Below are 57,671 nucleotides of genomic sequence, written 5' to 3' on the forward strand. Positions count from 1 at the left end.
ACATCCCCATCATCCGAGCGTGGGCGGGCGCCGACGGCACTCTCATCGAGGGGCTCACGCCTATCGACGGGCTCGTCCTGGAAGCCCTCGGCTCCGGCAATGTGTCGGCGTGCATGGGCGAAGCCGTCGCTAAGCTGTTGCGCCGCGGCGTGCCTGTTGTCGTCGCCACGTCCGTGCCATACGGCGAGGTCTCGTTCGCGTACGGCGGCACTGGCGGCGGCTCTACCCTCGGAGATCTGGGCGCGTTGCCTGCCGGCTACCTCAGCGCCGGGCAGGCCCGCATCGCACTAGCCACCGCATTGGCCACCGGTGTGGACCCGCGCTCACTGCTGTGAGAACCAGTCCTCCCACGCCAACGAATCCAGCGGGTCAGCTTGCTGGAGCTGCGGATCGTCCGCCCGAAGACTTTTGATCCTGCCTGGACCCGTCGCCCGCGTTTCAAACCGCACCGTCACCCACCCCTTGCCAGCGCCTTGGACCCAGCCGTGCCCGTAATCCGGGTGGTAGACGTCCTGCGTTGCGCGCCACACCCCGCGCTCCGGGGCGCTCTCCTGGTGCACCTCCGTATCGAATTGCGTTTCGTGGTCACTGACGCCGGTTTCGTAGTCCGCCGACACCGGCGACGGTTTCACAATCGCCTGATCCAACTCTGGAAACAGCACGTCCTGCAGTGTCTCCTCCAGGCCCGAGTACGACACCCCCACCAGCCGAATCGGGCCCACCTCGTCGGGGTAACGCACTATCCGGAAGGCGGTGGCCAGCAGCGTCTCCGCGTCGTCGGTGGCGTACGGCAACGTCGCCGAGCGTGACTCGATGCGGAAGTCCGCCATCCGCAGCTTCACCGTCACCGTGCGCGCTCCGCGCCCATCCTTGCGCAGCCTGCGGTGCGACTCCGCAGCCGCCCGTTCCAACGCCGCGTCCACCTCCGGCGGGGTGGTCAGGTCTTGCGGGTAGGTGTGCTCGGAGGAGATTTGCTTCGACTCCGCCCTCGGCGCCACCGGCCGCTCATCCACGCCGCGCGCCAACCACCACAGCTGCCTGCCCACCGCGCCGCCAATGGCAATGTCCAGCTCTTTCTCGCTGAGGCTCGCTAGATCCCCAATCGTTTCAATCCCGGCAGCGAGCAACTTCGACTCAGTCACAGGTCCCACACCCCACAACTCGCTGACCGACATCGGGTGCAGGATCTCTAACTGCCGGTCGTGCGGGATGACAAACACGCCGTCCGGCTTCGCCCGTCCCGAGCCGATCTTTGCGTACTGCTTGCCCGGACCTGCACCGATCGAACTGGGCAGGCCTGTCTCTTCCTTGATCACCGCTCGCAGCTCATTCGCCCATTGCTCCACGTCTTCCGGGCTCGCCCCGATCAAGTCCTCCGGCTCCATGAACGCCTCGTCGATGGACAGCTGCTCCACCACGTCCACGTACCTGCCGATGATCTCGAACACCCGGCGGGATGCAACCGCGTACACCGGCCTGCGCGGCGCCACCAGCACCGCTTTCGAGCCCACCAGCCGTGCGGCCCGATGCGTCGGCATCGCCGAGCGCGCACCGTACTTGCGCGCCTCGTAACTAGCGCCTGCGACAACGCCACGGCCAGAGACTCCCGCCACCAACACTGGGCGTCCTTTGAGCGTCGGGCGGGTCAGCTGCTCGCACGACGCGTAGAACGCATCCATATCGATGTGCAGCACCCAGCGGTTCATGCCCACCACTGTGCACCACCTGCACCACCATGTTCCAATCCCATCACACGGCGAACGAATCTCCGACGGCGTACTCCATCCGCCTCGGCAGCTTTCTGTTGCGCGAGACAAACCGGGCACCGTTTTTGAACGTGAAGAACAGTTCTGCCCCTTGACGCTCGATGGTGACCACTCCGTGGCTCACCTGAGAGTGGCAGCTCGAGCACAGCGGGATCAGGTTGTTCAAATCAGTCATACCGCCGTGTTCCCACTCCTTTATGTGGTGCATCTCTATGAAGCGCTTATGCGAACATCCAGGCATGGCGCATTGATACCCCCAAATCGCCAACAGTGCCTGCACTTGTCCGTCGGTGGCGAACCGCCGCGAACGGCCGACGTGGATAGTCAGTCCTGTGTCATCCAGCAAGTGCAAGCGCACCATCGCATTGGCGAGGTAGCTGCGCACGTCCTCGGAACAGGCCGAACGGTTTTCCGGCATCCAACATTGGCCAGCCTGGCTGACCATGAGGTTGACCTGCACGCCGGGACTGCGAAGCTGACTCGTCGGGTTAGCGCGAACCATATCGATCATGGCCAACAACGCCCCGTATACGTCCTGCTTTTCCGGAGGCCCGTAACGCGACACCGAACGCACGATGTCTTCCGTGGTGATCTTCGTGCGCTTGCGCGGAGCACGGTCTTGCTCTGATGGGACGGCGTCATCGGCGGCAGCTGCATCGTCGATAAGCTTTTGCACCTTCTCCGGATCCTGCAGATCCTCTGGGTCCACATCCTCGAGGCCGAAACTGGCAAGCTGTGCCACTTTCAACGCAGTCAGGAGCTTTTGGCCGGCTACCGCCGGAAGCCTAGCCTCGAAAGCAAGCATGCCGTCGTCGCACTCGCGAGCGCGGGCATAAGGTTCAGTCGGATCCTCCTCTTTGGGCCTTGCCCCGGCGAGCACAAGCTGGAGATCAGCAAACGACATGCCCAGCGCGAGTTGGACGTATTGTTCCTCGTTGTGCTCCTCCAAATACTGGAGAAGAAAACGGACCGTCGAATATGGCATCACCCCCGATTCGAAGGCGTCGAACAAGTGCCTGAACTTTCTCAGCCCTCTCGCCACGCGCACATACTCGAACGCCGTGGCCTGCGGTAGGTTGAGCTCGCTGCGCAACCACGTCACCGTCGACCTCTCGCCGTACTGCTCCGCGAGCCCCTGTTCGTCGAACTGCCCCACCGCATCGAGCATCCGCGCTCGGTGGTGGTTCGCCGACAATTGATTGCATTTGATTTGGTCCTCGAGCACCTCTGCTGACAGGCCACCCGTTCGATCTTCCGTCCGTTCGTCCACCGCAATTGTCATGGTTGATCCCCTTACTCATGAACATTGACACCTTTATAGAACGCTCATGTGTTCGAGTCAAGGGTATTGCTGAAAATGTCCATTGAAGTGGACAACGCGTACGGTTTCGCCAACCTGGGGGTCGAACATAGACCCAAAAACTATGCAGCTGCATAGTGGGTGCCGCCCCAGAGTTGGCAAGCAAAACTATGCAGCTGCATAGTCAGCCCCCGCGCACGAACACCCCAAAAACTATGCAGCTGCATAGTGCGTGCCGCCCCAAAGTTGGCAAGAAAAACTATGCAGCTGCATAGTGCCTATCACCGAACGGCGGTGCGCCGCCCCTCCTTAGCAGACAAGAAGGGGCCCAAGACCTAGCTGTTCTTACGAACAGTGGCGGTCACACCATCGATGACGTCGTGGCCCTCGACGGGCTCGGTGACCACGTCAAAGGATGTCGCCAGGGTCTCGGCGGCGATGTGCTCGGCGTGGGTGCGGGCCCAGGCCTCCTTCTCTGCAGGCACGGCCAGCACCACTGCGATGCGGTCGGAAACCTCGAAGCCCTCGCGCTTGCGGGCATCCTGCAGACCGCGGATCACGTCGGCGGCCCAGCCCTCAGCCTCGAGTTCCTCGGTGACCTCGGTATCGAGGACGACCAGGCCGACGGTTCCGTCGGCATCCACGCGCGCGGTGCTTTCCGGATTCTCCGCCACAAGGCGCTCCGTGTAGAGTTCAGGCGTGAGCACGATGTCGCCGTCGACCACCACGTCATCGCCGCGGCGCTCGTAGTTGCCGGCCTTGACGTTCTTGATGGCGCGCTGCACGTCCCTGCCCAGCGACGGCCCGGCCACCTTGGCGTTGACTACAACTTCGAAGGATCCGGCGGAATCGACGTCGTCAGTCAGTTCGACGTCCTTCACGTTCACCTCGTCGCGGATGGTGGAGCGGAACGGCTCCAGCGCCGCGGAATCCGGCAGCGCCACGGTGAGCTTCGGCAGCGGCAGGCGGTTACGCAGCTTGTTCGCCTTGCGCACCGACGACGCAGCGGAGCACACCGCGCGGGTGGCGTCCATCGCCGCGACGAGCTCGGCATCAGCCGGCAACTCGGTCGCCTGCGGGTAATCGGTCAGGTGCACCGAACGCCCGCCGGTCAGCCCGCGCCAGATCACTTCGGACACGTACGGCAGCAGCGGCGCCACCGCGCGGGAGACGACCTCCAGCACCGTGTAGAGGGTGTTGAAGGCCTCCGGGTGTGCCTCTTGGCCTGCCCAGAAGCGGTCGCGGGAGCGGCGCACGTACCAGTTGGTCAAGGTGTCGGCGTAGCGGCGCACCTCGTCGCAGGCGTCGGCGATACGGGTATCGTCCAGCGCCTCGCCGACGGATGCGACCAAGTCGTGCGTCTTGGCCAGGATGTAGCGGTCCAGCACGTTTTCCGAGGCCACCGACCACGCAGCTTCCTCGGAGGAGTACAGCTGGAGGAAGGTGTACGCGTTCCAGATGGGCAACAGCGCCTGGCGCACGCCCTCGCGGATGCCTTGCTCGGTGACGATCAGGTTGCCGCCGCGCAAGATCGGAGACGACATGAGGAACCAGCGCATGGCATCGGAGCCGTCGCGGTCGAACACCTCCATCACGTTCGGGTAGTTGCCTTTGGACTTGGACATCTTCTGCCCGTCGGAGCCCAGCACGATGCCGTGGGCGACAACCTTCTTGTAGGCCACGCGGTCGAACAGCGCGGTGGACAACACGTGCTGCACGTAGAACCAGCCGCGGGTCTGGCCGGAGTACTCCACGATGAAGTCGGCCGGCTGGCGGGTGTCGAACTCCTCGCGGTTCTCAAACGGGTAGTGGTACTGCGCGAACGGCATGGAGCCGGACTCGAACCAGCAGTCCAGCACGTCAGGCACGCGGCGCATCATGGACTTGCCGGTGGGGTCGTCCGGGTTGGGACGCACCAGCTCGTCGATATGCGGGCGGTGCAGCGACTCGGGGCGGGTGCCGAAGTCGCGCTCCAGCTCGTCGAGCGAACCGTAGACGTCCACGCGCGGGTACTCCGGGTTGTCGGACACCCACGCCGGCACCGGCGAGCCCCAGTAGCGGGTGCGCGAGATGTTCCAGTCGCGCGCGCCCTCCAGCCACTTGCCAAACTGCCCGTCGCGGATGTGCGCGGGGATCCACTCGATCTCCTGGTTCAGCTCGACCATGCGGTCGCGAATGTCCGTGACCTTCACAAACCACGCCGGCAGGGCCATGTAGATCAGCGGCTCGCCCGAGCGCCACGAGTGCGGATACGAGTGCACGATCGTCTGGTCGCGCACCACGCGCCCCTTCGCCCGCAGGTCGCGGATGATGTCGCGGTTCGCGTCAAAGACGAGCTTGCCCTCGTACTCCGGCACCAGCGAGGTGAATTTGCCGTCGGCGTCGACCGGGATGACCAGGTCGATGCCGTACTCCTGGCAGGTGAGCATATCGTCCTCACCGAAGGCGGGCGCCTGGTGGACGATGCCGGTGCCGTCCTCGGTGGTGACGTAATCCGCGTTGAGGATCATGAAAGCGTTGTCGTGGTCGCGGAAGTAGTCGAATACCGGCTCATACTCCAGACCCTCCAGCTGTGAACCGGCGTAGGTTGCCACAACCTCGTACTCACCGAGCTCCTTGCCGTAAGCCCCCAGCAGGCTCGTAGCGAGCAGCAACTGCTTATCGACGAAACCTTCGGCCCCATCCGCACCGACCTTGACCAACGAGTACTCCACCTCGGGGTGGACGGCCAGTGCCAAGTTGGACGGCAGGGTCCACGGGGTGGTGGTCCAAGCGATAGCTGCGGCGTCGTGAAGCTCGGTGTGCTCCGCCCACGTCTTCTCCGCCGCATACCCTGCACGCGCGCCGGTCAGCGGAAGCGTGACAGTGACGGTGGGGTCCTGACGGTCGCGGTAGGAATCGTCCAGACGCGTCTCCTGGTTGGACAGCGGGGTGTGCTCCGCCCAGGAGTACGGCAGCACGCGGAAGCCCTGGTAGATCAGGCCCTTGTCGTAGAGCTCCTTGAACGCCCACATGACCGACTCCATGTACTCCGGGTCCATGGTTTTGTAGCCGTTTTCGAAATCCACCCAACGCGCCTGGCGGGTGACGTAATCTTCCCACTCGCCGGCGTAGTGCATGACGGACTTGGCGCAGTACTCGTTGAACTTCTCCAGGCCCATGTCCTCGATCTGGGCCTTGTCGGTGATGCCCAGCTGCTTTTCCGCCTCCAGCTCGGCAGGCAGGCCGTGGCAGTCCCAGCCGAACACGCGCGGGACGTGGTAGCCGCTCATGGTGCGGAAGCGCGGGACGATGTCCTTGACGTAGCCGGTGAGCAAGTGACCGTAGTGCGGCATACCGTTAGCGAACGGCGGGCCGTCGTTGAACACGTACTCCTCGCAGCCCTCACGCTGCTCCAGGGAGGCCTGAAACGTGCCGTCGGTGTTCCAGTAGTTCAACACGGCGCGTTCCATGTCTGGGAAGCGGTCGCTGCCGCCCGTCATGTCAACCTTCGGGTAGACGTTGCCAACCATGACATCACTCCTTCAGCCGTGCAGGGACGCATTGCTGCGCGGTACCACCCTGCTTGGAAGGCCCAGCGGCCCTCCCACTTCATTGCGGTGAAGGAAGTTACGTCTTCCGTGTGTGACGTCCGGTTCTACTGAGCTTGACAGCCGTTCTTCCGGAAACGCTCCCCGGTGATGGCCGGATCAGTGCGTGTTACGAGTAACGCCCAGCATCCTACAACGATGCTGGGCGTTTGGGAAGAAACGGAGCGTTACTGCTCGTTCGGAGCGGAGCTAGAACGTGCCTCGAGCTCCTCGAGCTGGGATTCCAGCATCGTCTTCAAGCGCGTACGGTACTCGCGCTCGAAGGTACGCAGCTCCGCAATACGGTTTTCCAGGGCGGTCTGCTGCTGCTTCACCGTGTTCATGATCTCGGTGTGCTTGCGCTCGGCCTCGGACTTCAGCTTGGTGGCCTGCTCCTCCGCCTGGCGGATCTGCGCCTCGGCGCGGGAGTTCGCCTCACTGGTGGTTTCCTCGGCCTTCTTCTGCGCGTCAGTCACCAACTGCTTCGAACGGGTTTCCGCCTCCTGCAGCTGGGCGCGGGAGCGGGTGTTTGCGTCGTCGAGAACCCGCTTCGCCTTCGTCTTCGCCTCGTGGAGCTCGCGGTCCGCGGCATCCTGCGCATCCGCGATGAGGCTGGAAGCCTCACGCTGCGCGTCGGAGGTCAGGCGGTCCGCCATCTCCTGCGCCAGACCCAGGACCTTCGCGGCCTGCATGTGGTTCTGATCATACCGGTCCGTCTCGGCGGGGGTATTAACCGCGTCCCGTGTGGACGTCGATCCAGCGGTGTTGGCGGCTGCGGTGCGGGCGTCCGCCGCACGGCGGTCAGACTCAGCCTGCTTCTCCGCGTTCTGCTGGCGGTCCCGCTCGGACTTCTGCTTCTCCGCGTCCAGCTCAGACTTCGTGTTGCGCAGTTCGCGCTCCAACTCTTCCTTGGAGCGCTTGAGCGCACGCAGTTCCTCGTCGGCCTTGTTGCGAACCTCGGCCTCGATCTGGGTACGCAGTGCCTTCTCGTCGACACCGGAGCCCCCGGCCGCCGGAACGGCAGCAGACGTGCCCTGGGAAAGTTCCTCGACGCGCGCACGCAGTTCATCGTTTTCGTCCTGCAGCTGCGCGAGGGTGTCTTCCACGAGGTCGAGGAACTGATCAACCTCGTCCTCGTTGTAGCCCCGCTTGCCAATCGGCGGCTTGCTGAAAGCGACATTGTGCACGTCTGCTGGTGTCAGCGGCATTTGCATTCCCTTCGATAACTGTATGAGTACTCGCTCGCGCGAAGCATTATCTGCTGAATTGTAACGGTTCCGCCCCACGAGTGCAGCTCAGCATAGCTGGATAACGGGGGAAGATCTTCAGGTGACGCTAGCGAAGTGCCGGATTGATCATGGTGGCAGCGATAAGCATCTGCAAAACCATCAGCACGAAGAACACCACGATCACGCTCACGTCCAGGCCGACGCCACTCCCGCCCAACCGCAGGGGCGGGATAAGCCTGCGCAGGGCCTTCACCGGCGGATCGGTCACCCTAAAGACGGGCTCGGCCACCATAATGAACCAGTGTGGAGGGTCGAACTGCTTCGAAAACGCCTGCACCATCTCGATGATGATGCGCACAATCACCAGTAGCGAATACAGCCCGACAAGGGCGTAGAGAATTGCTCCGAAAAGTGCCACGCCGTATCACCCTACCGGCTAACGCAGGCCGGCAGCACGCTTGAGGTCTTCCTTCTCCACCCTCGCGTTCTCGGGCACGATCGCAAACACGCGCTTGCGGCTCTCGGAACCCCGGGAGAGGTTGTGCATGTTGCCGCGGAGTGCGAAGCACAGGCCGGCGGCAAAGTCAACGATGCGCTTCGCGTCTGCGGTATCCAGATCGGTCAGATCCATCACCACCGCATCGCCATCGCGGAACGGCTCGCCGATCTCTTTGGCGTCGTTGTAGTTGCGCGGCGCCGCAGTGACAATGTGTGTGGTCGCCCGGTAGCTGGGGCGAGCCGGCTCGCGCAACGGTTCCCGGCGCTCGCCGATCGCCGCGCGCTCAACGCGTGACGGGCGCTCAGGACGCTCCACACGGTCGTAGGCCGTGGAGCCGGCGGCAGCGCCCGCAGCGGCTCCTGGGGCGTATTGCGGGTCGTCGTAGTAAGCGTCGTCCTCGCCGTGATCGACGGGGCCGAGGCCGAAAAAGTCTTTAGCGCTGTCGAAAAAAGACATACGGGAGGCTCCTTATGTACGGGCGTAATTGTCGGGGAGGTGAAGTGGAATTTAGCGTACGGGGCGGGGGCCGAGGAGGGCAGTTCCGACACGCACGATATCGGACCCACACGCGATCGCTTCACGGAAATCACCACTCATACCTGCGGAAAGTCTCAACTTCCGGTTGAGCTCCGCCCCGTAGGCATCTGTCAGCGCCCGGGCTTGAGAGAAGACTTCGCGCGGCTCGGCATCGAGCGGCGGCACCACCATAAACCCGGCCAGCTCTAGGTGTTCTGCACCCTCTAACGCTTCCACGATGCCGGGCACCTTATCCGGGGTCGCGCCACCTCGCGCGGAATCGCCGTCGTAGGACAACTGAACCATGCACGGCAGCACCGCGGCGGTTCGGTCGCCGCGCTCGAGAGCGAGCGTCATGCCGCGCTCGAGACCGTGAGCCAGTTTCAGCGTGTCCACGGAATGGACTTCGGCGGCCCAGCGCGCCACCGAATTCGCTTTCTTGGTCTGGATCTGGCCGATCATGGCGATGCCGCAGCGACCCGCAAGGTGCGCCGCTTTTTCGCGCGCCTCCTGCTCTCGGTTCTCCCCCACCAGGGTGAAGCCGTAGTCCGCAAGCTCGGCAATGCGCTCCACGGGGTGGAACTTGGTCACCGGGAGCAAAGCGACGCTGCCTTCGGCGCGTCCAGCCGCGCGCTCTGCTTCACGGATCTGCTGGCGGAGGGTTTCCAGGTTGTATTCGAGATCAGACATCAGGCATCCAAACTACGCCGGCTTGGCGCCCGGTGACGCCTTCCCTGCGGTGAGAGAAAAAGTCGGTGTCGGTGATCGTGTCACGCGGATCTGCGTCGATGTGGGTCACGCCCAGGCTCATCAGCTGGCGCACCAGCCCGGCGCGGATGTCAAGACCTGCCGATCCCCGTTTCGTCCTTGTACGCGAGCCGGGCAGGTGCTTTTCCACGTCGGCCGCCATCGTGTCCGGCACCTCGTATGATTCCCCGCCTGCAGCGGGCCCGAGCAGTGCTTGGATCCGGGAGGGCTGCGCGTCGAGCTCGACCATTGCGTCCACCGTGTTTTTCACAATCCCGTTGCGGGCCCCCATCCGGCCGGCGTGGGCTGCGCCGATCACCCCCGCAGTGTGGTCGGACAGCAACACCGGGGTGCAATCGGCGACGAGGACGCAGAGCGCGAGGTTTTTCTCCCTGGTAACGAGTGCGTCGGTGGCCTCGACGGGGGTTGCCGAAGGTGCGTCGATAGGCGTGACTGTGTTGGTGTGGAGCTGCTCCATCCAGACGAACCGTTCCTCGGGTAGCCCGAGGATGTCGGCCAGCCGAGCGCGGTTAGCGGCGACCGCTGCAGGGTCGTCGCCTACGTGGGCGCCCAGGTTGAACGATTCGTATGGGGCAGCAGAAACCCCGCCCGCACGGGAGGTAAACACCATGCGGACGGGGCGAGCGGAAAGATCTGGCATGCACGCCAGCTTAACTACCGCATGAAGTCGGGCACATCCACGTCGTCGAAGCCGCCGTCGAAGCTACCGTCGGAGCCGGTGTCGCGGCGCTCGTGGCTATCGCGGTCGGCGCGGTCGGCGCGGTCACGGTCGGTGAACAACCCGCCGCGGGATGCCTCGTAGCGGTGGCGCGGTTGGTAGTCGTTCCGCTTCGGTTCCGACTCAACGACCTTGGTGGAGGTCTGCTCCGGCTGCGGAGCCTCCTGCTCGGCAGGTTCAGCGGAGCGGGCGTTCGCCTTCTCGTCGAAGCCGGTGGCGATGATGGTGACGCGGACCTCGTCGCCCAAGTTGTCGTCGATGATGGTGCCGAAAATGATGTTTGCGTCTTCGTCGGCCTTCTCCTCCACGATGGAGGCGGCATTGTTGACCTCCATCAAGCCGAGGTCGGAGCCGCCAGCGACGGAGATGAGCACACCCTTCGCGCCCTCCATGGTGGTTTCCAGCAGCGGGGAGTTGATGGCCTGCTCGGTAGCCGTCATCACACGGTTCTCGCCGCGGGCGGAGCCGACGCCCATGAGCGCCGAGCCGGCGTCCGCCATCACGGAGCGCACGTCGGCGAAGTCCACGTTGATCATGCCCGGGATGGTGATCAGGTTGGTGATGCCCTGGACACCGTTGTAGAGCACCTCGTCTGCGGCGCGGAACGCTTCCATCATGGACAGCTCCGCGTCGCCGAGCTGCAGCAGACGGTCGTTCGGGATGACGATGACGGTGTCGCAGACTTCCTTCAGATTCTCGATGCCTTCGAGCGCCTGACGGGTGCGTCGCTTGCCCTCGAAGGTGAAGGGGCGGGTGACCACGCCGATGGTCAGCGCGCCCATTTTCTTCGCGATGCCGGCCACCACCGGTGCGGCACCGGTGCCGGTGCCGCCACCCTCGCCGGCGGTGACGAAGACCATGTCGGAGCCCTTCAAGGACTCTTCGATCTCCTGCTTGTGGTCCTCCGCGGAGGTGCGACCTACCTCGGGGTTCGCGCCCGCGCCGAGGCCGCGAGTGGCCTCGCGCCCGATATCGAGCTTCGTATCGGCGTCGGTGAACAGCAGCGCCTGGGAGTCGGTGTTGATAGCGACGAATTCGACGCCTTTGAGGCCTTCCTCGATCATGCGGTTGACGGCGTTCACGCCGCCGCCGCCGACTCCGACGACGCGGATCATGGCGAGGTAGTTGGCGGGAGAGGTCATGGTGGTGGTCTCGCCTTTCACAAGTTGGTTTTTGCAGTTGCTACCCATCTTGTGTGAAAGCTGCCGAATTTTGGTTTTCTGGGTCGGCGTGTCACAACCCTAAACCTGTACTTTAGGGTTGTGACCTGCGGATTTAGCGCGAGGTTACCAACTCCGGGTTCGAAATATTGAAACTCTGCCCCGGCAGTTGCAGCACCGTCTCAAGCGCCAGCGCCTTGTTGCGGTTGTCCTCTGCCGCGCCCCACACGACTGTCCTGTCGCCCTCCGCTTTGAGCACAAAGTTGTGGGCGCCGTCAGTAGTGAGCTCACGGACCTGCGGGCGTGCGGGGTCCGTGATGGCGGCGGCCACCTCGACGGCCTCCCGCATCTGTTCGTCACCGATCCCCGTCAGCTGCACCGCCCCTACCGGCGGCTGCGCAACCACGAAGTCTTTCCCCTCGCTGTTGATCAGGTGGGGCTCACCGGACTGGTCCAACCACGCAACGGGAGTGTGTTCCACCACGGTGATATCGACCGCGTTCGGCCACTGCCGCTTCACCGTCGCGGAATCGACCCACGGGTTGCCGGCGACGCGGTGCGCCGCGCCGCGGACGTCGACGCGGCCCATGGGGGTGCCCGCCTCGATCCCGGACAACGCTTCAACTTCCTCGGCGGGCAGGTTCACAGCGCCCTCGACGTTTACGGCATCGACGGGCATGGCCGGGGTAAACGGCAGTGCCGCCACCACTGCGGCGATCAAGGTAATACAGCCGATGACGACGGCGATGGAGCGCCGCGACATTTATGCCCCCCGCAGCGCGTCGAGAATCTCGTCCGCGAGCATGGTGACGCTGCCAGCTCCCATGGTCAACACGAGGTCACCGGGTGCGGCCGAAGTCGCCACCGTGGCCGGAGCAGCCGAGAAGTCCGGCTCCAGACGAACGGGCACGGTCATCTGTTCAGCGATGATGCGGGAGGTCACCCCCTCCACCGGGGTCTCGCGGGCTCCGTAAATGTCCAGCAGAATGCACTCGTCGCTCAGCGAAAGCGCGTCGGCGAACTCGGCCGCGAATTCTTGGGTGCGCGAGTAGAGGTGGGGCTGGAAGCACACGATCACTCGCGCGCCATTGCCTTCCGCCGCCACCTTGTCGCGCGCGGCGGTGAGGACCGCGGCCACCTCGGTCGGGTGGTGTGCATAGTCGTCGTAGACGCGGGTGCCGCCTATTTCGCCTTTGAATTCGAAGCGGCGGCGGACGCCGGAAAATTCGGACAATCCCTGAGCGAGCTTCGCAGGATCGGCCCCCACCAGCGCACCCGCGAGCAAGGCGGCCGCCGAGTTCAGGACCATGTGACGCCCCGGGATGGCCATGGTGTACATCACGTCACCGGAGATGCGCTCGGTGCGAAGCTGAACGTCTACCACGGTGTGTTCGCCGTCCTGGCGCTCTCCTGTCACCACAGCACCCGCCGGGATTTGCGGGTGCCGCGCGGCTGCCTCCGCGGTGCCGTAGCCGGAAACCGTCAATCCGCGCTCGATGGCGCGCTCGCCGCAGGCGGCAGCGTTGTCATCGTCGAGGCAGACCACTACGTGCTTGGCGATGTCCGCGAAATCATCGAAGACCTTGAAGTACTTCTCGCGCGTGCCGTAGAAATCCAGGTGGTCCGGCTCGATGTTCGTGATCACCGCGACATCCGGGGAGTATCGCAGCAGGGACGCATCAGATTCATCGGCTTCTGCGACGAATACGTCGCCGTGACCGTGATGCGCGTTCGTCCCTGCGCGGTTGAGCTGGCCGCCGATGGCGAACGAGGGGTCCTCCCCCGCCGCCTGCAGCGCCACGACCGCCATTGAGGTAGTGGACGTCTTCCCGTGCGTTCCTGCGAGCAGCAGCTGGGTGGAGCCTTCCATGAGTTCAGCCAACAGATCCGAGCGGCGCAGCAGCGGGATGCCCTCGCGCTTAGCGCGCACCAACTCCGGGTTGTCCTGGGGAATCGCCGCAAAGCTGGTCACTACCGCCGTTGGCAGCTCGCCGGCAAGCTCCAAGTTTGCCTCGTCGTGGCCGAGCGCGATCTTCGCGCCCTTCGCCCTGAGTGCGCGAACCGGGCGGGAATCCTTCGCGTCAGAGCCGGTTACGGTTGCGCCGCGGTCGAGCAAGATGTGTGCGACGCCGGACATGCCGGCACCGCCGATGCCAATGAGGTGCACGCGGGAGAGATCTGTCATTGTGGGTCCTTTCCAGCAGCCGCGGCGATGCGCCCGGCGAGGTCTGCGGCGACACTGCCAGCGCCCGAATCTTTCAGCGCCGCGCGCATCGTCGCACGAGCCTCGGGGTCTTGCAGGGGCAAAAGCCTATCGACGAGCACGTCACCGTTTAACGCCGCATCGTCGATACGCAGCGCCGCCCCGGTGGACACGAGGTGGGCTGAGTTCAGGCCCTGCTCGCCGTTTCCGTGCGGCAGCGGTATGTAGATGGCGGGAAGGCCCGCCGCCGAATTCTCGGCCACGGTCATCGCGCCGGAGCGGCACACCACGACGTCGGCCACGGCGTAGGCGGCCTCCATGTCGTCGATGTACGGCACCGCGGTGTAATGGTCGTGCTTGGCCGGCGCATCGTTTTTACGGCCGTAGGCGTGCAAAATCTGGTATCCCGCCGCAGTCAGCCGCTCCACTGCGCCGGCGAGTGCGGTATTGATGCTCACCGCGCCCTGGGACCCGCCGGTGACCAGGATGGTCGGCCGATCCGGGTCTAAGCCCCACATTCGCAGTCCCCGTTCACGCTTGGCGCCGTCCGGGTCCACTCCCACACCAGGGCGGACAGGCACACCGACCACGTCGCCAGCCATGCCCGAGTTCGGCACCGCGTTGAAGCCCGTGCCGCCGAGCTTCACACCCAGCTTGTTCGCCATACCGGCCAACGCGTTGGTTTCGAGGACAAAGAAGGGCAGGCCGAGCGACTTCGCCGCCAGATACGCGGGCGCGGAGACATAGCCGCCGGTGCCGAACACGGCCCTCGCCCCGGTGAGCTTCATCGCTTTGCGGGCTTGGCGCACGGAGCGGCCCAACTTAAACGGCACGCCCGCCAACTTCCACGGTTGCTTGCGGGGAATCGGCACTGGGTCGATCAGGGCGAGTTCAAAACCGCGGGCCGGCACGATAGTGGTTTCCAACCCGCGCTCGGTACCGAGCGCGACAACGTTGGCCCCGTAGACGTCGCGAAGCACCTCTGCGACAGCCAAGGCGGGTTCGATGTGTCCCGCGGTGCCTCCGCCTGCGACGACAACGCTGAAGTGGTCGTGGTCAGTGGTTGCGTTCATAACTCTCCTAACGCCGCGGGGTGGGCCTGTGCGGCTGACCATGGTAGCCCCGCCCGCTCTGGGTCACCGGGGTGCCGTAACCCTCGCGACGCGGGGCCGCCGCCGGTGCGGCAGGACGCTGCTGCAGCGCACGGGGTTCTCCGATGAAGAAGATGCGGTCAAACACTGGCCTGCCGTAATTTTGCATGGAGGACACTGCGTCTGGCTCGTGCCGAGCCACCGACGCGAGCACTCCCATCGCGCCCAGGGTGAAAACCGCGGAGGAGCCGCCGGCAGACAGCATGGGCAACTGGATGCCAGTGACCGGCAGCAGCCCGACGACATACCCCATATTGATGAAGGCCTGGGACACCACGGTCGCCGTCAGGGACGCCGCCATGAGTGTCTGGTACTGCGTCTGCGCCCGTCGGGCCGTGCGCAAACCGAAAAAGCCGAGCATTGCAAAAAGGAAGATAACTAGCGCGCCGCCCCACAGGCCGAGCTCCTCTCCGATCACCGCAAAGATGAAGTCGTTTCGCGCCTCCGGCAAGTAGAACCACTTGGCGCGGGACTGGCCCAACCCGACACCGAATATGTGCCCGTCTGCGAGAGAAAGAAATCCCTGGTGCGACTGGAAGGCCACGCCCTTGGTGTCGTCGAAATGACCGTGCAGCGCGTCGAAGTAGACGTGGAAGCGGTTGGAGCGGAAGCCGCCGGAGAAGAACATCACCAACAAGGCGATAAAACCGGACGCAACCACCACTCCGACCGCCTTCATTGACACGCCCGCAAACAGGAGGATGAACGCAACCACCACAGCGAGCGACAGGGCCATGCCCATGTCGCCCTGCATCCCGATCAGCGTGACACACAGAAGCGACACGGTGAGGAAGGCGGCAAAGCCGTTGTCGGGGGCGCTCAAACGGCGCGGATCCTTATTGGCGAGGATTTTCGCGCCCCACATTGCAATGGCCACACGAGCGAACTCGGAAGGCTGCAGGCGCAGCGGGCCCGCAACGAGCCAGGATTGGGATCCCACCTCTTCGCGCCCCGTGCCGAGCGGGGTGAGTACGGCGACGAGTAGCACGATGGCGATGACCATCAGCCAATTGCTCAGGTTGCGGAGCCGCTCGGGCGGGGTCTTGAGCGCAGCCCAGAACGCGATGAGACCAAGCCCCACCATGACGCACTGGCGCGCGGCTTGGGACCAGACGCTGGCGCTCGCGGCGAACGACGTCGCCATCGACGAGCTCATCACCATCACCACGCCAAGCCCCGCAAGAAACAGCACGATGCTGCGGATCATCGTGTAGTCGATCAGGGGACGTGCATCGAGCGCGTCTCGGAAGCGCCTCGCCGCGGCGCTGAGCTTCGATTCGGGAGCGGGTGCCGCTTTGCGCGGCGCGGCCGGCCTAGAAGCACGTTGCCGGGGTGCGCGTTGAACCGTCATGCTGCCCTTTCGATTGGAACGGCGAAAAACCTCAACCTCTAGTTGAGCTTACTTGTTGTCCGGGTGCCAGTGTCGCATTGCGGCGGCCGCAAACGCGTCGCCACGCGCCGACATTCCGGAAAACATGTCCAAGCTGGCCGCCGCTGGCGCCAACAGCACCGTATCCCCTGGTTGTGCCTGCGCGGCCGCCCAGCTCACCACCTCGTCCATCGCTTGCTCCGCATCGTCTGAATCGGAGACGAACACCGGGATGTCCGGAGCGGTCTGCGCCAGCGACAGACGGATGAGTTCCCGGTCGGCCCCCAGCAGAGCCACCGCGCGGAACTGCGGTGCGTGCGCCTTCACCACCGCGTCGACGCTGGCCCCCTTCAGCTGCCCGCCAGCCACCCACACCACGCTCCCCGCGCCCGTGAGCGCGGAATCGGCGGCGTGCGGGTTGGTGGCCTTCGAGTTATCCACCCAATCCACCCCGCCTGCTGAGTGCACGACCGCACCGCGGTGCCCCTCTACCTCGTATGCGCTCAGCGCGTGCCGGATGTGCTGCGGCGTTGCCCCCTGGGTCAGCGCCACCGCAGTGGCGGCGAGCGCGTCGAGCACCCCGGCCGCCCCCGCGGGTTCAATGCCGTCGGCACTGACAACATCGACGGTTTCGCCGCCAAGCTTTGCGACGATGCGTCCGCCCACCACCCCGACTTGCCCATCCGCGGGTTCCCCGAGGGTGAATCCGATAATGTCCGCGCGGCCAGTGTCGCTGGCGAGGCGCGCCACCTCAGCATCGTCGATGCCGGCAACCGCTACGGCAGCGTTGAGCACCTTCGCTTTAGAAGCCGCGTAATCGGCGAAGCTCCCGTGCCAATCGATGTGGTCGTCGGCGAGATTGAGCAGCACGCCAGCGTCCGGCACCAGCTCCGATGACCAGTGCAGCTGGAAACTGGACAGCTCCGCGACCAGCACGTCTAGGCGCTCAGGCGCGAGCATCGCCTCGCCCACTGCGACGCCGATGTTGCCGCACGCACCGGCGCGCCGACCTGTGTCTTCGCCCGCCGCAATCATCATCTGCGCGAGCATGCCGGTCGTGGTCGTTTTACCGTTCGTGCCGGTAACTACGAGCCAGGTGCGCGGCGGGCCGAACACGCCGGCCCGGTCGAGCCGGAAGCACAGCTCCACGTCGCCGATGACCTCGATGCCGGCCTCCATCGCGTCGATAAGCAACGGCGTATCCGGACGCCACCCCGGGGAGGTGACTAAGAGGTCAACCTCGGGGAAGCGCGAGCGGGCCTCGGCGCCGCTGCAGGCGGCGTACCCCAGGGCCTCCGCACGAAGGCGGCCGCCCTCGGTGTCGTCGACGACGGTGAAGGCGGCGCCGGCGGCTGCGAGCAGCCGGGCGGTGCCTAGCCCGGATACGCCCGCGCCGGCGACGAGTATCGGGCCGGATAGAATGGCTGGCCGCGTCACAGGCTTGCCCCGTTCTGGGACAGCCATTCTCCGTAGAAGACGGCCAAGCCCAGCATGACTGCCATCGCGGAGATGATCCAGAACCGTACGACCACTGCGGTCTCGGGCCAGCCTCCGTTTTCAAAGTGGTGATGGAACGGCGCCATGCGGAATACCCGCTTGCCGGTGGACTTGAACGACGCCACCTGAATGACCACGGAGGCGGCCTCCAAGACGAACAGTGCGCCGATGATGATCATCAGCAGCTCGGTACGCGACCCGACGGATAGCCCTGCCACCAAGCCTCCGAGTGCGAGCGAACCGGTGTCGCCCATGAAGATCTTTGCCGGGGCGGCGTTCCACCACAAAAAGCCCACGCACGCGCCAAAGCCGGACGCCGCCAGGATTGCCAGATCCAGCGGGTCTCTGACGCTGTAGCAGCCCGCAGCGGCGACCGCGTCGCAGGAGTTCCGGAACTGCCAAAACGTAATGGCCACGTAAGCGGCCATCACCAGCGCGGTAGTGCCGGCGGCCAAGCCGTCCAGGCCGTCAGTGAGGTTCACAGCGTTCGACCACGCCGCGAGCAGGATGTAGATGAAGATGAGGAAGATTATCGTGCCGATCGTCCCGCCGCCCAGCGTGAGATTGATCGTTTCCATGTCCCGCACAAAGCTTAAGAACGGCGATCCGGGGGTCAGCCCGTTTTCGTCCGGGAACCGCAGGAGCACCACGCCGAACACCAGCGCGATCGCCAGCTGTGCTATCAATTTCGCGGTCTTGTTCAGACCGAGGTTGCGGCGCATGAACAGTTTGATGCCGTCATCTGCGAAGCCGACGAGGCCGAGCGAGAGCGTGAGAAACAGCACGATCAAGCCGGTGGCGGTGAACGCGGAGTGCCCGGTGATCAAGGCGGCGACGCTGCCACCCAGGTACCCCATGGTGATGCCGGCGAGGATGGCCAGCCCGCCCATCGTCGGGGTGCCGCGCTTCCGGGCGTGGGACGCCGGACCGTCCTCGCGGATCTCCTGCCCCATAGCCCGCCGGTTGAAGTACCGGATCAGCGTGGGGGTGAGAAAGATCGAAACCAGGAAGCTGATAATTCCGGCGCAGATAACTTGAACCATGGAAGTCTGTACCTTGCTATTTCTCTACGTCGCGTTTCTACCTAAGCGTATGCCCTTGCAAGAGCGCTTCTGCCACTACCCACAGCCGGGCCGCGTTGGAAGCTTTGACCAGCACTACGTCGCGGTCCTCGCGGTCACGCCAATTGTCCTCGCCGGTGGGCGGTGACGCCAAGAGTTCCCGCACGGCCTGCGTGGCCGCGTCCGTGTCTGGAACTGGCGTGGTGCGAATGCCGTGATCCGCGGCGCGTTCGTTCAGCGCCGCCATAGCCTCCGACTCGCCGACGGCGACGAGATGCGTAACCCGGTATCGCGCCAGTTCGTCGGCGAGCAGGGCGTGTGCTTCTACTGCACCCTGGCCCAGCTCGCTCATCTCACCGAGCACCGCCACCGATCGCACGCCAGGGCGGGCTGCGGCGGTGTAGCCAAGCGCTGCGATAGCCGCTCGCATGGATTCCGGGTTGGCGTTGTAGGCATCATTGATCACGGTGACACCGTCGGCGCGCGTGTTCACATCCATCCGGTTGACGGATACGGAATGCGCACTAGACAGCGCCTGCGCAACCGTCTCCGCGTCCATGCCCAGCTCAGTTCCCACGGCGGCTGCAGCGAGCGCGTTGCCCACCTGATGAGCACCGAAGACGCCGAGCTCGACGCGCTGTGGCTCGCCCTTTGGGGTGTGCATAGTAAACGACGCGCGCGCTACCGCGTCGAGCTCCACGTCCGTGGCGTAGTAGTCGGCGGCAGTGTTGCCGGTCTCAGAGAAGGTCACCACCCGCGCTTGGGTTCGAGACGCCATGCCCGCCACCAGCTCGTCGTCAGCGTTGAGCACGGCCACGCCGCTGTCCGGCAGCGCCTCCACGAGCTCCCCCTTCGCCCTCGCGATGTTTGACCGGGAGCCGAACTCTCCGATGTGGGCGGAACCGACGTTGAGCACCACACCGATAGTGGGCGGCGCAATGGTGGCCAAGTGGGCGATGTGTCCGATGCCGCGGGCGGACATTTCGGCCACGAGAAAGTCGGTGTCTTCAGTGCAGCGCATCACCGTGTACGGGTGGCCAATCTCGTTGTTAAAGCTGCCGGGTGGCGCGACCGTTTCGCCCGCGCGCGACAGCACCGCGGCAATCAGGTCCTTTGTTGAGGTCTTGCCTGCCGAGCCGGTCACGCCGACGATGGTCAGCCCATGCTCCGCAGTCAGCTCGCGGGCAACTGCAGCGGCGAGCTTGGACATCCCGTCCACCACTCCCGCCGCAGACCCGTCTGGGTCGTTGACGGCAAGGTCCGAGTTGTCCCCTTCGCGCGGCGGACGCTTCTCGACGATCACCGCCGGCCTGCCCACCTCCCGAGTAGTCAGCGCGGCGACCGCGCCGGCTTCGGCAGCCTTATCCACGAAGTCGTGGCCGTCCACGCGCGCCCCCGGAAACGCGATGAATAACCCGCCGGGGCCGATCTTGCGGGAATCAAACTCCACAAACCCGGTCACATGCGCGTCCGGATCCGCCTCCGGGCTGACCTGCCCGCCGGTGATGTCGGCGATGCGCGCCAACGTCATGTCGATCATGCTCGCACTCCCCTTTCTCTGATGGCCCTGCGCATCTCTTCACGGTCGTCGAAGTGCAGCTTTTGGGTGCCCACGAGCTGGCCGACTTCATGGCCTTTGCCCACCACTATTACGGCGTCGCCCGGCTGCGCCCACGCCACGACCGCATCAATGGCCTCGCCGCGGGGACCAACTTCCTCGATCGTCGCGTCCGTTCCAGCCCCGCGCGCGCCCTGGAGCACGGCGGCACGGATCGAGGCCGGGTCTTCCGTACGCGGGTTGTCGTCGGTAACAACGACGAAGTCCGCTCCACGCGCGGCCTCAGCGCCCATCAGCGGGCGCTTGGATGTGTCGCGGTCTCCGCCCGCACCGACAACCACACCGATGCGCCCCTCGACCTGGCCGCGCAAGGTGGCCAGAACCGCACCGATCGCGGCGGGTTTGTGGGCGTAGTCCACGACGGCGACGAAGGGCTGGCCTTCGTCGATACGCTCCATGCGCCCCGGGACAGCGGCCTGCTCCAACCCGCCGAGGAACGCCCGCAGATCCACGCCTGCGGTCTGGGCCATCGCCGCGGCTAGGGCCGCGTTTGCGACGTTAAAGGCACCCGGCATGGGAAGGGTGAACTCGTACGTGTCGGCTGCGTCGAGCCGGATGCGTTGAGACCCCTGGTCGTCGATGCTCACCAGCTCCGCCGTAATGTCCGCCCCAGTGGTCGTGCCGACAGTGACCGGATCCGCGGCGAGGGCGGCCATGCGCAGACCCCACTCGTCGTCGACACAGATGACGCTGCGTTTCGCCCGCAGCTCGCTCTCCGGGCTAAAGAAGAGGGCCTTGGCCTGGAAGTAGTCTTCCATCGACGGGTGGAAGTCCAAGTGGTCCTGCGAAAGGTTCGTAAACCCGGCGATGTCAAAATCTGCACCGGCGACCCGGCCCAACATCAGCGCATGGGACGACACCTCCATCACCACGTGCGTGACCCCTTCATCTCGCATCTGGGCGAATAGCCGCTGCAGCATCGGAGCCTCAGGAGTGGTCAGCTCCGTAGCAACGTCACGGCCCATGATCTTCGTGCCTGTGGTGCCGATCAGCCCCACCTTGCACCCGGCGGCACTAAGCCCTTTCTCCAGCAGGTACGTAGTTGTGGTCTTGCCCGAGGTGCCAGTAATGCCCAAGAGCATAAAGCTTTGCGACGGGTGCCCATACACCTCCGCCGCCACACGGCCCAAAATTGCCCGGACATCCTCTACCACCAGCACCGGACGGCGGTCCACAGTCTGCTGGATGATGGCCAACCCAGCTTCATCAGTGAGAATTGCACCAGCCGCAGAGTCGAAAGCGTAGGTGGCGCCATGCACCCGAGTGCCTGGCAAGGCGGCGAACAACCCCCCGGGTTCCAGGTTGGAAGAATCGAGCCCGATAAAGCTCACCGGCATGGGCGCGCTCGGCGGGTTAACGGTGCGAGCGTTCGCGATCTCGGCGAGGTGCTGCAACGTCGTAGTCGCGGTAGTCATTGCGTAAGCCTCCTTATTCCCCACTATTCCCCCTGCAATCGGTACGGCTCAGCCGGCGGGCTCAGCGGCACGTTTTCGCGGTTGAGCAGCCAACCGGCAATCTGTTTGAACACCGGGGCGGCGGATTGACCGCCCGAGCCGCCGTGGAGAACGCCTCGCTGCGGCTCGTCCAGCATGACAGCCACGACGAATCGGGGATCGTTGGCGGGTGCGATCCCAGCAAACGTGATCCAGTAGGCGCTCTGCGAGTATGCGCCGGTATCCGGGTTGACCTTCTGCGCGGTGCCGGTCTTGCCGGAGAACTGATATCCCTCGAGGGTGTTGCCCTGTGCGGTGCCGTTGTTAATGCCCGCGGGGTCCTCTTGGAATGCGGAGCGGAACATGTCCACGGTGGTGCGCGCGGCCTGCTCGCTGACAACGCGGGTGTGCTCCGGCTCCTCCTGCGGGATCGGCTCCCCGTCCGGGCCGGTAATGCTCGCAATAATTCGCGGCTGGATACGCTCCCCGTCATTGGCTAGAGCTTGATACACGCTAGCCATCTGCAGCGCCGTCCAGCTCATACCCTGGCCAATAGGCAGATTCGCGAAGGTGCCGCCGGACCATTGCTCCAGTACCGGAAGCAAGCCGGACGATTCGTTCGGCAGCTCGATGCCTGTGCTCTGACCGATGCCGAAACGGTTGAGGTAGTCCGCGTAGCGTTCCTCCCCTAACCGTTGCGCCAGTTGGAGCGTACCTACGTTGGAAGACTTTCCGAAGATGCCGGCGGTGGTGTACGGCATCACGCCGTGCTCCCACGCATCCCGGACCGTGATTCCCGCCATGTCGATGGAGCCGGGCACTTGGTGGACCTCAAACGGATCCGTCAGACCTTGGTCGATCGCCGCCGCAGCCGTAATCACTTTCGCCACCGAGCCGGGCTCAAACGGGTGAGAGACGCTGGGATTTTCGAAGTCCTTCCCTTTCTTAATCTGTTGCTCGATGTCGCCGTTCGGGTTGATCGCATCGGTGTTGGCCATCGCCAGCACCTCACCGGTGTGTGCGTCGAGTACCACGGCCTGGGCCTCTTTCGCCAGCGAGTTGGCCTTGGCCTGTTCCAGCGCCTGCTGCACGTACGTCTGCAGGTCGAGATCGATCGTCAGCTCGATACGCGAGCCGCCGACAGCGGGAACCACGTCCCGGAGCGAACCCGGAATGGATTGTCCGCCCGCGGAGACATCCTCCGTCGAGCGCCCGTCGATACCGGTGAGGTCGGCGTCCCTGGATGCCTCGAGGCCAAACTGGCCCTGCCCGTCCATAGACACCTTGCCGATGATGTTCTCCCCCACAGCGCCGTTCGGGTACTGACGAATGTCCTGGTGGTCTGCGGCAATGCCGTGGAATGTCTCCGCCACCCGGGCCGCGACGTCGGGATCGACGTTGCGCACCAAGACCTCATAACTGGAATCGGCGTGCAGTTTGTCCAAGATCTCCTTGGCGCTGACCTGTCCGACCTTTGTGGTGGGCTCTGCGGTCGCGGTGTTCGCGGGGGTGTCGCTGACAACCTCACCGTCGCCGATCATGCCGGGGATCTCGTTCGCCATAGTGCGCAGCACATCTTCCACGCGAGCATCCACCTGGGCGGCAATATCTTCGTTGGACAGCCCGTCTACGCGCATTTGCAGTTCCTGCTGCTCCTTCAGCTCACTGCGCAGCTGCACCGGCGAAACAGTCAAGGAGCGTGCCTGCATCGTGTAGGCCATTTTGTTGCCGTCGCGGTCCACAATCTCACCGCGGCGTGCCCGGTCGACGTAGGTGCGACTGCGCTGATCGTTGGCCTGCTCGCGCAGGTCATCGCCGATGATCACTTGGACCCAGAAAAGGCGGCCGATGAGCAGGGCCGCCACTGCCAGAAACGCAATGCCGAGCCAGTAGGCCCGCTTGCCGGTGATCTGTTTCTGCGGAGCCGGAGCCGTGTGTGGCCCCCTAGCTGGCTCGCCATGCTGCTGAGACCTCTGCGTGGTAGCGCTCTTGCGTGGCACGTTCACTGCCCACCTCCTTCATCCGCCTCTCCCAAGTGCAAAATTCCACCGTGCATGTCGCCGTTCATCATGCCCCGCTCATTGGGGATACGGCGGTGCGCCACGCCACCGCCTACGGCTGTGCCGGAACACTGGCCTGGTACGGGGCCAGATTGGCCGCATGCGGGGCGTGAGCTGAACGACCCGGGCGCTGGGTGAGCGAATCTTCCAGATCCTTCGTCGCCCTCTCGTCGGAGGATGCGCGAGAGCCAGGCAGACCGGCACCATTGACGTCCACGAGCTTGGTGGCGGACTCAGGGTTGTACGGGCGCTGCTCCTGCGCGTGACCCGCCTCGTCCACCGCGACCACCCCCGGCTCGCCAGCCAGAACCATCCCCATGGCGTCCGCGCGCTGCGCTAAAGCAGCGGCGGATCGGCGATCCTCTAGGTCCCGGTTGAGGGATTCGACCTCGTTGGCCAGCTGCTGCTCCTTAGCCTGCAATTTCTGGATGGTAAAGGTTTGCGTTGTGGCAACGCCGGAGAGGATCATCGCCGCCGCGATGCCCACGAAAAGCAGCGGCAACGCAATCTGGGACAAGGAAGAGAATTTGGTGCGAGTTTGAGCGGTGGCCACCCGTCGCCCGCGCACGGACACGACCTGGTTGGAGCCCAAGCGACCACCGGACTTCGGGTGCCTCTCGTGCGGTTTGACACCCGGCATGGTGCGCACAGAGTTCGCTGGGGTCGCCGCGTTCGCTGTGCTCGCTGGGTGCACACGGGTTGCTCCCTGCTCGCTGCGGCGCGGGGTGCGGGTCAGCGTTGCCGATCGCGTTGCTCGTGCGGCCATGGTGTCCGTCCTTTGTCGGGCTGAGAGGGTGTTGGGCGGGTTAGGTAGTTGGGCGAAGTTTTTCTATGCAGCGCACCCTCACGGGAGCTGCTCGCGGATTCCGCTCGATCTCCGCTTCTGGCGCCTTCTCCGCGCCCCGGGTGACGGTGCGGAAGGCGGGTTCGGTGCCGGGGAGATCCATCGGCAGTCCCGCCGGGGTCTTCGATGAGGTCAGATCCGCGAACGCGGCCTTGACAATCTTGTCTTCCAAAGACTGGTAGCTCATGAACACCGCGCGCCCACCCACACCGAGCAGGTCAGTGATGACCGGCACCACGTTCTCTACTGCCTCGAGCTCGCGGTTGACCTCAATGCGCAGGGCTTGGAAGGTGCGCTTTGCGGGATGGCCGCCCGTGCGCCGGGTTGCGGCAGGAATCGTTGCGTAGAGCAGCTCGACCAATCGCGCCGCTCGGTCGAACGGTTCGCGCTCGCGCTCGGCGACAACCGCCGAAGCGATCTTGCCCGCGAAGCGCTCGTCGCCGTAGGTCTTGAGAATCCGGGCCAGGTCCCCGTGGCTGTAGGTGTTCAATACCTCGGCCGCAGTGATGCCGGCGGTCTGGTCCATGCGCATGTCCAGCGGGGCGTCACCCCTGTAGGAAAAGCCCCTCTCCTCCTGGTCGAGCTGCATCGACGACACGCCGAGATCAAACAGTGCGCCAGCGATGCCATGCTTGCGGGCGGCGTCAAAAATTGGGCCCTGCCCGTTGTCGATGGCTTCGTCGACGTGGTCGAAGCGCGCTTGTACGGCGACAAACCGCTCAGCGAAAGGCGCTAAACGTTCGGACGCCTGGCGCAGCGCGTTCGGATCCCGGTCCACACCGATGACGCGAACCTGGGGAAATACGCTGAGAAAGTGCTCCGTGTGGCCGCCGGCGCCGAGCGTGCCGTCGACAAGCACTGCATTCTCTCCGAAGAGCTCAACGGCGGGAGCGAGGAGTTCGGCCATGCGATCGCGCATGACGGGGACGTGCCCGTGCGGGTCATCAGCGAGCGTGAAGTTCGCCATGGTGAGCCCTCCGTGTCCCTTACTTTCGCGTCGTTGGTCTGCAGTTTGGGGAGCGCATAGAGCCCTGCCCGGGGCGGCTGTTCTGATGTCGGGGAAGTACACCAGAACGCTTCACGCCCCGGACAGAGTCCGTACACGCTCTCCGTAATCGTCGCCCGCTGCGGGGTAGTCAGCCCTACAGCAGACCGGAGAGAATGTCGTCGTCATCCGCCGCGGAGAACGCGGCTTCAGTTTCTTCTTGATACTTATTCCAGGACTCGAGGTCCCAGATCTCGAGAAAATCCACCGAACCGATGACCACGCATTCCTTAGACAGGTTTGCGTACTCGCGGTGCGCCGGGGACAGGGTGATCCGACCGGACCCGTCCAGCGTCTGCTCATCTGCACTGGCAGCCAGATTGCGGATGAACGCGCGCGCCTTGGGGTTGGTGCGGGATGCCGCTGCGGCCTTTCGGGCGCGTGCGGCGAACTCGTCGCGCGGGTACACCGCCAGCGAGTGATCCTGCCCCTTAGTCACCATCAACCCGTCTGCGAGGTCCTCGCGGAACTTCGCAGGCAGGGTCAGACGACCTTTGTCATCGAGCTTGGGAGTGTAGGTTCCCAGAAACATCCGGCGACCTACCTTCCTTCACCTTCCGACGTTGGCTGTGAAATTTTCTCGGCTTCGTTCTGCGGTGTGCACGTAGTCAAGATGCACGCCACATCACTCCGCTGGGCCCCACTTTAACCCACTTCTCCCCACAAACGCCACACTCTGACCCAATTTCCCTTGATAGCCCCATATTTACGCAGGCAGAGGCATCAATCTGCCGTGGGGGCTCAGCCCGTACTGCGCTATCACTTGACTCACTTCGCGTACATAGAGCCCCTCGTACCCCAGCTTTTACCGCGGAATGCCCGCCGCGGCGCCGCGGCAGCGTTCGATTTGGCGCCGGGTGGGGAGAAGTGGGGGAAATGTAATCGGGCAATAAGAAACGCCTCCCCGTGCCGGGGAGGCGTCAAGTGCTAGTAACCGTCTACTTACTGGCGGTCTTCGAAGCGTCGGCGAAAACTCTCTTCCATGCTCGCGCCTCGCTGTGTACGCGGTTTCGATTGCCGCACCGCACGAGAGGATGTGGAGGCGGACTGGGCCGGAGTACGCAACGCCATAATGCCGCCGAACAACATCACCGCGAAGCCGATGATACTGAGCACGACGGTCCACGTGCTCCAACTCGCAAGCGCCACACCGCCGAGGAGAAGCACCAGCCCAAGAACGATGAGCGCGACGCTGCGCATGGTGAGCTGCCCAGTCTTAGGTGAGGAACCGAAGCCGGAATCGGGCACCACACTGCTGCCGAACTTAGGGTCGTCCGCGAAGAGCGATTGCTCAATTTCGCGCAACGCCCGCATTTCCTGCTCAGATAGAGACACTGCTCACTCTCCCGATACCGATGGCGGACTGACATTAGTCATATAACGGTCATCCTACGCAGATTGTTCCCCGCTCCCGCCATTCTGGAGTTACGCGGCGATAGGCTCCTCTCCGCCCAATGTCGCACCGTAGAAATCCTCGGCATCAGCCAGCAGTCGATGCACTACCTCGGCCCCCGGGTCCGACTCGATGCCGGAGGCGACCCTCCCCCGCTGCGCAGAGTAAGCCTGGAATACCTTCGCCCAGCGGGCGCCATCCACTCCGGTGAGAGCGAGCTTGTCCCACGCGCTAGTGGGTAGGCGCTTTCTCTTGCGCAGGATGGACGAAGCCGCATTGCGGGCGCCTGCCACCCGAAGCGCGGCCCGGTAAGCATTCTCCATGGCGAGATCGTGCCGGCCGGCTTCAAAATCATCGTGTGCCTGGGAGATCAGCCCCTCTGCTGCGCTGAGGAATTGCTCTGCGCGGCCCGACCGCGCTCCCGCCCCGTAAACCGCCCCAGTCGTCGCCGACATCACGCTTGCCATTCTCAGTTCCTCCTGATCGCCGTGAAGTTCTGTTCTCGTGCGGCCACCCTAAAACACCCGTTCGACACCTCCGCACAATCTATGAACATGTGTTCGAATCCTTTTTATGTAAAGTTTCCCGCTGCCACGGTTCAAGTGCTTCCATTAAGCTATGACTCCAACCATTCAGCGCCTCACCCCCGCCGAGTTCGTCATGCTCGTCCCCGTGCTCGTGGATCTTTACATCGAGGCCATGGAATACGCCCCGTCGATGCGGCCTCAACGCATCCGAGTGTGGAAGGGCGAAGTGCGCTCTCCTGGATTTACGGCTGTAGCGGCAATAGACGCGAATGAAGTGGTGGGCGTCGCTTACGGATTTCTGGGAACGAGGGAGCGCTGGTGGGACCGCCAGCTTGTCCGCGCGATGGAGGAAAACGGTGGGCTCTCTCAGATAGATAGGGCCATGCTCCACAACTATTTCGAGGTTGCGGAGGTGCACGTCTCCCCCTCCCGCCAAGGCGACGGCATTGGCTCTCGCCTCCTCGCCGAACTGTTGCGGGGTGTGCCCGCTCGCTGGGCTCTGTTGTCCACGCCGGAAGTAGCCGGGGAGGCGAACAACGCTTTTAGTTTGTACCGCAAGTTCGGCTTCGTGGACGTCGCGAGACACTTTTACTACGAAGGCGACAGGCGGCCGTTCGCTATCCTCGCCCTCGATCTGCATAGCTCCACTGGGTAGGGTTACCTGGGACAGACCAATAGGCGCAAGGAGCTAAACAAGGTGGCCGTGAAGAATCTGGGTCTCAACGCAGTTCCGCAGCAGGTTGAGCGCGACCTCACTGCATTCTTTACCAAGCGTGAGGCCGCTGTGGCGCAGATCGGCGAACCAGTTTCCGGCGCGGTGCGCCACCTGCGAGCCTTCGTGCTGGGCGGCGGCAAGCGCATGCGCCCCACGTACGGTTGGGCGGGGTTCGTTGGCGCCGGCGGCCTTGCGGGCTCCGAGGACCCGGACGCGGTATTGCGTGCGATGAGCTCCCTGGAACTCATCCAAGCGTGCGCACTCGTGCACGACGACATCATCGACGCCTCCGACACCCGGCGGGGCAACCCCACAGTGCATCGCGCGCTCGAGGCCGAGCATCGCGAGCAGGGCATGCACGGCTCAGCCGAGGACTACGGCACGAACGCCGCGATCCTGTTGGGCGACCTCGCGCTTGCGTGGGCAGAAGACATGTGGCGATACTCGGGGGTCTCCCCCGAGGCGCTCGTGCGAGCGGCGGAACCGTGGGTAGGCATGCGTACGGAAGTCATCGGCGGGCAACTGCTGGACATCATGCTGGAAAGCCTGGGCAGCGAGTCTGTGGAAATGTCTAACCGCGTCAACCGCTACAAAACCGCCGCCTACACCATTGAACGGCCCCTGCACCTCGGTGCGGCGATCGCGGGAGCAAGCGACGAGCTTATCGACGCGTTCCGCGGCTACGGCCGTGACATCGGCATCGCATTCCAGCTGCGAGACGACATGCTCGGAGTGTTCGGCGACCCGGCCGTGACGGGCAAGCCGGCTGGCGACGACCTCCGGGAAGGCAAACGCACCGAACTGTTCGCCACCGCGCTCGCGATGCTGGAGGAATCCCACCCGGACGGCGCACAAGAACTGCGGGCCGGCATTGGGCAGGTTGAGGAGGAGGCGGAGCTCCGTCGATTAGCAGAGCTCATCCGCTCAAGCGGTGCCGAGGATGCGGTTGAACAGCGCATTCAACAACTCACCGCATCGGGTCTCGGCTACCTCGACGGCGCGGGCATCGACGACGCCACCGTGGACGCGCTCACCGTGCTCGCCCGCAAAGCCACCGACCGGCGGATGTGATGCGCCCGCAAAACTTGGGCGTGGTTGCCTGCGCGATGATCGCGGTCGGCTCCTACGGCGCCGGCGCAACCCGCTACCGTGGCGGCGTGCTGCGCGCCGCGGGCCTGGAGCATTTGTCGTACGGCCACGGACGAGGCCTGATGGACCTGCTGCTTACCGCGGGCATCGTCGGCCTCGTGGCCGCGTGGGTGGCCATCTGGAAAACTCGCCCCACTGCAGGTGAGATGCGCCGCACAGTGATCTGGTGGGCTGGCACCCTCGCATTCAGCGCGCCGATCTTGTCGCGAGACGTGTATTCCTACCTCATGCAGGGCGCAATGCTGCGCGACGGATTCGACCCTTATTCCGAAGGCGCGGCCGTGAATCCGGGGCCGTATCTGTGGGAAGTCTCCCACGATTGGCGCAACACCACCACCCCGTACGGACCACTCCACCTCGGCCTGGGCAAGGCGGTGACCTGGCTTGTCGGCGAGAATGTCACCGCGGGCCTGGTGGTCTACAGGATGATCGCACTCGCCGGTTTTGCACTGATCGCGTGGGCGGTGCCGCGCATTGCAGCGCAAATCGGCGGCAGTCCCGCGCTCGCATGGTGGCTCGGTGTGGCCAACCCCGTCATGTTGTTGCACCTTATCGGCGGGATGCATAACGAGGCCGTGATGGTCGGGCTAGTCAGCGCCGGGCTGTTGTCCTGCCTGCGGCGCCGCTGGTGCACCCCTGGCATCGTCCTAATTGCGCTTGCTGTGTCGCTGAAAGCCACCGCCGCCGTGGCACTACCGTTCGTGGTCTGGCTGATGGTCAAGCGCCACAGCAGCACCCTTGCGGGCCAGGTGGGCACGCTCGCCGCCTGCGGCGCGTGGGCGCTCACTATCAACGTAGGGGTGATTCAGGTGGTCACCTGGGTCTCTGGCACCACGTGGGGCTGGCTTGCAGAAATCACCGGCAATTCCAAGGTGATCAATCCGTTGGCCGGGCCCACCCTCGCCGCCGAGCTGATCACGCCGTTGCTGCAGCTTTTCGACGACACGTTCCGCTACAACACCGCCCTCGCGTGGACCCGCGCAATCTTTTCTGGGCTGATGCTTGCGGGCTTAGCTGCGGCGTGGTGGATCTTCCGTCCCCGCCGGGGCGAAGCGTACGAGCGGCGCGCCATCGCGGGAACCACCGCCGCCTACACGGTCGCATTCGCGACCAATGCGGTGACGCTGCCGTGGTATTACGCCTCGATCATTTCGCTGACGGGCACATTCCGCCCCCCGGCCTGGGTGGTGAAGGTGACCGTAGGTGCGTCGATAGTCGTGGCCTTGGCGTTTCAGGGCAGCGGCAACCACCGCCTTTACGACGCATGGTTTCTCGCCCTCGCCACGATCGCCGCTGTTGTTGCCGTGGAGTGGCTATTCAGGGATACCCCTAGAATGCCATCGCCTGAGCGCGGCGAATTACCTCACGGGCCTTTTGGCCGTGCAGAGCATCCACAGGACGCCCCGGCAGCGACTCGTCCGGCGTAAACAGGAAAGTTAAGATCTCCTCCGCATTGAAGCCGCCGTCGTAGAGCACGGTAATAGCACCGGAGACGAACTTGCTCAGGCCGTCATCGCCGAGCAGGCTTTCCGGGATCACCTTCTTGCCGTTTTTGACCCAATGCACCAGCTTCTGCGCACCGATGTAATCGTGCACCTTGGTCACGGGGACGTCGAGGGCCTCCGCGACATCGGGGAAAGACAGTAGGGTTTCGCCGCTGAGCAATTGCTTGAGATGTGTTTGTGCACTCACGGTCGGCGATTCTACTCTGGAGCCCATGGCAAGCTTAAGTGCAGGCACGACGCTGGACGGGCGCTACGTCGTCGACCGCCCGATCGCGCGCGGCGGCATGGCCACCGTCTACCGCTGCGTGGACGCCAGGCTGGGCCGTGAGGTCGCGGCGAAAGTGATGCACGAACAGTTCGTCCACGACGATGTCTTCCGCGATCGGTTCCGGCGCGAGGCGCGCGCGATGGCCCAGCTCAGCCACCCGAATTTGGTAAACGTCTACGACTTCTCTGCCTCTGGCGGGGAGGTTTTTCTGATCATGGAGCTCATCACAGGCGGCACCCTCCGTGAGCTGCTCGCCGAGCGCGGCCCCATGCCCCCTCACGCTGCAGCGGCGGTGATGCGGGGAATGCTCACCGGCCTGTCCGTGGCCCACGCAAAAGGGATGGTGCACCGCGACATCAAGCCGGACAACGTGCTCATCGACGCGTCCAGCCGCGTCAAGCTGTCCGACTTCGGCTTGGTGCGCGCCGCCGCGGAAACACCCCAGTCCACTGATCAGATTGTGGGCACCGTGGCCTATCTGTCGCCGGAGCAGGTCGACGGTAGCCCGATCACCGCTGCGTCCGACGTCTATTCCGCCGGCATCGTGCTTTTCGAGCTCCTCACCGGCCGCACCCCATTCAGCGGCGATACCCCGCTCGCCCACGCCTACGCGCGGTTGCGCGCTGATGTTCCCGCGCCGTCTTCGCTGATCGCTGGTGTGCCCAAGCTTTTCGACGAATTGGTGGCCACCGCAACCGCCCGCAACCCCCGCGACCGGTTCCACGACGCATCGGATTTCCTCGCAGCACTCGACGATGTCGCCCGCGAGCTACGACTGCCCGCTTACACCGTGCCGGTACCGCGCAACTCCGCCGCCCACAGAGCTGCCGAGTTCCCCACCAACTTTGGTCTGGCGGCCGGGGCCACCGCTAGCGCCGCCAGCGCTGGGTCAGCGCGCGCGGCCCAGCAACGCCTTTTCCCCGGCGACGATGCCCCCACCAGGGTCTCTCCCGCCGCCGCGAGGCCTGCCCAGCCTGCGCCAACCCCGTCGCGGGGCCAGTGGCCGGCAGCTGCGCCCGGCCGTGGCCCTGCGCCCGTACCCGCACCAGCACCGCAGCCCCGCCCACAACGCCCCGCGGGCAAGCCGGTATCGAACCGCTCCGCAATCGGCGTTGCCCTTTACACAGTCGTCGTCATCGTCGTTGTGGTGGCAGTGGGGTTGGGGGCCTGGTGGTTCGGCTCCGGCATGTACGGCGAGATCCCAGAGATTATCGTCCCGCGGGCATAAATCGCCGGGCGAGATCGCACCCGCCGACTACGCAGGCGCCGACCATGCGACGGCATAGCCAGCGCCGCTTCGAAGTGGTACTTAATACCGGAGCATTTCAGCAACGAGGAACGACAGCTCGAGGGCCTGCTCGGTGTTGAGGCGCGGGTCGCAGGCAGACTCGTAGCGGCCGGGCAGGTCCACGTCCGTGATGTCCTGGGCGCCGCCGAGGCACTCGGTGACGTTTTCACCGGTGAGCTCGATGTGGATACCACCTGGGTGGGTGCCCAGCTCGCGGTGGACCTCGAAAAAGCCCTGCACCTCGTCCAGAATCTTGTCGAAGTGGCGGGTTTTGTAGCCGTTCGAGGAGGTGAAGGTGTTGCCGTGCATCGGGTCGGACTGCCAGACCACCCTGTGGCCGGACGCCTCAACGGCTTTGACGATGCCGGGGAGCACCTCGCGGACCTTGTCCTGGCCCATGCGGATAACCATCGTCAAACGTCCCGGCTCGCGGTTCGGATCGAGCTTGTCGGCGTAGGCGACAGCTTCCTCCGGCGTAGTGGTCGGACCGAGCTTGATGCCGATCGGGTTGGAGATCATGGCGGCGAAGTTGACGTGGAAGTCATCGATACCCCGGGTGCGCTCGCCGATCCAGAGCTGGTGCGCGGAAAGGTCGTAGAGCCTGGTCTCTCCGCTGGAGTCCGTGGCCAAGCGCAGCATCGCACGCTCGTAATCCACCAGCAGCGCCTCATGCGAAGCGTAAACCTGGGAGGTGCGCAGGTTATCGTCGCGCACACCGCAGGCGTCCATGAACGCGAGGGAGCGCGAGATCTCTCGGCCGAGAGCCTCGTAGCGGGCGCCTGCCGGGGAGTTGGAGACGAACTCGCGGTTCCAATCGTTGATGTGGTGCAAGTCCGCGGTACCGGAGGACGTCAGGGCGCGCACGAGGTTCATGGCAGCCGACGAGTTGGCGTAGGCACGAACCATGCGGGCCGGGTCGTGGCGGCGGGACTCCTCAGTCGGCTCCACACCGTTCACAATGTCGCCGCGGTAGTTGGGCAGCCCGTTGCCGTCCAGGTCTGAAGATCGTGGCTTGGCGTATTGGCCTGCAATGCGGGCGAGCTTCACCACCGGCATGGACGCGCCGTACGTCAGCACCGCCGCCATCTGCAACAAAGTGCGCACGTTGGCACGGATGTGGGGTTCCGTGTTGGACTCGAAGGTCTCCGCGCAGTCCCCACCCTGCAGCATGAACGCCTCGCCGTTGGCGACGTCCGCCAAGTGTGATTTGAGCTGCTCCACCTCGGGGGCGAGCACAACTGGAGGCACCGACTCGAGAATTTTGCGTACGTACTCCGCCTGCGCGGGATCCCAGGACGGCTGCTGCTTCGCGTCGCGGGCGACGACGTCCTGGAACTTCTCGTTCAGGTCACCCGGCAGCGGTGGCAGATCAGGCAGTACGTCTTTGGGGATGTCAATAGTCCAACTCACCCATTTAGTAGTAGCACGATTCCACCCGCGCTACAACAGTTTTCACCTGCAAGTTCCCAAATTGTGACGGCGGCGTCTCACTATTTGGACACTTTGCCGGAGGCGTCGATAGGCAACGCTTCGACGCACACCCGGAATTTGCGCAGGTTGTGGCGAGCATCCACGAGCGCGTCGTGGTTGCCGTCGGGCACCTTAGGCAACCGCGGCCGCCCCGCCATCTGCCAATACTGCTTCAGCTCGCGGGTGTAGCGCGGCAAATCTTTCGGCAGGCCGGCCATGTCGCCCCACAGTTGTGCGAACACGACGTGGTCGTAGGCGCCGACCCACGCCCACAGCTCCGGTGTGCCGTGGCCTGCAGTGAGAAAGGCGTGCGCCTCTTCTCGGATCTGGCGCAACGGCTTCCAGGCGGGGTGGGAAGCACGGGGAAGCTTGTCCAGCACGTTCTCACGCACCCATTCGTTGGCACGGGACGCGTCGAATTCCGTGCTCACTGCGTAAAACTCCCGCCCGTCCTCAGCGACGATGCCGATGGAGACGAGTTCAATGGTGGAGCCGTCCTCTATGAACTCTGTGTCGTAGAAGTACCGCATCTATTTGCGCTGCTCCGCCCGGATGTCGTCCAGCAGCTCGCGTCTCGACGGCCCCTTCGGGCCCCCGCCGCGACGGGGCCAAAACATCACAGCCGCGACAGCGAGCACGGCCAGCGGCCCGGCCAGCTTAGGGTGCCAGCCCGCCTGCGACGCAACTAAGTACAGTGCCACGATGACGGCAACGAGGCCGAAGCGGATCATCAGGGGTTTGTTCACGGGCGTGCCTCCTCCGGGTACTCCCCCGTCTCCTCCAAAGCTTTCTTCACATCAGAGGCGTAAACGTCGACGTAATCTTCCCCCACCATCTCGGCCAAGCGGCGCATGCAATAGTCCGTGAACGGGCGCATGACTTCCCGCGAATCGGGGTCGTACCCGTGCTCCTCGGCCCACGCTCGTGGGTCTATCGGCTCGGATACCTTGATACGCACCTTGACGGGCCGAGGAATCTTCGTCCCAATCGGGTTGGCCTTGCCGGAGCCGATCATGCCAATCAACATGACCGGAGCGCCCGTCGGCATTGCGATGCGCGCGACACCGGTTCGCCCCCTGTACACGCGGCCGTCCGGGGAGCGCGTGCCCTCCGGGTAGATGCCGAAAAGGTCGCCCTTGCTCAGGACGCTCTCGGCAGCAGACTGCAGCGCGTCACCCGCATCTTTCGCCCCACGGTCCACGGGAATTTGGCCAACGGAGGAGAAGAAGAACTTCTGCACCCGGCCCGACAAACCGGGAGTCGTGAAATACTCCTTTTTCGCCGGGAACGTAATCTGCCGGCGCACGAGGAGCGGCAGGTAGAACGAGTCCAATACCGCCTGGTGGTTAGAGACGAGGATCCCGGCTCCGTGCTCCGGAATGTTTTCCGCTCCCTCGATGGTGGGGCGGTTCCACACCAGCAGCGGCGGCCCGAGGAGAATTTTGAACAGGGAGTACCACTTGTTGTTCATCGTTGCTCGCCTTCTACAGCAGTTCCCGGGCCAAATCAGCGACCCCGATCATACCCGCCCGCGATCCCAGCTCAGCGCAAAGGATCTCTGGCAGTGGGCGGTAACCAGCCCCGACGATGTTTGCCTCCATGGACCTCTGCGCGCTGAGGAGGAACAGATCCGCATCCTCGCTCACACCACCACCGAGCACAATTTGTGCCGGGTCGAGTACATCCGCGACGATGGCCAGCCCACGCCCGAGCCACGTGGAAAAACTCTCCAGTGCCGCGAGGCCCAGCTGGTCGCCGTCACGCGCCGCCGCCATGATGTCGTGGCCGCTTGCACGCTTCTCGACAACCGCTCGGTACACCCCCGAATCTTTAAAACTGCCCTTGGTGGCGATATCGATCGCACAATCCACCAACGACGTCCCGGAAGCGTACCTCTCCAGGCACCCCTGCTTGCCGCATGAGCACGCACGCCCGCCTGGCACGACCGTGATGTGGCCGAACTCGGGCGCGGTACCGAACGCCCCCCGGTAGATCTCCCCGCGGTGCATGAGGGTCGCGCCGATGCCGGTGCCCACCGCGAAAAACACCCACGTGTCCAGGTCACGGCCAGCGCCGTAGCGGTACTCACCCCACGCCGCAGAGTTCGCGTCGTGCTCCAACCGCACGGGTAAGCCGAGCGCCGCCTCAAGATCCCGGCGCACCGGCTGGTCATCGCGCCACGCCAGGTGGGGCGCGAAACGTACGACTTCACACGCCGGATCCAAGAAACCGGCGACAGCAACCCCCACCGCGCCGATATCGTGCTGCGCCCGCAGCTCCCCCACCATCTCCACAATCATCTGCGTCAGCCCCTCCGCGTCGTGCGGCGTGCGGGTGCTGAGAGAGTCCACGATCGCACCGTCCCGGTCCACTACGGCAGCGCGGGCGTTTGTGCCGCCGATGTCGAAACCGACGGTCATCCGTGAGTGAGCAACCATGAAACGGCAGTCTAGTCCGCTTCTGCCTGAGCTCCGCATAGTCCAGCCAGCCGTGCCCCGAGCACCTCCCACGAGAAATGCTGCGCCACGTGCGCCCGACCGGCGCGGCCCATGCGGGTGCGCCGTTGGTCGTCGGCAAGCAGCTGCGAAATGGCCTCGGCAACCGCGTCGCTGTCGTGGCCATCCACGACTATGCCGGTCTCCGCAGTCACCGTCTCCGGGGCTCCGCCCGATCGTCCCGCGACGACAGGAACGCCGCATGCCTGGGCCTCGAGGTACACAATGCCCAACCCCTCCACGTCCAAGCCGCCGAGACGGGTGCGCGCGGGCATAGCGAAAACATCCGCGGCCGCCACAACGTCTCGCAGGCGCTCGCGCGGCACCGCACCCATGAAGATGACGCCGTCCCCGGCGATCGCCCGAAGCCGCCGCTCGTAAGGACCGGACCCAACGATAACCAGCCGGGCGTTCCGCGCTTGCCGACGCACCTCCGGCAGCGCACGAATCAGCGCGTCCTGCCCCTTCCTGGCAACGAGGCGCGAAGAGCAGACGATCAGCGGATCGGCCCCAACGCCGAGACGTTTGCGGGTGGCCGCCCGCTCAGCCGCGGCAGCGGGCCGAAAGAACTCGGTGTCCACGCCCGACGGCAGCGCCACAAAGCGGGGATGGTCACCAAACGCCGGGCGGAGGCGGTGGAGCGTGTAGTCCGAGATGTACGTGACGGCGTCGGTGCTGCGGCCGATCGCACGCAGGATGCTGCGCCCGACAGGCAGCTTCGCCCACCCAGCCTCATGGCCGTGCGTGGAAGCGACAACGTTTGAGGCCCCTGCGCGCTTGGCGGCCGCCCCCATCAGTGCAAGAGGCGCGGCCGCACCGAACCAGACCGTGTCAATGTGGTACAGGCGGACCAGCCGCTGGAGCTCACGCACAGTCGCAGGGGTCGGCAGCATAACCCGGTGAGGCCAACGCACCACGGTGTAGGGCACGGTTTGGTCCCACTCGCCGGCCGTTAACGCATCCTGCACGGACGCGAACACGACGAGCGAATCCGGCCCCTCCCGCCGAGCCAGCTCTGCGGCGAAGTCGCGCAAATACGACTGAATCCCACCCATAGTGGGCGGGAAGTCGTTGGTGACAAGGAGCGTCCTAATAGCGCACAGCACCCTGAATCGGCATCGACGTCAGCGGCACCACCTGAACCGGAATGCCGTAGTCCGACGAGTGGACCACCATCCCGTCGCCGATGTACATGCCCACGTGCGTGACCCCGGGGTAATAGCCAATGATGTCTCCGGGCTGGAGGGCGTCCAGGGACACCGGGGTGCCGCCCGCGAGCTGCGCCTGCGACGTGCGCGGAATGCCGATACCGTTCTGCGCATACGCCCACACCATCAGACCCGAGCAGTCAAATGCGTCCGGGCCAGCTGAGCCCCAGCCGTAAGGTTTACCCAGCTGCGCCAATGCAGCTGCCACAATTCCGGAATCTACTCCCGGCAGGGAGGCCGTATCCACGGGGTGATCTTTGGTCACCCAGCGCTGCCGGTCCGCCTCATTCAAGCTATCCACCCGGCGCTCAATATCGGCCACGCGGCGATCTAATTCCCCGCGCTCCTTCTCCAGTTTCCTGCGCTTGCCGTCGAGCTCATTTCGGGCGTGCTGGGCCTCCGCCACCGCGATGTTCGCCGTCGTGGCGCGATCAGCCGCAACTCGGTTCGCATCTTCCAGCTCAGTCAGCGCGCGCTGGGAGTTGCGCCCGAGGGCTGCGAGGTACGCGGAGCGGTCGATCGCTTCCTGCGGGGTACCGGAATCCAGCGTGGTCAGCAGCGCTTCCGATTGAGGCATGCGGTATCGGGACTGGGCGATGTCGCCGACGTTTTTCCGCTGCGCGTCGCTGACGCCGCGCAGCGTGTCCAACTGGGCCTTCGCATCTGCCGCGCGGGCATTGGCCGAGCGCAGCTTCGCCTCGGAGTCCGAGATCTGATCCTCCAGACCTTTAATCTCTTCAGCTTTCGCGGTAGCTTCGTGCGAAACTGACTCCATCTCGTCGATCAACGCGTCTACATCGTCGGCCTGTGCCAGCGGAGAGAAGATGACGGCCGAGGTTGTCACGCCACCCGCCATCGCGGCAGCGATGACACGGGAGCGGTTGGAGCGGATCGAGTGCTTGCCCACTTGGAAACCCCTTCAGATACGGGAAAGAACGAACAAACTATAGCTGCTGCGGAGACCGTCGCCAAGCAAAATGCCCGAGCTGTGATTTGTGTGAATACTGAGGATTACGGGTTAAGCGCCAAAAAAGAATTGCCCCGCATCGCCGAGACGAAGCGGGGCACTGAGCCTTCAGAACTTAGAAGCGAACCACGGAGTGGATCGGCATCATGTTCAGGCTACGGTAGCCCACCGGGATACCAGAGTTCAGCGCGTCGATGATCTGGCCGTTACCAGCGTAAATAGCGACGTGGGAGGCGCCGCCGTAGTAGACGACGATGTCCCCCGGCTGAATGTCACTGAGAGCAACCTGCTGGCCGGCGGATGCCTGCGCCTGAGAGGTGCGGGGAATGGACTTGCCAACCTGGGCGTACACCCAAGAGGTGAAACCGGAGCAGTCGAAAGCGTTCGGGCCTGCGGCGCCGTACACGTACGGGGAGCCAACCTTGGACTGCGCGATAGACACGATGCGCTCGCCAATGGAGGGCTGCGGAGCCGGGGCAGGCGCCTGGACCGGTGCGGCGTAGGTCTGCTGGACCGGGGCCGGCGCAGCCGGGCGCACCTGCTGCTCCACGTTAGCCAGGAACTGGCTAAATCCCGGGACGTTGGCCACACCCGGCATCGCCTTCACAGTGGCGATAGCGTTCTGAATGTTGCCGCCAGCGGACTGACCCGCCACGGAGGGGATCCAAGCCTCAATGCCCGGGATGTCGGCGATTCCCGGAACGTTTTCGATACCCGGAACCTGAACGGAAACCGGTGTGTTGGGAACACGAACCTCAGCTGCGGAGGCGGCTGCCGGCGCTACCAGTGCAGCGCCTGCGGCGATTGCGGCGGTTGCCGCTGCTGCGCGCGCTGCGGTGTTTTCCTGGCGACGGTGCTTTGCCACGATAGTTTTCTCCATATCTTCTCTTCGCCAACCGGGTTAGCTGTCGGGCGGGGTGTTGAGAAAAGGCCCTGCGCCCCACGGGAGTTTTGGCCCCACTGTGGTTCCCCAGTCCCCGTTTCAGCGATCCGCGGGTGCGAAACACCGTTTCGGGTAACGGCTCATATGTTCTTTTCGGTACATGCTGCCAACGGCTGTTGTCGCAATGTCTCGATCAGGTTACGAAACGGCAACAAGGCTGTCCACCCGCCACGCCGTTACACAACCGTTATCAAGAGAAATCCACCACTCTCGGACACGCTCGCCCTCAAGAACTGCGCCCCTAAATACGTGTCCAGCGGCTACAGATATACGTCCTGAACTGGAAAATTAGCTCCAGAATGCCCAACGGCAAATGGGCCGCCAGTTTTAGATACAACCACACATAAATTCGCTCTGTGCGCTTCATCACACAGGCTTGTTTACCGCTCTGTAACAATGCGAAACCCCCTCACCCACTGGCGGGTGAGGGGGTTGAGCAGCCGGGGCCGCTCTCGCGGGACGAGAGAACTACTCGGCGCTGTTGTGGGTTGCGTCGCGGTCAGAGCGATCCTTCGTGGCCTCGAGCGCGCGCAGCGTCTCAACAGCCTCGTGGTGGTTCTGCTCCTCCGCATCTCGCACGCGCTCGGTGACGCCAAGCTCAGCCGGCGAGAACTTGCCGATGGTATCGGAGTCCGCAAAGCCGAGCTGGTTCATCTGCTTCGGAACGCGGGCACCTGCGTACTCCAGCGGCACCGGGTGACCGTGGTCATCCACAGGGCCGAGCGGCTGGTGGATCTCCACGAACGCACCGTTAGGCAGGCGCTTGATAATGCCGGTCTCGATACCGTGCTCCAGCACCTCACGGTCGGAGCGCTGCAGGCCGATGCAGAGGCGGTACGTGATGAAGAACGCCAACGGCGGCAGCACGATCAGGCCGATACGGCCAACCCAAGTCATCGCGTTCAGCGAGATCTGGAAGAAGTGAGCCACGTGGTCGTTACCACCGGAGAGAGTTAGCAGCAGGAAGAACGTCAGGCCCATGACGCCAACACCAGTGCGTACCGGAACGTCACGCGGACGCTGCAGCAGGTTGTGGTGGGCGGTGTCGCCGGTCACCTTCTGCTCGATAAACGGGTAGCTGATCAGCAGCACGACCATCAAGCCACACAGCAGCGCCACCCAGAACGCACCAGGGATGGTGTAGTTCCCGAGGTAGAGCTCCCACGCCGGCATGACACGGGCGGCGCCGTCCGTCCACAGCATGTAAATATCAGGCTGGGAACCAGCGGAAACCTGCGACGGGTTATAGGGGCCAAGGTTCCAGATGGAGTTGATGGAAGTCAGACCAGCCATACCGGCGAGCACAGCGAAGACGACCATCATGTAGCCAATTGCCTCAGTCGCAAACACCGGAAGAATGCGGACACCGACAACGTTGTTCTCCGTACGGCCCGGGCCCGGGAACTGGGTGTGCTTCTGGAACCAGACGAGTGCAAGGTGAGCCGCGACCAGGGCGAGGATGATGCCCGGCAGGATCAGCACGTGGAGGATGTAGAAGCGGTCCAGCATCAGATCGGACGGGAAGTCGCCGCCGAAGATAGCCCAGTGGATCCAGGTACCGATGATCGGCAACCCCAGGATGATGGCGGACATGATTCGCAGGCCGACGCCGGAGAGCAGGTCGTCCGGCAAGGAGTAACCCATGAAGCCCTCGATCATGCCCAGCAGCACGAGGGTGACGCCGATGAGCCAGTTCGCCTCACGCGGACGACGGAACGCACCGGTGAAGAACACACGCATCATGTGGGCGAACATCGCCATCATGAACATCAGTGCGGCCCAGTGGTGCATCTGGCGGACAAAGAGGCCGCCACGGACGTCGAAGGAGATATCCAACGCAGTGGCGTAGGCACGAGACATCTCGACGCCGTTGAGCGGGAGGTACGCACCGTCGTAGATCACCTTGGTGATGGACGGGTCGAAGAACAGTGCCAGGTAAATACCGGTCAGCAGCAGGATGATGAAGCTGTACAGCGCCATCTCACCGAGCATGAATGACCAGTGGGTCGGAAAGACCTTGTTCAGCTGCGGGCGAAGGACGCCCGAAATGGTGTAGCGCGAATCAACGTTGTCCGCGACTTGATCAAGTTTAGTGCTCATTAGGACTGACGCTCCCAGAATGCCGGGCCGACGGGCTCGATGAAGTTCCCGTTGGCGATGAGGTAACCGTCTTCGTCAACAGTCACAGGAAGCTGCGGCAGTGCACGGGCCGCCGGCCCGAAGACCGGCTTGCCGTACTGCAGAGCGTCGAACTGCGACTGGTGGCACGGGCACAGGATGCGGTTGGTTTGAGCCTCGTAGAGCGAGGTCGGGCAACCGATGTGCGTGCAGATCTTGGAGTAGGCGTAGTAGTCGCCGTAGTGGAAGTCTTCCTGGCCCTCGCGCTCGATCGCCTTCTCCGCGTCCTGCGAGCGCAGGCGGATCAGCATGACCGGGTTGCGGGGACCGTGGATGGAGTGCATGTGGTGCTCGTAGACATCGCGGGTCGGGTCGTATTCCGCACCGTCGTTGACGTCGTCCGGGTACAGCGGGAAAACCGTCTCCATCGCTGCAGCAGCCAGGTCCTCCGGGCGCATACGCACCAAGCGGGAAACACCCGCCGTGGTGTAGTGGGAGCCAGCCTCGCCCTCGTGCAGCTCAGCGATGGCGCCGGTGTCGCGGCCGAGGTAGACCTTCACGCCCTTGTCCTGGATGGTCCAGCCATGAGTCCACAGCGTGCCGTCGCCGTGGTAGTCCAGTTCGTGGCGGACTTTCCACGGGTTCTTAATCATGCCACCAAGCGGCGCGATGACCATCAGGCCAGCGAGCACACCAGCGGTGCCGAGCAGGCCCTTCAATGCTTTACGACGACCAAGGGTCGACGTCTCCCAAGCGTCATTCAGCAACGCGGTCGTAGTCCGGCGATCCAGCTCGCTCGAGCGGCCGTCGTGGCGGCGCTGTACAGCGATCTCCTCCGGGACGAACTTCTTCACGTACTGGATGATTGACACGCCGAGGGCGCAGAATGCCAAACCCGCGGTAAGGCCGAGCAACGGCGTGTACAGGGTGTAGACCCAGAGGCCGTCGTCGCCATGGAACTTTGGCTGCCACGGCCAGAACAGGTAGACGCCCAAAAACGCCAGTGCGCTGAGCACCGAAATAGTCAGCCAGATGCCGATGCCGGTTGCCGCGGATTTCTCCCGCGGGTCACCCTCGACCGGAAAGCGCTCCTTGCGGTACGCGACGGTGACGTCGTCGAGCTCGGTACCGAGAGCTGCCAGCTCCGCATTGTTCATGCGGTCGAGCTCCTCCACCGTGTATTTCTTATTCACTTCACTCATGAGCGAGATCCAATCCACATAGCAGCGGCAGCGACCAAGGTCACGCCGATGATCCACATCGCCATACCTTCAGAAACCGGTCCGAGGCCGCCGAGTGCGTAGCCACCCGGGGACGGAGTTTCCTTGGTGGACTTGATGAAGGCGATGATGTCCTTCTTCTCGTCAGCCGACAGCTGGCGGTCGGAGAATTTCGGCATGTTCTGCGGGCCGGTGAGCATGGCCTGGTAGATCTCCTGCTCGTTGGCGGGATCCAGCTCAGGCGCGTACTTGCCGGAGGACAGCGCGCCACCACGACCGGTGAAGCTGTGGCAGGACGCGCAGTTCAGGCGGAACAGTTCGCCGCCGCGGGCGACGTCGCCGGCCTGGATTTGGCCGTCAAAGTCCTTGCCGCGCAGTTCCTCTTTTGCGAGGGAGCCGTCGGGGTTGTAGACGAGCTCCGGGCCGCCGCCGTTGGCAGCGACGTAAGCCGCGAGGGCCAGTGCCTGCTCCTCGGTGTAACGCGGACGCTTGCGCTCAGCCTGTGCGTCGTTGGACATCATCGGCATGCGGCCAGAGTTGACCTGGAAGTACACGGCGCCCTCGCCGGTACCGATCAGCGACGGACCGCGATCTTCGACGCCCTGGAGGTTAGCGCCATGGCAGGTGATGCAGGCGACGTCGTAGAGGTCCTTGCCCTCCTGGATCATCGCCTGATCATCGCGGGCTGCGGTTGCCACCTGCGTATTCGGGGTCAGGGCGGACGCGAGCAGGCCCGCACCCGTCAACCCCAGCGTCAGGGCTGCGGCGCCAGCGAGCGTGCGCTGCGTCTTGCGTCCCTGGCGCTTCTTCTTGGGTGAGTTTTCCATTGTGTTCCCTTAGCGACTTTTCAGAATTTGCCTCGTACGGTTGCAGCTCGTCTGAGCTACTGCACCAGGTAGAGAGTGATGAACACGCCGACCCAGATGGCGTCGACGAAGTGCCAGTAGTAGGAAACGGCCATTGCGGCGGTTGCCTGCGCCGGTGTGAACTTCGACTTGGCCACGCGCATCAAGACGATGATGAAGGCAATGATGCCGGCGGTCACGTGAGCCATGTGGAAGCCGGTGATGATGTAGAACACCGAGCCGTACACACTGGATTGCGGAGTAACACCCGCCGACACCATTTCGGTCCACTCGAATGCCACGAGGCCGAGGAAGATAACGCCCAGCACCACGGTCACGGTGAACCACTTGCGCAGGCCGAATACGTCACCCCTCTCTGCGGCGAAGACACCGAATTGGGAGGTGAAGGAGGAAGCAATCAGCACGACAGTGATGATTGCGCCGAACAGGACGTTGAGGTGGTCCGTCTGGTTGCTCCAGTCACCTGCGGCGAGGCCGTTTGCGCGCGACGTGAAGTACATCGCGAACAAACCGGCGAAGAACATGAGCTCTTGGGCGAGGAACGCGATCGTGCCCACGCTGACCATGTTCGGACGGTTCAGCGCTGGGACGCGATTCTGCGGCGTCGCCATATCTTGGTTTGTCATTGCGGTCGTCACGGGTGAGATTATCCCCTATCTCGGCCTGATATTCATCTCACTCACCCCCGTAATTTTGCTGTGAGTGCGCGCCCAGCCAGCAAGTTCTTGCCTCTTGGCAACTCGGAAAAATTTTTTCAGCTCACGCGGGAACTTTTTCATCTGAAATACGACCAGAACACTGCTGGTCACCGGGCCCCTTCACCACGGGTTGACTTATCCCCTCTCGCCACCCCCCACTTTTTCCGTGGACTCCGCGAACACGCGCCAGTTCCTAGATGTGCTGGATCTCACACCTGTAGGGCGAACCGGCGGGCTCCAACAGGGGACAAACTTTCGGATGATCGAAGACAAAAGAACACCCCCGCCGCGGGGATCGCGGCGGGGGTGAATACGTCGGCGGTTAGTGCTTCTCGCGCGGAATACCGTACTGCAAGCTCAGCATCGTGGTGGTGCCGATGAGGCAAACTGCACCGATAGCCAGCAGCCACAGCTGCCAGAAGGCGATGCCCAGGCCGAGGATGCAAATGGCCATCGCCATTGCGAACGGCCAAATGGAGCTCGGGGAGAAGAAACCGAGCACGCCAGCGCCATCCTCGATCTCCGCCTCTTCCCAGTCCTCCGGAACAATGTCCATGCGGCGTTCCGTGATGTCGAGGTAACCGCCGAGCATGAACGAGAACACGGTGGCAAGCACGAGGCCGACCGAGCCGATCCACTCGATGCCGAAGAGGTATGCGTCCTCACCAATCCAGGTGGTAGCGAGGATGTAGAACACGGCCATCAAAGCAAGGAAGGTGCCGATGGCGTAGAAAACCTTTGATCCAGTTCCCATGGCTTCGCTCTCTCTTTCTTAAACGTTCGCGTTCGGGTCGACAGTGTTGTTGCCGTCGCGGGTGCCGGTGCGGTCCGAGACGAACGGACGGGTGGAGGTTGCGTACGGCTCCTCGCCGATGGAACGCAGAGCCTCGGAGTTAGCGGCGCCCGGGTTATCGCGACGGAACTGGATGTACCGCTCGAACTTCTCCGGTGTCACAGCGCGCACCTCGAAGTTCATCATCGCGTGGTAGGTACCGCACATCTCGGCACAGCGGCCGACGAACGCGCCCTCTTCTTCAATGCGCTCGATCTGGAACGCACGCTGCTGCTGGTTGTTTTCCGGGTGTGCGTACACATCGCGCTTGAACAGGAACTCCGGAACCCAGAACGCGTGGTTCACGTCACCGGAAGCGAGACGGAACTCGATCGGGGTGTCGGTGGGCAGGACGAGCACAGGTACCTCTTCGGTGGACCCGATGGTCTCGATCTGGTTGAAGTTCAGGTAGGACAGGTCGCCCATGGATGTGCCGTGAATCGGGTTCGCGTTGTGCATATCCTCGGGGTCGAACTTGGTGTCCTCGGCCAGGGCCTGTCGCTCGGTGTCCAGACCGTCGTAATCCCGGCCGTCCGCGGTGAGTTCGCCGTCGACCTCCGCGTAACCGAACTTCCAGTTCCACTGGTAGCCGGTGACGTCGACAGTCACCTTCGGGTCCTTATCCAGTGCGGTGGTGCGGGTCTGCGCCTGCACAGTGAAGAAGAACAGCACCATGACGATGACGATCGGCACGACCGTCAAGACCAGCTCCAGTGGAACGTTGTACTGCAGCTGCTTCGGGAACTCCCCTGCCCCCTGCTTGGCGCGGGCCTTCCTGTTCCAGCGGACGATCGCCATAATGAACAGGCCCCACATGGTGATGCCGATAATCCAGGCGGCAAGCCAAGTCCACACCCAGAAGTTGTACATCTGGGTACCCTCCGGAGTGACCGGGTCCGGCCAGCCCATGTCGAGGATGTTTGCGAGCGCCTCCGGCGCGGCGACGTCACAGCCGGCTAGCCCGAAGCCACCCAGCAGGAGCGCGCCCGCGACGCCGGCCTTCTTGGCGAAACCGCGGTTTACTTCCTTATCCACGTGTGTCTGCCTTCCTGTCCACACTAAAAACACTGAATGCCCATGTTCGTGACAGAACATTCCTACGGGGCCAGAATAGTTCATCTCGTCTGGGCCGTCGGAATCTTGGTGACGGGGGTGAGGGCGCTGGCCGAAGGAACGTCGATAAGCAACTGCTTAGCGACGAAATAGCTTCGCCCCGCGGCCGCCTGGGCTTAAAACTTCATCCATAAGTTGGCCCCCTTATGGGGCACGGCGAAAGTTGGGCGCATCCGGTTCACGAAAACGGCAAGCAAAACCCTATTGTTGAGGGGACTTCTGGCCGCTACCGCGGCGCACCTATATATACGGAGAGGTTTCAGTATGTGTGGCCTTCTTGCCCTGCTTTCTGCAGACGCGAACGCAGCCCAGTTTGTTCAACCGGTAGAGCGCGCCCTGCCGTGCATGTACCACCGCGGCCCCGACGCGGCCGGCACGTGGAATGACGATCACGCCGTATTCGGCTTCAACCGCCTGGCCATCATCGACATCGAACACTCCCACCAGCCGCTGCGCTGGGGCCCGGCCAACAACCCGGAGCGTTACGCCCTGACCTTCAACGGGGAGATCTACAACTACATCGAGTTGCGCGAGGAACTCACCGCGGCGGGCTACACCTTCAACACCAGCGGCGACGGCGAGCCGATCGTAGTCGGCTTCCACCACTGGGGCGCCAACGTGGTCGAGCACCTGCGGGGCATGTTCGCCTTCGTCATCTGGGACACCGAAACAAAGACGATGTTCGCCGCGCGCGACCAGTTCGGCATCAAGCCGTTGTTCTACGCCACTACCGGCAAGGGCACGGTGTTCGCCTCAGAGAAGAAGTCGATCCTGGAGATGGCCTCGGAATTGGGTCTAGGCCTGGAACTTGATCGACGCGCGATCGAGCACTACGTGGACCTGCAGTACGTGCCGGAGCCGGAGAGCCTGCACAAGGAGATCCGCCGCGTCGAATCCGGCTGCACTGTCACCCTCAAGCCCGGCGGCGAGGTTCACTCCGACCGCTACTTCAAGCCCCACTTCTCACCGCAGCCGGTAGTGAAAGGCAAGGAGCAGGACCTCTACGACCGCATCGCGCGCGCGTTGGAGAACTCCGTGGAAAAGCACATGCGTGCCGACGTCACCGTCGGTTCCTTCCTCTCCGGCGGCATTGACTCCACCGCTATCGCCGCCCTGGCCAAGCGTCACAATCCGAACCTGCTCACCTTCACCACCGGCTTCGAGCGCGAGGGCTATTCCGAAGTAGATGTGGCCGCCGAATCCGCAGAGGCCATCGGGGTGGAGCACATCGTCAAGATCGTCTCCCCCGAGGAGTACGCCGACGCCATCCCGAAAATCATGTGGTACCTGGACGACCCGGTGGCGGATCCCTCACTGGTGCCGCTCTTCTTTGTGGCACAGGAAGCGCGCAAGCACGTCAAGGTCGTATTGTCGGGCGAGGGCGCAGACGAGCTGTTCGGCGGCTACACCATCTACAAGGAGCCGCTCTCGCTCGCCCCGTTTGAGAAACTGCCGAGCGCGCTAAACAAGGGCCTGAACCGCCTCAGCCGCGTGCTGCCGGACGGTGTGAAGGGCAAGAGCCTCCTCGAGCGCGGGACCACCCCCATTGAGGACCGCTACTACGGAAACGCCCGCTCCTTCAACTTCGAGCAGCTCAACCGTGTGTTGCCGTGGGCGAAACGCGAATGGGACCACCGCGAGGTCACCGCACCGATCTACGCCGCCTCCACCGAGATGGACCCGGTGGCGCGCATGCAGAACCTGGACCTGTTCACCTGGATGCGCGGCGACATCCTGGTCAAGGCCGACAAGATGAACATGGCGAACTCGCTCGAGCTCCGTGTGCCTTTCCTGGATAAGGAAGTCTTCGAGGTCGCCCAGACCATCCCCTACGACCAGAAGATCGCGGGCGGCACCACCAAGTACGCCCTGCGCAAGGCGATGGAGCAAATCGTGCCCCCGCACGTGCTGCACCGCAAGAAGCTGGGCTTCCCGGTGCCCATGCGCCACTGGCTGGCGGGCGATGAGCTCTTCGGGTGGGCGCAAGACACCATCCGCGAGTCCCAGACCGACGACATCTTCGCCAAGGACGAAGTCCTTGAGATGCTCAAGGAGCACCGCGACGGCGTGTCCGACCACTCCCGCCGCCTCTGGACGGTGCTCGCCTTCATGGTGTGGCACGGCATCTTTGTCGAGCACCGCATCGACCCGCAGATCGAGCACAAGGACTACCCGGTCCAGCTCTAGGTAGCGCCTGCACTACCTCAAACGTAGCGCCAGGGGTGTTGTGCCGCGACCCGCATGCCGGTTGGATGAAATGCATGTCAAAAGCACGCAAGATTCTCCTCACGGTCGGCGGCCTGATAGTTGCGCTCATTCTCGCAGCGGCTACCGTCTTGTACGTTTACGGTCCCACTGTCACCGCCATGTACACCGGCACCGCTCGGTTCTTTGGCACGGACACCCCGAAGCGCTACACCTCTACGGTGCTCGACCTCGCCGACCAGGGCATCTACGCAGACTCTGCGGAGTTTGCGGAGGCCAGCGCGGCCGCTCGAGAGGAAGCGAAGCACGCGGAGACGCTCGACGACATCCGTCCCGCACTCGACAAGGCGGTACACGCCGCCGGAGGCAAGCACTCCAAACTGTTCGCACCGGTCACTGGCGACGATGACGAGGTTGCTGAAACGGAGGCCGCCAGAGTGGCGGTCAGAAACGGCGTCGCGGTTGCAACGGTGCCTGGAATCGACCGTCACGCTGACATCCAGGCATACGCGGACACCCTCACCAGCGGCCTGATCCAAGCCCGGGATGATGGGGCTTGTGGGGCTATCGTGGACCTGCGCGGTAACTACGGTGGCGATATGGGACCAATGCTCGCAGGTCTCTCACCTCTACTTCCGGACGGGGAGGTGCTCGAATTTGTTACAGCAAGCGGCTCGATGCCGGTCAACGTCAGCGGTAACGCGGTCAACGGCGGAGGGAGCGCCCTGGAAACCGCGGGTGGCAAATGGGACGCGCCTACCGCTGTGCTTGTGGACGAAAACACCGCCTCGTCCGGCGAAGCGACGATGTTGTCGTTCCGCGGCTTGGAACGCTCGCGCAGCTTCGGTGCGCCGACGGCCGGCTATGCCTCGGCCAACATGGTCTACGACTTTCCCGACGGGAGCAACCTGATGCTCACCATTGCGAAGGATCGCGCCCGCACCGGCGAAACGTTCGCGGAGGATCCCATTCGTCCCGATACCGAGGGCGGTGAAGCAGACGCGCTGGCGTGGCTCGCCGAGGAGCATGGCTGCCGGTAGCACACGAAAAAGCTCCGCACCGTGTTCCGGTGCGGAGCTTTCGTCTTCAAGCAGGAGCGATTAGTTGAAGCTGTCGCCGCAGGCGCAAGCGGAGCCCGCATTCGGGTTGTCGATGGTGAACCCCTGCTGCTCGATGGTGTCCGCGAAGTCGATCGTGGCGCCCATCAGGTAGGGCACGCTCATCTTGTCCACGACGAGACGGACGCCACCGACCTCGTCGGCCTTGTCGCCGTCCAGGTCGCGGTCGTCGAAGTAGAGCTGGTAGCGCAAGCCAGCGCAGCCGCCGGGCTGGACGGCGATGCGCAGGGAGAGGTCATTGCGCCCCTCCTGGTCAAGCAGAGCTTTCGCCTTCGCCGCGGCGGCCTCGGTCAGGTTCACGCCAGTGGTAGAGGTGGGGGCAGTCATTGCAGTCTCCTTCGTGCGTCGACTTCAAGCTTCGATGTTCAAGTGTGCGCCCATGCTACGCGCCACTCGCTACTGACTGTGCAACCGGCCACCCTGCCGGTCTATTCCACTCGGACGAATTGGCCTTGTAGCCTAATGGGCGTGAAACTTCCCTGGCAGAAAACCGAGCAAGATGCCGACGCGGCCGCTGGCACCGGCTCGACGAAGGTCGAGCTGCCTGACGCGAAGCCGGAGGCGAACCAGCAGGCGGAGGCGAAGCTGCCCAAGGGCTACACCCCGCCAAAGGGCCGCCCAACGCCCAAGCGCATCGACCAAGAGATCAAGCGCGGCGTGGTGCGCGACCCGAACGCGGCCACTCCGGCGCAGGTTCGTCAGCGTGAAAAAGAGCTGAAGAAAACCATGTCCAAGGAGGAGTGGAAGGCGCACAAGAAGCAGGTGCGGGAGGAAAACCGCGCCCGCAACCGCGAGATGCAGGCGCGCATTGACGCCGGCGACGAGCGCTACCTCTCCGAACGCGACCGAGGCGAGGTCCGCGGCTTCGTGCGCGATTGGGTGGATTCCAAGCGCTTCTTCAACAACTACGTCATGCCAGCCGCCCTGGTGCTTCTGGTGATCATGCTCATCGGCACCTGGTTGCCGCGGGTGTCCGCCGTGCTGTCTCTTCTAAGCCTGCTGTTTATGCTGACCATCTTCATCGAGGGCTTCATCATCGGCAACCGCGCCAACCGCGCGGTCCGGGCGAAGTTCCCGGAGGCCGACACTGGCTTCGGCCTGGGCATGTATGCGTTCTCCCGCGCCACCCAACCGCGCAACTGGCGCACCCCGAAGCCGCGCGTCGCCGTCGGGGCAAAGGTCTAGATCATGCACTTCCCGCCGGTCGAAGCTCCAGCGCAATCTCACAGGCACGCCGTGGCCGACGCTCTGGCTGAGTCCGCTAGCGGTCTCGCGCTGGGGCGCCTTGGCTCCCTTGCTGCGTGGATAGCGGCGGTTCAAGGAACGGTCGTGCCCAAGCCGTTCTCCCGGGCGCGAGCGATAATCGTGGCAGGAAACCACGGCATCGCTGAGCGCGGCCTATCCGCGTGGACTGCCGACGCGGGCGCCGCACAAGCCAACGAACTGCGCGCGGGCGGCGGCCCAGGCCAGTCCGCAGCGCGTGTGGCAGGGGCGAGTGTTCGCCTCATCGGCGACTATCTCGATGCTCCTACCGGCGCCATCGATGTGGAGTCTGCGGTGTCCTCCGAGGTCTGGGAAGCAGCCCTCGCGGCCGGTGCGGAGGTCGCGGACAACGAGATCGACGCTGGTGCTGACCTCATCGTCGCCGGGGATATCGGGGTTGGCAACACCACTGTGGCCGCCGCCGTCTACGGCACGTTGACCCGCACCGAGCCGGTCAAAGCGATCGGTCGCGGCTCCGGCATCAACGACAAGGTGTGGAAGATCAAGTCCGCCGCCGTGCGTGACGCAATGTTCCGGGTGCGCAATTTCCGGGACGACACACCGCGGGTGTGTGCGGAACTGACGGGTCCGGACTTCGCCTTCCTGGTCGGGCTCATCGCCCAGTCGGCCGCCCGGCGCACGCCGGTGCTCGTCGGGGAGGTCTACCCCACCATGGCCGCATACGTGGCCGAGCGGCTGGCGCCCGGCACCAAAGAATGGCTCATCGCCGGGCAGGCAACGAGCGAGCCGGCCCACACCGGGTGCCTGGAGGCACTAAACCTCAAGCCGGTGATGGCGCTGGACATGAAAACGGGCCAGGGCGCCGGTGCCCTGGCCGCGTTGCCGCAGCTCAACCTCGCGGCGGAGCTTGCGGGCGAGGTGCTGGCCGAAGGATCGTCGAGAAGCGACTAGCCCTCGATGAGGACGGTGTTCCAGCCGTGCGTGTCCTCCACCTCGCCAGTCTGGATGCCGCGCAGGCGCTCGCGCATGGCCATGGTGATCTCTCCGGCCTCGTTGTTGTTGACCGTGAACTCGCCGTCCTTGGACTTCACGGTGCCTACCGGGGTGATCACGGCCGCGGTGCCGCACGCCATGGTCTCGGTGATCGTGCCGTCCTGCGCTCCCGTGCGCCACTCATCCACCGTGATCTTGCGCTCCTCGGTGGCGTAGCCCAGGTCCTCGGCGACCTGGAGCAGCGACTTGCGGGTGATGCCCGGCAGCAGCGAGCCAGTCAGTTCCGGGGTGATGATCTTGGCGCTGTCGCCGGAGCCCTCAACGAACATGAGGTTCATGCCGCCCATTTCCTCGATGTACATGCGCTCGCACGCGTCCAGCCAGACCACCTGATCGCACCCCTTCTCCGCCGCCTGCTGCTGCGCGAGCAGGGACGCGGCGTAGTTGCCGGCGAACTTGGCATCGCCGGTGCCGCCTGGGGCTGCGCGAACGTAGTCCTCGGAGATCCACACGCTGACCGGCTTCACGCCGCCGTCGAAGTACGCGCCGGCGGGCGAGGCGATGATGTAGAAGCTGTAGCTCGACGAGGGCTTCACACCCAGCGTCTTCTCGGTGCCGATCATGAATGGGCGCAGGTAGAGCGACGCCTCCCCGCCGGCCTCGGGCACCCAGTCCTTGTCAATCTCCACGATCTGGCGCACCGCCTCCAAGAAGAGTTCCTCCGGCAGCTCCGGCATGGCCATGCGCTCCGCGGAGTTCTGCAGGCGCTTGGCGTTCTGCTCCGGACGGAAGGCGGTGATGCTGCCGTCGGTGTGGCGGTATGCCTTCAACCCCTCGAAGATGGCCTGGCCGTAGTGGAACACGTTCGACGCCGGGTCGAGCGAAATCTGCTCGTAGGCCCGAACCCGCGCGTCGTGCCAGCCGTTTTCTTCGTCCCATTCGATGGAGACCATGTGGTCGGTGAACTGCTGGCCGAACGCCGGGTCCTCGAGGATCTTCGCGCGCTCGGCGTCGGGGGTGGGGTTGTCGGTCGGGGTGATTGTGAATTCGATCTCAGCCATAGCGCTAAGGGTACTCCCCGCTTCACTAGGCTCGGAGGGCGCAACTGCCCGCACGATGAAAGGACTCCCTATGGCCTTTGAAGTCAGCCTCCCCGCCCGCGGCACCACGGTGCGCGCGACCCCCGGCACCGCCGCCCCCGAGGGCTCCGCCCTGCTCATCCCCGTGGCCAGCGGCGAGGACGGCATCGAGGTTCCCGTCACGGCGCTCGCTCCGAAGGGGTTGCTGGAGGCGCTGGTTGCCGTCGGTGCGAAGGGCACCGCGGGTGAGGTCACGCGTCTGCTTATCGACGGCATTCTGGTGATCACGTTCGGCCTCGGTGATGCCTCGGAGGTTGACGACGAGGCCGTCCGCCGCGGCGCCGGGTCCGCTGCTCGGACGCTCAACGACGTTGAACGCGCCGCGATCTCCACCGAGTTCGGCGTCGGCCCCATTGTGGAGGGCCTGCTGCTGGGCGGCTACGTCTACACCGGCCTGAAGTCCCGCGCGGAGGTGTTTGACCAGGACAACGCGGACGACCAGACCCCGCAAACCACCGAGGTCACCGTCGTCGGCGCCGACGAGGCCGAGTACAACTCCGCCGTGGTCCTGGCGGAGTCCGTGAACCTGGCCCGCGACCTGGTCAACACCCCAGCGAACTACCTTTACCCAGAGCGCTACGCCAGTGTGATGGGCGAGGTTGCGCAGGCCGCCGGTCTGGACATCGAGGTGCTGGATGAAACCCAGCTGGAGCAGCAAGGCTTCGGCGGCATCCTCGCTGTCGGCTGCGGTTCCTCCCGCCCGCCGCGCCTGGTGCACCTGACCTGGGCGCCGTCGGGCGCCGGTAAAACGGTCGCCTTGGTGGGCAAGGGCATCACCTTCGACACTGGCGGCATTTCGCTGAAGCCCGGTGCCGGCATGGAGGACATGATCTCCGACATGGGCGGCTCCGCGGCCCAGCTCGCCGCCATCGCCGCAGCTGCGCGACTTGAACTGCCCGTGCGCATCGACGCCTGGCTCCCACTCGCCGAGAACATGCCGTCCGGCACCGCCACCCGCCCGGGCGATGTGATCACCCACTACGGCGGCATCACCAGCGAGGTCATCAACACCGACGCGGAGGGCCGCCTCGTGCTTGCCGACGCCATCGCGCGTGCCTGCGAGGACAACCCGGCCTACCTCATCGAAACCGCGACGCTGACCGGCGCGCAGCTGGTGGCGCTGGGCAACCGCACCGCCGGCGTGATGGGCTCGGAAGAACTGCGCGACCTCATCGCAGAGTCCGGCCGCGAGGTTGGCGAGCAAGCCTGGACGATGCCGCTGCTGGAGGAGCAGGAGGACGAGCTGAAGTCCCCCATCGCCGACATTCGCAACACCCATAACGCGCGCACCGGCGGCATGCTGTTCGCCGGGCTTTATCTGTCCCGTTTCGTGCCAGAGGACACGGAGTGGGCCCACATCGATGTCGCCGGCCCCGCCTGGAACGGCGGCAGCCCCTACGGCTACACCCCGAAGCGGGCAACTGGCGCGCCTGTGCGGACGATCGTGGAGGCGGTGACGCGCCTCGTCGATAAGCAGTAGCGCTTGGGGTGCGCACGATTTGACATGCGCGCCCAGCAATACCTCGCTGACCTGCGGCGTTGTGGTGGGCGGTGCAGCCGGTATGTCAGATCGTGCGCGCGCTCGCTAGCTGTAGGGGTTTTCGCCCCGCTCGAACTTGGCGCGGCGCTCTTTTTGCTCCTCCCGCTTGCGCAGAATCCGCTCCTGTTCAATCTTCTTCCGCATACGGTCGGGGTATCCCGTCTCTTCGACGTCGTAGAGCATGATGCCCAGCATGTTCGCCACCTGATCGATGCCCTTGGGTCCGCCGATGCGACGGCGGGTGTAATTGCCCTGCTCATCGACGAGGACGACGGACATCTCGTTGACCATCGTCTCCGGCTCCACAAACCCCTCCACAAAGGCACGGCCCACAACCCAGTCGCGCAGATACTGCGCATCGTCCGGACGGATCGTCTCCCCAGGCGCGCGGGGCGGTTTAAACGTTGTGGACTTCTTGCCTTTGCCGAAAAGGTTGAACACGCCCCACATCATACGGTGCACCCGCCGCAGAAAAGGTCACCCCTTGGGCAACGTGCGGGGCTCGTTACAGGTACGCTTTGTGGCTGTATAGCTTCCAACGTTTCGATGAGGAGACTTTAAGAGATGGCGCACTCAGTTGAGATGCCCGAGCTGGGCGAATCGGTCACCGAAGGCACGATCACCACGTGGCTGAAGGAAGTCGGCGACACTGTCGAGGTGGACGAGCCGCTGCTCGAGGTCTCCACCGACAAGGTCGACACCGAGATCCCGTCCCCAGTCGCAGGCGTAATCCTGGAAATCAAGGCCGATGAGGACGACACGGTCGAGATCGGCGACGTGATCGCCATCATCGGCGACGAGGGAGAGGAAGCGGACTCCTCCAGCAACGAGTCCGACAAAGAGGACGACAAGGCCGACGAGGCTGAGGCTGAGGCTGAGGACGCCAAGGAGGAGGCTCCGAAGCAGGAGGAGAAGAAGCCCGCCAAGAAGGCCACCGGCGACGCCACCGACGTGGAGATGCCGGAGCTCGGCGAGTCCGTCACCGAAGGCACCATCACCACCTGGCTGAAGGAAGTCGGCGACGAGGTTGAGGTGGACGAGCCGCTGCTCGAGGTCTCCACCGACAAGGTCGACACCGAGATCCCGTCTCCGGTTGCCGGCACCCTGATCGAGATCCTTGCGGAGGAAGATGACACCGTCGAGGTGGGCGATGTGATCGCCCGCATCGGTGACGCTGACGCCGCGGCTTCCTCCGACGACGCGGACGACGACGGCTCCTCCGAGGACAACGTCGCTGACGAGGACGAGAAGGTCACCGAGGAGAACTCCGCCGAGGGCGAGGGCGACAACCCGGAGGACGCGCCGACGAAGGATGACAAAAAGTCCTCCTCCAAGAACAAGAAGGGCTCCGGCGAGGGCACCAAGGTTGAGATGCCGGAGCTCGGCGAGTCCGTCACCGAGGGCACCATCACCACCTGGCTGAAGTCCGTCGGCGACATGGTTGAGGTGGACGAGCCGCTGCTCGAGGTCTCCACCGACAAGGTCGACACCGAAATCCCGTCTCCGGTCGAGGGCACCATCCTGGAGATCCTGGCCGAGGAGGATGACACGGTCGAGGTCGGCGATGTCATCGTGATCATCGGCGACGCTGAGGCAGTTGCTGAGGCAGACGATGCCGACGACGAGGCCGAGGCCGAGGCCGAGGAGAAGACCGAAGAAAAGGCCGAGAAGCAGACCGAGGAAAAGGCTGAGAAGCCGGCGCCGAAGAAGTCGGAGCCGAAGAAGGAAGCGAAGTCCGAGGACAAGGCCGACGCCAAGAACGCCTCCGCGAAGGTGAACAACGGCGACAACGTCCCGTACGTCACCCCGCTGGTGCGTAAGCTCGCCGACAAGCACGGCGTGGACCTGAACACCATCGAAGGCACCGGTGTCGGCGGCCGCATCCGCAAGCAGGATGTCCTCGCGGCCGCAGAGGGCGGCAAGGCTGAGGGCACCGCAGCCGCTTCTTCGGCTGCGACGAAGGAGCAGGCGGACGCACCGAAGGGCGCTCGCGCCAACTGGTCCACCAAGTCCGTGGACCCGGCGAAGGCGGAGCTGATCGGCACCACCCAGCGCGTGAACCGCATCCGCGAGATCACCGCCGCGAAGATGGTGGAGTCCCTGCAGACCTCCGCGCAGCTGACCCACGTGCAGGAGGTGGACGTCACCCGCGTCGCCGAGCTGCGCAAGAAGGTCAAGCCGGCGTTCGTGGAGAAGCATGGTGCGAACATCACCTACCTCGCCTTCTTCATCAAGGCCACCGCCGAGGCGCTGGTGTCGCACCCGAACGTCAACGCTTCCTACAACGCTGACGCGAAGGAGATCACGTACCACGAGGACGTGAACATCGGTATCGCCGTGGATACGCCGCAGGGTCTCTTGGTGCCGGTGATCAAGAAGGTGCAGGATATGAACTTGGCCGACATCGCGAAGGCGATCACCGACCTGGCGGACCGCGCGCGCAACAAGAAGCTGCGCCCGGACGACCTGTCGGGTGCGACCTTCACGGTGACCAACATCGGCTCCGAGGGCGCACTGCTGGATACGCCGGTGCTCACCCCGCCGCAGGCAGGCATTCTGGGTACCGCCGCGATTGAGAAGCGCCCCGTCATCGTCACCGAGGACGGCATCGACTCCATCGCCATCCGCCAGATGTGCTACCTGCCGTTCACCTACGATCACCAGTTGATCGACGGTGCTGATGCTGGCCGTTTCGTCACCACCATCAAGGACCGCATCGAGCAGGGCGACTTCGAGGCTGACCTCGACGTCTAAGCTCTAGAACACGTACCCCGGCACCGCATTTCGGTGCCGGGGTTTTCGTATCGCGCCTACAGTGACAGTATGGCCGACACTTTCAAATCGTTCCGCAATTCCACCGACCACTTCATG

Annotated in this window: 52 protein-coding genes, 1 pseudogene and 1 riboswitch (2 of these 54 only partly in view); of the genes and pseudogenes, 12 read left to right on the forward strand and 41 right to left on the reverse strand. The window is 64.2% G+C overall.

From position 1 onward, the window contains the following. A protein-coding gene (locus tag HMA55_RS04895; protein WP_181191937.1) for an asparaginase crosses the window boundary here: on the forward strand, nt 1-335 show its 3' portion. It extends 559 nt beyond the left edge of the window; 335 of the gene's 894 nt are visible here — the last part of the coding sequence; the start codon falls outside the window, past its left edge; the stop codon is at nt 333-335. Here the strand turns inward: HMA55_RS04895 and HMA55_RS04900 are convergent. The 23 genes from HMA55_RS04900 to HMA55_RS05010 form a co-directional block, all read right to left on the reverse strand. Further along, nucleotides 324-1,706 (reverse strand): DNA polymerase IV, encoded by a 1,383-nt coding sequence (locus HMA55_RS04900; RefSeq protein ID WP_181191938.1) that lies wholly within the window; start codon nt 1,704-1,706, stop codon nt 324-326. The two genes, HMA55_RS04895 and HMA55_RS04900, sit on opposite strands and share 12 nt — an antisense overlap. Nucleotides 1,707-1,749: 43 nt before the next feature. Continuing rightward, a complete protein-coding gene (locus HMA55_RS04905) occupies nt 1,750-3,048 on the reverse strand; it encodes an HNH endonuclease signature motif containing protein (RefSeq protein ID WP_181191939.1) in 1,299 nt (432 codons plus the stop codon). Between the two features lie 353 nt (nt 3,049-3,401). Further along, a complete protein-coding gene (gene ileS, locus HMA55_RS04910; RefSeq protein ID WP_181191940.1) occupies nt 3,402-6,578 on the reverse strand; it encodes an isoleucine--tRNA ligase in 3,177 nt (1,058 codons plus the stop codon). Nucleotides 6,579-6,823: 245 nt separating this feature from the next. Beyond that, nucleotides 6,824-7,843 carry a DivIVA domain-containing protein gene (locus HMA55_RS04915; RefSeq protein WP_181191941.1) on the reverse strand — a complete coding sequence of 340 codons (1,020 nt, stop codon included), beginning with the start codon at nt 7,841-7,843 and terminating at the stop codon, nt 6,824-6,826. A gap of 127 nt (nt 7,844-7,970) precedes the next feature. After that, nucleotides 7,971-8,282 carry a YggT family protein gene (locus HMA55_RS04920; protein ID WP_181191942.1) on the reverse strand — a complete coding sequence of 104 codons (312 nt, stop codon included), beginning with the start codon at nt 8,280-8,282 and terminating at the stop codon, nt 7,971-7,973. Between the two features lie 18 nt (nt 8,283-8,300). Then, a complete protein-coding gene (locus HMA55_RS04925; protein ID WP_181191943.1) occupies nt 8,301-8,819 on the reverse strand; it encodes a cell division protein SepF in 519 nt (172 codons plus the stop codon). Nucleotides 8,820-8,870: 51 nt separating this feature from the next. After that, nucleotides 8,871-9,569 (reverse strand): YggS family pyridoxal phosphate-dependent enzyme, encoded by a 699-nt coding sequence (locus HMA55_RS04930; RefSeq protein WP_181191944.1) that lies wholly within the window; start codon nt 9,567-9,569, stop codon nt 8,871-8,873. After that, nucleotides 9,562-10,287: a peptidoglycan editing factor PgeF gene (gene pgeF, locus HMA55_RS04935; RefSeq protein WP_235961739.1), complete on the reverse strand. Its 726-nt coding sequence runs from the start codon at nt 10,285-10,287 to the stop codon at nt 9,562-9,564. The genes HMA55_RS04930 and pgeF overlap by 8 nt, the downstream gene beginning before the upstream one ends. Nucleotides 10,288-10,301: 14 nt before the next feature. Beyond that, nucleotides 10,302-11,507 (reverse strand): cell division protein FtsZ, encoded by a 1,206-nt coding sequence (gene ftsZ, locus HMA55_RS04940; protein WP_181191945.1) that lies wholly within the window; start codon nt 11,505-11,507, stop codon nt 10,302-10,304. Nucleotides 11,508-11,640: 133 nt separating this feature from the next. Continuing rightward, nucleotides 11,641-12,288, reverse strand: coding sequence for a cell division protein FtsQ/DivIB (locus tag HMA55_RS04945; protein ID WP_181191946.1), 648 nt, complete (start codon nt 12,286-12,288; stop codon nt 11,641-11,643). Then, nucleotides 12,289-13,710 (reverse strand): UDP-N-acetylmuramate--L-alanine ligase, encoded by a 1,422-nt coding sequence (gene murC, locus HMA55_RS04950; protein ID WP_181191947.1) that lies wholly within the window; start codon nt 13,708-13,710, stop codon nt 12,289-12,291. Then, entirely contained in the window at nt 13,707-14,801 is a 1,095-nt protein-coding gene (locus HMA55_RS04955; RefSeq protein WP_181191948.1) for a UDP-N-acetylglucosamine--N-acetylmuramyl-(pentapeptide) pyrophosphoryl-undecaprenol N-acetylglucosamine transferase, read from the reverse strand. Before HMA55_RS04955 ends, murC begins: the two co-directional genes overlap by 4 nt. Before the next feature lie 7 nt (nt 14,802-14,808). After that, entirely contained in the window at nt 14,809-16,230 is a 1,422-nt protein-coding gene (locus tag HMA55_RS04960; RefSeq protein ID WP_181191949.1) for an FtsW/RodA/SpoVE family cell cycle protein, read from the reverse strand. A 48-nt stretch (nt 16,231-16,278) separates the two neighbouring features. Then, nucleotides 16,279-17,712 carry a UDP-N-acetylmuramoyl-L-alanine--D-glutamate ligase gene (gene murD, locus HMA55_RS04965; RefSeq protein WP_181191950.1) on the reverse strand — a complete coding sequence of 478 codons (1,434 nt, stop codon included), beginning with the start codon at nt 17,710-17,712 and terminating at the stop codon, nt 16,279-16,281. After that, the gene (gene mraY / locus HMA55_RS04970) at nt 17,682-18,788 is read right to left on the reverse strand and encodes a phospho-N-acetylmuramoyl-pentapeptide-transferase (RefSeq protein WP_181191951.1); all 1,107 of its coding nucleotides are present in this window, start codon (nt 18,786-18,788) and stop codon (nt 17,682-17,684) included. Before mraY ends, murD begins: the two co-directional genes overlap by 31 nt. A gap of 37 nt (nt 18,789-18,825) precedes the next feature. Next, the gene (locus HMA55_RS04975) at nt 18,826-20,346 is read right to left on the reverse strand and encodes a UDP-N-acetylmuramoyl-tripeptide--D-alanyl-D-alanine ligase (RefSeq protein WP_181191952.1); all 1,521 of its coding nucleotides are present in this window, start codon (nt 20,344-20,346) and stop codon (nt 18,826-18,828) included. Next, nucleotides 20,343-21,839, reverse strand: a complete 1,497-nt coding sequence (locus HMA55_RS04980) for a UDP-N-acetylmuramoyl-L-alanyl-D-glutamate--2,6-diaminopimelate ligase (RefSeq protein WP_181191953.1) — start codon at nt 21,837-21,839, stop codon at nt 20,343-20,345. Before HMA55_RS04980 ends, HMA55_RS04975 begins: the two co-directional genes overlap by 4 nt. 23 nt (nt 21,840-21,862) lie before the next feature. Next, the gene (locus HMA55_RS04985; protein ID WP_374680589.1) at nt 21,863-23,863 is read right to left on the reverse strand and encodes a peptidoglycan D,D-transpeptidase FtsI family protein; all 2,001 of its coding nucleotides are present in this window, start codon (nt 23,861-23,863) and stop codon (nt 21,863-21,865) included. 106 nt (nt 23,864-23,969) lie between these two features. Beyond that, nucleotides 23,970-24,683, reverse strand: a complete 714-nt coding sequence (locus HMA55_RS04990; RefSeq protein WP_181191954.1) for a hypothetical protein — start codon at nt 24,681-24,683, stop codon at nt 23,970-23,972. Between the two features lie 40 nt (nt 24,684-24,723). Further along, nucleotides 24,724-25,728: a 16S rRNA (cytosine(1402)-N(4))-methyltransferase RsmH gene (gene rsmH / locus HMA55_RS04995; protein WP_181191955.1), complete on the reverse strand. Its 1,005-nt coding sequence runs from the start codon at nt 25,726-25,728 to the stop codon at nt 24,724-24,726. Between the two features lie 175 nt (nt 25,729-25,903). Further along, nucleotides 25,904-26,338 carry a division/cell wall cluster transcriptional repressor MraZ gene (gene mraZ / locus HMA55_RS05000; protein WP_171192781.1) on the reverse strand — a complete coding sequence of 145 codons (435 nt, stop codon included), beginning with the start codon at nt 26,336-26,338 and terminating at the stop codon, nt 25,904-25,906. Between the two features lie 410 nt (nt 26,339-26,748). Continuing rightward, the gene (locus tag HMA55_RS05005; RefSeq protein ID WP_181191956.1) at nt 26,749-27,141 is read right to left on the reverse strand and encodes a DUF3040 domain-containing protein; all 393 of its coding nucleotides are present in this window, start codon (nt 27,139-27,141) and stop codon (nt 26,749-26,751) included. Nucleotides 27,142-27,231: 90 nt separating this feature from the next. Next, nucleotides 27,232-27,666 (reverse strand): SAV_6107 family HEPN domain-containing protein, encoded by a 435-nt coding sequence (locus HMA55_RS05010; protein WP_181191957.1) that lies wholly within the window; start codon nt 27,664-27,666, stop codon nt 27,232-27,234. Between the two features lie 151 nt (nt 27,667-27,817). On the opposite strand from HMA55_RS05010, the gene HMA55_RS05015 reads away from it, so the two are divergent. Genes HMA55_RS05015 through HMA55_RS05025 form a run of 3 tightly spaced genes read left to right on the forward strand, consistent with a single transcriptional unit; the run spans nt 27,818 to nt 31,017 of the window. Beyond that, on the forward strand, nt 27,818-28,381 hold the full coding sequence (locus tag HMA55_RS05015; RefSeq protein WP_181191958.1) for a GNAT family N-acetyltransferase: 564 nt from the start codon (nt 27,818-27,820) through the stop codon (nt 28,379-28,381). 42 nt (nt 28,382-28,423) lie between these two features. Next, nucleotides 28,424-29,512, forward strand: coding sequence for a polyprenyl synthetase family protein (locus HMA55_RS05020; RefSeq protein WP_181191959.1), 1,089 nt, complete (start codon nt 28,424-28,426; stop codon nt 29,510-29,512). Beyond that, nucleotides 29,512-31,017 (forward strand): alpha-(1->6)-mannopyranosyltransferase A, encoded by a 1,506-nt coding sequence (locus HMA55_RS05025; protein ID WP_181191960.1) that lies wholly within the window; start codon nt 29,512-29,514, stop codon nt 31,015-31,017. The genes HMA55_RS05020 and HMA55_RS05025 overlap by 1 nt, the downstream gene beginning before the upstream one ends. On the opposite strand, the gene HMA55_RS05030 is transcribed toward HMA55_RS05025, so the two are convergent. Further along, nucleotides 30,920-31,282, reverse strand: a complete 363-nt coding sequence (locus HMA55_RS05030) for an Rv2175c family DNA-binding protein (RefSeq protein ID WP_374680590.1) — start codon at nt 31,280-31,282, stop codon at nt 30,920-30,922. The two genes, HMA55_RS05025 and HMA55_RS05030, sit on opposite strands and share 98 nt — an antisense overlap. Before the next feature lie 25 nt (nt 31,283-31,307). Between HMA55_RS05030 and HMA55_RS11425 the strand changes: the two are divergent. Continuing rightward, nucleotides 31,308-32,576 (forward strand): annotated as a pseudogene (locus tag HMA55_RS11425) (protein kinase domain-containing protein); the annotation flags it as partial. Nucleotides 32,577-32,672: 96 nt separating this feature from the next. Here HMA55_RS11425 and HMA55_RS05040 read toward each other — a convergent pair. The 14 genes from HMA55_RS05040 to ctaC form a co-directional block, all read right to left on the reverse strand. Then, nucleotides 32,673-34,061 carry a class II 3-deoxy-7-phosphoheptulonate synthase gene (locus HMA55_RS05040; protein ID WP_181191963.1) on the reverse strand — a complete coding sequence of 463 codons (1,389 nt, stop codon included), beginning with the start codon at nt 34,059-34,061 and terminating at the stop codon, nt 32,673-32,675. Between the two features lie 80 nt (nt 34,062-34,141). Next, nucleotides 34,142-34,651, reverse strand: a complete 510-nt coding sequence (locus HMA55_RS05045) for a polyadenylate-specific 3'-exoribonuclease AS (protein WP_181191964.1) — start codon at nt 34,649-34,651, stop codon at nt 34,142-34,144. After that, nucleotides 34,652-34,867: a hypothetical protein gene (locus tag HMA55_RS05050; RefSeq protein WP_181191965.1), complete on the reverse strand. Its 216-nt coding sequence runs from the start codon at nt 34,865-34,867 to the stop codon at nt 34,652-34,654. Beyond that, complete coding sequence (locus tag HMA55_RS05055) at nt 34,864-35,592, reverse strand: lysophospholipid acyltransferase family protein (RefSeq protein ID WP_181191966.1); 729 nt, start codon at nt 35,590-35,592, stop codon at nt 34,864-34,866. The genes HMA55_RS05050 and HMA55_RS05055 overlap by 4 nt, the downstream gene beginning before the upstream one ends. A 13-nt stretch (nt 35,593-35,605) precedes the next feature. Continuing rightward, the gene (locus tag HMA55_RS05060) at nt 35,606-36,559 is read right to left on the reverse strand and encodes an ROK family protein (RefSeq protein WP_181191967.1); all 954 of its coding nucleotides are present in this window, start codon (nt 36,557-36,559) and stop codon (nt 35,606-35,608) included. 11 nt (nt 36,560-36,570) lie between these two features. Next, nucleotides 36,571-37,671 (reverse strand): glycosyltransferase family 4 protein, encoded by a 1,101-nt coding sequence (locus HMA55_RS05065; protein WP_181191968.1) that lies wholly within the window; start codon nt 37,669-37,671, stop codon nt 36,571-36,573. A 34-nt stretch (nt 37,672-37,705) separates the two neighbouring features. After that, nucleotides 37,706-38,731 carry a C40 family peptidase gene (locus tag HMA55_RS05070; protein WP_374680591.1) on the reverse strand — a complete coding sequence of 342 codons (1,026 nt, stop codon included), beginning with the start codon at nt 38,729-38,731 and terminating at the stop codon, nt 37,706-37,708. Between the two features lie 175 nt (nt 38,732-38,906). Then, nucleotides 38,907-39,656, reverse strand: coding sequence for a C40 family peptidase (locus HMA55_RS05075; RefSeq protein WP_407925755.1), 750 nt, complete (start codon nt 39,654-39,656; stop codon nt 38,907-38,909). A 10-nt stretch (nt 39,657-39,666) separates the two neighbouring features. After that, nucleotides 39,667-39,796: riboswitch (cyclic di-AMP (ydaO/yuaA leader) on the reverse strand. Between the two features lie 406 nt (nt 39,797-40,202). Beyond that, nucleotides 40,203-41,834, reverse strand: a complete 1,632-nt coding sequence (gene qcrB, locus HMA55_RS05080) for a cytochrome bc1 complex cytochrome b subunit (RefSeq protein ID WP_181191970.1) — start codon at nt 41,832-41,834, stop codon at nt 40,203-40,205. Then, complete coding sequence (gene qcrA / locus HMA55_RS05085) at nt 41,834-43,054, reverse strand: cytochrome bc1 complex Rieske iron-sulfur subunit (RefSeq protein ID WP_181191971.1); 1,221 nt, start codon at nt 43,052-43,054, stop codon at nt 41,834-41,836. The genes qcrB and qcrA overlap by 1 nt, the downstream gene beginning before the upstream one ends. Then, complete coding sequence (gene qcrC / locus HMA55_RS05090; RefSeq protein WP_181191972.1) at nt 43,051-43,899, reverse strand: cytochrome bc1 complex diheme cytochrome c subunit; 849 nt, start codon at nt 43,897-43,899, stop codon at nt 43,051-43,053. Before qcrC ends, qcrA begins: the two co-directional genes overlap by 4 nt. A 56-nt stretch (nt 43,900-43,955) precedes the next feature. Then, nucleotides 43,956-44,576: an aa3-type cytochrome oxidase subunit III gene (ctaE, locus tag HMA55_RS05095; protein ID WP_181191973.1), complete on the reverse strand. Its 621-nt coding sequence runs from the start codon at nt 44,574-44,576 to the stop codon at nt 43,956-43,958. A 382-nt stretch (nt 44,577-44,958) separates the two neighbouring features. After that, complete coding sequence (gene ctaF, locus HMA55_RS05100; protein ID WP_181191974.1) at nt 44,959-45,390, reverse strand: aa3-type cytochrome oxidase subunit IV; 432 nt, start codon at nt 45,388-45,390, stop codon at nt 44,959-44,961. 18 nt (nt 45,391-45,408) lie between these two features. Next, entirely contained in the window at nt 45,409-46,503 is a 1,095-nt protein-coding gene (gene ctaC, locus HMA55_RS05105) for an aa3-type cytochrome oxidase subunit II (protein ID WP_181191975.1), read from the reverse strand. Between the two features lie 342 nt (nt 46,504-46,845). On the opposite strand from ctaC, the gene asnB reads away from it, so the two are divergent. Then, nucleotides 46,846-48,768, forward strand: a complete 1,923-nt coding sequence (gene asnB, locus HMA55_RS05110) for an asparagine synthase (glutamine-hydrolyzing) (RefSeq protein ID WP_181191976.1) — start codon at nt 46,846-46,848, stop codon at nt 48,766-48,768. Nucleotides 48,769-48,842: 74 nt separating this feature from the next. After that, nucleotides 48,843-49,826 (forward strand): S41 family peptidase, encoded by a 984-nt coding sequence (locus HMA55_RS05115; RefSeq protein WP_181191977.1) that lies wholly within the window; start codon nt 48,843-48,845, stop codon nt 49,824-49,826. Between the two features lie 60 nt (nt 49,827-49,886). On the opposite strand, the gene HMA55_RS05120 is transcribed toward HMA55_RS05115, so the two are convergent. After that, on the reverse strand, nt 49,887-50,231 hold the full coding sequence (locus HMA55_RS05120; RefSeq protein WP_034998489.1) for a HesB/IscA family protein: 345 nt from the start codon (nt 50,229-50,231) through the stop codon (nt 49,887-49,889). Between the two features lie 141 nt (nt 50,232-50,372). On the opposite strand from HMA55_RS05120, the gene HMA55_RS05125 reads away from it, so the two are divergent. Both HMA55_RS05125 and HMA55_RS05130 read left to right on the forward strand, forming a co-directional pair. Then, nucleotides 50,373-51,089 carry a DUF3043 domain-containing protein gene (locus HMA55_RS05125; protein WP_181191978.1) on the forward strand — a complete coding sequence of 239 codons (717 nt, stop codon included), beginning with the start codon at nt 50,373-50,375 and terminating at the stop codon, nt 51,087-51,089. 3 nt (nt 51,090-51,092) lie between these two features. Next, complete coding sequence (locus HMA55_RS05130; protein WP_181191979.1) at nt 51,093-52,079, forward strand: nicotinate-nucleotide--dimethylbenzimidazole phosphoribosyltransferase; 987 nt, start codon at nt 51,093-51,095, stop codon at nt 52,077-52,079. Here the strand turns inward: HMA55_RS05130 and HMA55_RS05135 are convergent. Continuing rightward, nucleotides 52,076-53,182: a branched-chain amino acid aminotransferase gene (locus tag HMA55_RS05135; RefSeq protein WP_181191980.1), complete on the reverse strand. Its 1,107-nt coding sequence runs from the start codon at nt 53,180-53,182 to the stop codon at nt 52,076-52,078. The genes HMA55_RS05130 and HMA55_RS05135 overlap by 4 nt on opposite strands. A 70-nt stretch (nt 53,183-53,252) precedes the next feature. Here HMA55_RS05135 and HMA55_RS05140 point away from each other — a divergent pair, with 70 nt between their 5' ends. Next, a complete protein-coding gene (locus HMA55_RS05140; protein WP_181191981.1) occupies nt 53,253-54,740 on the forward strand; it encodes a leucyl aminopeptidase in 1,488 nt (495 codons plus the stop codon). A gap of 105 nt (nt 54,741-54,845) precedes the next feature. On the opposite strand, the gene HMA55_RS05145 is transcribed toward HMA55_RS05140, so the two are convergent. Then, nucleotides 54,846-55,241 carry an oxidoreductase gene (locus HMA55_RS05145; RefSeq protein ID WP_181191982.1) on the reverse strand — a complete coding sequence of 132 codons (396 nt, stop codon included), beginning with the start codon at nt 55,239-55,241 and terminating at the stop codon, nt 54,846-54,848. Nucleotides 55,242-55,364: 123 nt separating this feature from the next. On the opposite strand from HMA55_RS05145, the gene sucB reads away from it, so the two are divergent. Further along, nucleotides 55,365-57,554, forward strand: a complete 2,190-nt coding sequence (sucB, locus tag HMA55_RS05150; RefSeq protein ID WP_181191983.1) for a 2-oxoglutarate dehydrogenase, E2 component, dihydrolipoamide succinyltransferase — start codon at nt 55,365-55,367, stop codon at nt 57,552-57,554. Nucleotides 57,555-57,623: 69 nt separating this feature from the next. Further along, nucleotides 57,624-57,671, forward strand: partial view of a dihydroxyacetone kinase family protein gene (locus HMA55_RS05155; protein ID WP_181191984.1) — the 5' end (the start) only. Its footprint extends 1,635 nt past the window's final position; only the first 48 of its 1,683 coding nucleotides appear in the window; the start codon lies at nt 57,624-57,626; the stop codon falls past the right edge of the window.

Source organism: Corynebacterium wankanglinii (assembly GCF_013601005.1).
Taxonomy (GTDB): domain Bacteria; phylum Actinomycetota; class Actinomycetes; order Mycobacteriales; family Mycobacteriaceae; genus Corynebacterium; species Corynebacterium wankanglinii.

Bases quoted from the DNA above. Each gene is read 5' to 3' on its own strand.
- HMA55_RS04900 (WP_181191938.1), bottom strand. From the start codon at position 1,706: ATGAACCGCTGGGTGCTGCACATCGATATGGATGCGTTCTACGCGTCG.
- HMA55_RS04905 (WP_181191939.1), bottom strand. From the start codon at position 3,048: ATGACAATTGCGGTGGACGAACGGACGGAAGATCGAACGGGTGGCCTG.
- ileS (WP_181191940.1), bottom strand. From the start codon at position 6,578: ATGGTTGGCAACGTCTACCCGAAGGTTGACATGACGGGCGGCAGCGAC.
- HMA55_RS04915 (WP_181191941.1), bottom strand. From the start codon at position 7,843: ATGCCGCTGACACCAGCAGACGTGCACAATGTCGCTTTCAGCAAGCCG.
- HMA55_RS04925 (WP_181191943.1), bottom strand. From the start codon at position 8,819: ATGTCTTTTTTCGACAGCGCTAAAGACTTTTTCGGCCTCGGCCCCGTC.
- HMA55_RS04930 (WP_181191944.1), bottom strand. From the start codon at position 9,569: ATGTCTGATCTCGAATACAACCTGGAAACCCTCCGCCAGCAGATCCGT.
- pgeF (WP_235961739.1), bottom strand. From the start codon at position 10,287: ATGCCAGATCTTTCCGCTCGCCCCGTCCGCATGGTGTTTACCTCCCGT.
- ftsZ (WP_181191945.1), bottom strand. From the start codon at position 11,507: ATGACCTCTCCCGCCAACTACCTCGCCATGATCCGCGTCGTCGGAGTC.
- HMA55_RS04945 (WP_181191946.1), bottom strand. From the start codon at position 12,288: ATGTCGCGGCGCTCCATCGCCGTCGTCATCGGCTGTATTACCTTGATC.
- murC (WP_181191947.1), bottom strand. From the start codon at position 13,710: ATGACAGATCTCTCCCGCGTGCACCTCATTGGCATCGGCGGTGCCGGC.
- HMA55_RS04955 (WP_181191948.1), bottom strand. From the start codon at position 14,801: ATGAACGCAACCACTGACCACGACCACTTCAGCGTTGTCGTCGCAGGC.
- HMA55_RS04960 (WP_181191949.1), bottom strand. From the start codon at position 16,230: ATGACGGTTCAACGCGCACCCCGGCAACGTGCTTCTAGGCCGGCCGCG.
- murD (WP_181191950.1), bottom strand. From the start codon at position 17,712: ATGGCTGTCCCAGAACGGGGCAAGCCTGTGACGCGGCCAGCCATTCTA.
- mraY (WP_181191951.1), bottom strand. From the start codon at position 18,788: ATGGTTCAAGTTATCTGCGCCGGAATTATCAGCTTCCTGGTTTCGATC.
- HMA55_RS04975 (WP_181191952.1), bottom strand. From the start codon at position 20,346: ATGATCGACATGACGTTGGCGCGCATCGCCGACATCACCGGCGGGCAG.
- HMA55_RS04980 (WP_181191953.1), bottom strand. From the start codon at position 21,839: ATGACTACCGCGACTACGACGTTGCAGCACCTCGCCGAGATCGCGAAC.
- HMA55_RS04990 (WP_181191954.1), bottom strand. From the start codon at position 24,683: ATGGCCGCACGAGCAACGCGATCGGCAACGCTGACCCGCACCCCGCGC.
- rsmH (WP_181191955.1), bottom strand. From the start codon at position 25,728: ATGGCGAACTTCACGCTCGCTGATGACCCGCACGGGCACGTCCCCGTC.
- mraZ (WP_171192781.1), bottom strand. From the start codon at position 26,338: ATGTTTCTGGGAACCTACACTCCCAAGCTCGATGACAAAGGTCGTCTG.
- HMA55_RS05010 (WP_181191957.1), bottom strand. From the start codon at position 27,666: ATGGCAAGCGTGATGTCGGCGACGACTGGGGCGGTTTACGGGGCGGGA.
- HMA55_RS05015 (WP_181191958.1), top strand. From the start codon at position 27,818: ATGACTCCAACCATTCAGCGCCTCACCCCCGCCGAGTTCGTCATGCTC.
- HMA55_RS05025 (WP_181191960.1), top strand. From the start codon at position 29,512: ATGCGCCCGCAAAACTTGGGCGTGGTTGCCTGCGCGATGATCGCGGTC.
- HMA55_RS05045 (WP_181191964.1), bottom strand. From the start codon at position 34,651: ATGCGGTACTTCTACGACACAGAGTTCATAGAGGACGGCTCCACCATT.
- HMA55_RS05055 (WP_181191966.1), bottom strand. From the start codon at position 35,592: ATGAACAACAAGTGGTACTCCCTGTTCAAAATTCTCCTCGGGCCGCCG.
- HMA55_RS05060 (WP_181191967.1), bottom strand. From the start codon at position 36,559: ATGGTTGCTCACTCACGGATGACCGTCGGTTTCGACATCGGCGGCACA.
- HMA55_RS05065 (WP_181191968.1), bottom strand. From the start codon at position 37,671: ATGGGTGGGATTCAGTCGTATTTGCGCGACTTCGCCGCAGAGCTGGCT.
- qcrB (WP_181191970.1), bottom strand. From the start codon at position 41,834: ATGAGCACTAAACTTGATCAAGTCGCGGACAACGTTGATTCGCGCTAC.
- qcrA (WP_181191971.1), bottom strand. From the start codon at position 43,054: ATGAGTGAAGTGAATAAGAAATACACGGTGGAGGAGCTCGACCGCATG.
- qcrC (WP_181191972.1), bottom strand. From the start codon at position 43,899: ATGGAAAACTCACCCAAGAAGAAGCGCCAGGGACGCAAGACGCAGCGC.
- ctaF (WP_181191974.1), bottom strand. From the start codon at position 45,390: ATGGGAACTGGATCAAAGGTTTTCTACGCCATCGGCACCTTCCTTGCT.
- asnB (WP_181191976.1), top strand. From the start codon at position 46,846: ATGTGTGGCCTTCTTGCCCTGCTTTCTGCAGACGCGAACGCAGCCCAG.
- HMA55_RS05115 (WP_181191977.1), top strand. From the start codon at position 48,843: ATGTCAAAAGCACGCAAGATTCTCCTCACGGTCGGCGGCCTGATAGTT.
- HMA55_RS05120 (WP_034998489.1), bottom strand. From the start codon at position 50,231: ATGACTGCCCCCACCTCTACCACTGGCGTGAACCTGACCGAGGCCGCC.
- HMA55_RS05130 (WP_181191979.1), top strand. From the start codon at position 51,093: ATGCACTTCCCGCCGGTCGAAGCTCCAGCGCAATCTCACAGGCACGCC.
- HMA55_RS05135 (WP_181191980.1), bottom strand. From the start codon at position 53,182: ATGGCTGAGATCGAATTCACAATCACCCCGACCGACAACCCCACCCCC.
- HMA55_RS05140 (WP_181191981.1), top strand. From the start codon at position 53,253: ATGGCCTTTGAAGTCAGCCTCCCCGCCCGCGGCACCACGGTGCGCGCG.
- sucB (WP_181191983.1), top strand. From the start codon at position 55,365: ATGGCGCACTCAGTTGAGATGCCCGAGCTGGGCGAATCGGTCACCGAA.